This window comes from Streptomyces sp. NPDC104831, assembly GCF_055583025.1.
This window is the reverse complement of record NZ_JBVJOT010000042.1, coordinates 24,364-68,675: the sequence shown is the minus strand read 5'-3', so window position 1 is coordinate 68,675 and position 44,312 is coordinate 24,364. Positions and strand designations below refer to the sequence as shown.

The 44,312-nt window shown below is 73.0% G+C and carries 45 protein-coding genes and 1 pseudogene; 31 read left to right on the top strand and 15 right to left on the bottom strand.

Features of this window, described 5'->3' with window-relative positions; translation table 11 throughout:
- Positions 1-360 precede the first annotated feature (360 nt).
- From ACZ63H_RS26625 to ACZ63H_RS26615, 3 genes are all read left to right on the top strand, one after another.
- Positions 361-1,077, top strand: a complete 717-nt coding sequence (locus ACZ63H_RS26625) for a response regulator transcription factor (protein WP_469869168.1) — start codon at positions 361-363, stop codon at positions 1,075-1,077.
- Positions 1,078-2,517 carry a sensor histidine kinase gene (locus ACZ63H_RS26620; protein ID WP_469869122.1) on the top strand — a complete coding sequence of 480 codons (1,440 nt, stop codon included), beginning with the start codon at positions 1,078-1,080 and terminating at the stop codon, positions 2,515-2,517. It abuts the gene before it with no gap.
- 71 nt (positions 2,518-2,588) lie between these two features.
- Positions 2,589-3,296: a hypothetical protein gene (locus ACZ63H_RS26615; RefSeq protein WP_469869120.1), complete on the top strand. Its 708-nt coding sequence runs from the start codon at positions 2,589-2,591 to the stop codon at positions 3,294-3,296.
- Positions 3,297-3,299: 3 nt separating this feature from the next.
- Here ACZ63H_RS26615 and ACZ63H_RS26610 read toward each other — a convergent pair whose 3' ends face one another.
- Both ACZ63H_RS26610 and ACZ63H_RS26605 read right to left on the bottom strand, forming a co-directional pair.
- Positions 3,300-3,587 (bottom strand): hypothetical protein, encoded by a 288-nt coding sequence (locus ACZ63H_RS26610; RefSeq protein WP_467932705.1) that lies wholly within the window; start codon positions 3,585-3,587, stop codon positions 3,300-3,302.
- A gap of 177 nt (positions 3,588-3,764) precedes the next feature.
- Positions 3,765-4,337 carry an ABATE domain-containing protein gene (locus tag ACZ63H_RS26605; RefSeq protein ID WP_469869166.1) on the bottom strand — a complete coding sequence of 191 codons (573 nt, stop codon included), beginning with the start codon at positions 4,335-4,337 and terminating at the stop codon, positions 3,765-3,767.
- A 95-nt stretch (positions 4,338-4,432) separates the two neighbouring features.
- On the opposite strand from ACZ63H_RS26605, the gene ACZ63H_RS26600 reads away from it, so the two are divergent.
- The gene (locus ACZ63H_RS26600; protein ID WP_469869118.1) at positions 4,433-5,179 is read left to right on the top strand and encodes an MBL fold metallo-hydrolase; all 747 of its coding nucleotides are present in this window, start codon (positions 4,433-4,435) and stop codon (positions 5,177-5,179) included.
- 8 nt (positions 5,180-5,187) lie between these two features.
- Here ACZ63H_RS26600 and ACZ63H_RS26595 read toward each other — a convergent pair whose 3' ends face one another.
- On the bottom strand, positions 5,188-6,606 hold the full coding sequence (locus ACZ63H_RS26595; protein WP_469869116.1) for an MFS transporter: 1,419 nt from the start codon (positions 6,604-6,606) through the stop codon (positions 5,188-5,190).
- 332 nt (positions 6,607-6,938) lie between these two features.
- Here ACZ63H_RS26595 and ACZ63H_RS26590 point away from each other — a divergent pair, with 332 nt between their 5' ends.
- Positions 6,939-7,826 (top strand): helix-turn-helix transcriptional regulator, encoded by an 888-nt coding sequence (locus ACZ63H_RS26590; protein ID WP_469869114.1) that lies wholly within the window; start codon positions 6,939-6,941, stop codon positions 7,824-7,826.
- Positions 7,827-7,854: 28 nt separating this feature from the next.
- On the opposite strand, the gene ACZ63H_RS26585 is transcribed toward ACZ63H_RS26590, so the two are convergent.
- On the bottom strand, positions 7,855-8,745 hold the full coding sequence (locus tag ACZ63H_RS26585) for a LysR family transcriptional regulator (RefSeq protein WP_469869164.1): 891 nt from the start codon (positions 8,743-8,745) through the stop codon (positions 7,855-7,857).
- A 79-nt stretch (positions 8,746-8,824) separates the two neighbouring features.
- Between ACZ63H_RS26585 and ACZ63H_RS26580 the strand changes: the two genes are divergently transcribed.
- Together ACZ63H_RS26580 and ACZ63H_RS26575 are read left to right on the top strand one after the other, a co-directional pair.
- Positions 8,825-9,706 (top strand): EamA family transporter, encoded by an 882-nt coding sequence (locus tag ACZ63H_RS26580; protein WP_469869112.1) that lies wholly within the window; start codon positions 8,825-8,827, stop codon positions 9,704-9,706.
- Positions 9,703-10,353 carry an NAD(P)-dependent oxidoreductase gene (locus ACZ63H_RS26575; protein ID WP_469869110.1) on the top strand — a complete coding sequence of 217 codons (651 nt, stop codon included), beginning with the start codon at positions 9,703-9,705 and terminating at the stop codon, positions 10,351-10,353. Before ACZ63H_RS26580 ends, ACZ63H_RS26575 begins: the two co-directional genes overlap by 4 nt.
- 55 nt (positions 10,354-10,408) lie before the next feature.
- On the opposite strand, the gene ACZ63H_RS26570 is transcribed toward ACZ63H_RS26575, so the two are convergent.
- The 5 genes from ACZ63H_RS26570 to ACZ63H_RS26550 all read right to left on the bottom strand — a co-directional run bounded on the left by ACZ63H_RS26570 (position 10,409) and on the right by ACZ63H_RS26550 (position 16,005).
- Positions 10,409-10,942, bottom strand: a complete 534-nt coding sequence (locus ACZ63H_RS26570; RefSeq protein ID WP_469869108.1) for a hypothetical protein — start codon at positions 10,940-10,942, stop codon at positions 10,409-10,411.
- Between the two features lie 94 nt (positions 10,943-11,036).
- On the bottom strand, positions 11,037-13,019 hold the full coding sequence (locus ACZ63H_RS26565) for a hypothetical protein (protein ID WP_469869106.1): 1,983 nt from the start codon (positions 13,017-13,019) through the stop codon (positions 11,037-11,039).
- Entirely contained in the window at positions 13,016-14,179 is a 1,164-nt protein-coding gene (locus ACZ63H_RS26560; RefSeq protein WP_469869104.1) for a 5'-methylthioadenosine/S-adenosylhomocysteine nucleosidase family protein, read from the bottom strand. The genes ACZ63H_RS26565 and ACZ63H_RS26560 overlap by 4 nt, the downstream gene beginning before the upstream one ends.
- Positions 14,180-14,923 (bottom strand): NUDIX hydrolase, encoded by a 744-nt coding sequence (locus ACZ63H_RS26555; protein ID WP_469869102.1) that lies wholly within the window; start codon positions 14,921-14,923, stop codon positions 14,180-14,182.
- A 461-nt stretch (positions 14,924-15,384) separates the two neighbouring features.
- Positions 15,385-16,005, bottom strand: coding sequence for a hypothetical protein (locus ACZ63H_RS26550; protein ID WP_469869100.1), 621 nt, complete (start codon positions 16,003-16,005; stop codon positions 15,385-15,387).
- Positions 16,006-16,302: 297 nt separating this feature from the next.
- On the opposite strand from ACZ63H_RS26550, the gene hemL reads away from it, so the two are divergent.
- The 8 genes from hemL to ACZ63H_RS26510 all read left to right on the top strand — a co-directional run bounded on the left by hemL (position 16,303) and on the right by ACZ63H_RS26510 (position 24,570).
- Complete coding sequence (gene hemL / locus ACZ63H_RS26545) at positions 16,303-17,631, top strand: glutamate-1-semialdehyde 2,1-aminomutase (protein ID WP_469869098.1); 1,329 nt, start codon at positions 16,303-16,305, stop codon at positions 17,629-17,631.
- A complete protein-coding gene (locus tag ACZ63H_RS26540) occupies positions 17,628-18,359 on the top strand; it encodes a histidine phosphatase family protein (RefSeq protein ID WP_469869096.1) in 732 nt (243 codons plus the stop codon). Before hemL ends, ACZ63H_RS26540 begins: the two co-directional genes overlap by 4 nt.
- Positions 18,360-18,512: 153 nt before the next feature.
- Positions 18,513-19,793 (top strand): polysaccharide deacetylase family protein, encoded by a 1,281-nt coding sequence (locus ACZ63H_RS26535; RefSeq protein ID WP_469869094.1) that lies wholly within the window; start codon positions 18,513-18,515, stop codon positions 19,791-19,793.
- 98 nt (positions 19,794-19,891) lie between these two features.
- Positions 19,892-20,482: a TlpA family protein disulfide reductase gene (locus tag ACZ63H_RS26530; RefSeq protein ID WP_469869092.1), complete on the top strand. Its 591-nt coding sequence runs from the start codon at positions 19,892-19,894 to the stop codon at positions 20,480-20,482.
- 1 nt (position 20,483) lies between these two features.
- The gene (locus tag ACZ63H_RS26525; protein WP_469869090.1) at positions 20,484-21,257 is read left to right on the top strand and encodes a cytochrome c biogenesis CcdA family protein; all 774 of its coding nucleotides are present in this window, start codon (positions 20,484-20,486) and stop codon (positions 21,255-21,257) included.
- Positions 21,258-21,260: 3 nt separating this feature from the next.
- Complete coding sequence (gene resB / locus ACZ63H_RS26520) at positions 21,261-22,970, top strand: cytochrome c biogenesis protein ResB (RefSeq protein WP_469869088.1); 1,710 nt, start codon at positions 21,261-21,263, stop codon at positions 22,968-22,970.
- Positions 22,967-24,049, top strand: coding sequence for a c-type cytochrome biogenesis protein CcsB (ccsB, locus tag ACZ63H_RS26515; RefSeq protein ID WP_469869086.1), 1,083 nt, complete (start codon positions 22,967-22,969; stop codon positions 24,047-24,049). Before resB ends, ccsB begins: the two co-directional genes overlap by 4 nt.
- Before the next feature lie 110 nt (positions 24,050-24,159).
- Positions 24,160-24,570 (top strand): SRPBCC domain-containing protein, encoded by a 411-nt coding sequence (locus ACZ63H_RS26510; protein WP_469869084.1) that lies wholly within the window; start codon positions 24,160-24,162, stop codon positions 24,568-24,570.
- A 199-nt stretch (positions 24,571-24,769) separates the two neighbouring features.
- Here ACZ63H_RS26510 and ACZ63H_RS26505 read toward each other — a convergent pair whose 3' ends face one another.
- Complete coding sequence (locus ACZ63H_RS26505) at positions 24,770-27,571, bottom strand: AfsR/SARP family transcriptional regulator (protein WP_469869082.1); 2,802 nt, start codon at positions 27,569-27,571, stop codon at positions 24,770-24,772.
- Positions 27,572-27,710: 139 nt separating this feature from the next.
- Here ACZ63H_RS26505 and ACZ63H_RS26500 point away from each other — a divergent pair, with 139 nt between their 5' ends.
- The 8 genes from ACZ63H_RS26500 to ACZ63H_RS26465 all read left to right on the top strand — a co-directional run bounded on the left by ACZ63H_RS26500 (position 27,711) and on the right by ACZ63H_RS26465 (position 34,560).
- Positions 27,711-29,162, top strand: a complete 1,452-nt coding sequence (locus tag ACZ63H_RS26500; protein WP_469869080.1) for a menaquinone biosynthesis decarboxylase — start codon at positions 27,711-27,713, stop codon at positions 29,160-29,162.
- Positions 29,159-30,061, top strand: a complete 903-nt coding sequence (gene mqnP, locus ACZ63H_RS26495) for a menaquinone biosynthesis prenyltransferase MqnP (protein ID WP_469869078.1) — start codon at positions 29,159-29,161, stop codon at positions 30,059-30,061. Before ACZ63H_RS26500 ends, mqnP begins: the two co-directional genes overlap by 4 nt.
- A gap of 138 nt (positions 30,062-30,199) precedes the next feature.
- Complete coding sequence (locus ACZ63H_RS26490; protein ID WP_469869076.1) at positions 30,200-30,862, top strand: UbiX family flavin prenyltransferase; 663 nt, start codon at positions 30,200-30,202, stop codon at positions 30,860-30,862.
- A gap of 52 nt (positions 30,863-30,914) precedes the next feature.
- Positions 30,915-31,370 carry an Lrp/AsnC family transcriptional regulator gene (locus tag ACZ63H_RS26485; RefSeq protein WP_362197700.1) on the top strand — a complete coding sequence of 152 codons (456 nt, stop codon included), beginning with the start codon at positions 30,915-30,917 and terminating at the stop codon, positions 31,368-31,370.
- A gap of 38 nt (positions 31,371-31,408) precedes the next feature.
- Positions 31,409-32,572 (top strand): aminofutalosine synthase MqnE, encoded by a 1,164-nt coding sequence (gene mqnE, locus ACZ63H_RS26480; protein WP_469869073.1) that lies wholly within the window; start codon positions 31,409-31,411, stop codon positions 32,570-32,572.
- 329 nt (positions 32,573-32,901) lie between these two features.
- Entirely contained in the window at positions 32,902-33,426 is a 525-nt protein-coding gene (locus ACZ63H_RS26475; RefSeq protein WP_469869071.1) for a GNAT family N-acetyltransferase, read from the top strand.
- Positions 33,427-33,514: 88 nt separating this feature from the next.
- Positions 33,515-33,823, top strand: coding sequence for a DUF4229 domain-containing protein (locus ACZ63H_RS26470; protein ID WP_469869069.1), 309 nt, complete (start codon positions 33,515-33,517; stop codon positions 33,821-33,823).
- A gap of 80 nt (positions 33,824-33,903) precedes the next feature.
- Positions 33,904-34,560 carry a TetR/AcrR family transcriptional regulator gene (locus tag ACZ63H_RS26465; RefSeq protein ID WP_469869067.1) on the top strand — a complete coding sequence of 219 codons (657 nt, stop codon included), beginning with the start codon at positions 33,904-33,906 and terminating at the stop codon, positions 34,558-34,560.
- Between the two features lie 13 nt (positions 34,561-34,573).
- Here ACZ63H_RS26465 and ACZ63H_RS26460 read toward each other — a convergent pair whose 3' ends face one another.
- Positions 34,574-35,419: a MaoC family dehydratase gene (locus ACZ63H_RS26460; protein ID WP_469869065.1), complete on the bottom strand. Its 846-nt coding sequence runs from the start codon at positions 35,417-35,419 to the stop codon at positions 34,574-34,576.
- 231 nt (positions 35,420-35,650) lie between these two features.
- Here ACZ63H_RS26460 and ACZ63H_RS26455 point away from each other — a divergent pair, with 231 nt between their 5' ends.
- The 4 genes from ACZ63H_RS26455 (at position 35,651) to ACZ63H_RS26440 (ending at position 39,614) form a co-directional block, all read left to right on the top strand.
- Entirely contained in the window at positions 35,651-37,597 is a 1,947-nt protein-coding gene (locus ACZ63H_RS26455) for an AMP-dependent synthetase/ligase (RefSeq protein ID WP_469869063.1), read from the top strand.
- Between the two features lie 39 nt (positions 37,598-37,636).
- Positions 37,637-38,218 (top strand): DUF6232 family protein, encoded by a 582-nt coding sequence (locus tag ACZ63H_RS26450; RefSeq protein ID WP_469869061.1) that lies wholly within the window; start codon positions 37,637-37,639, stop codon positions 38,216-38,218.
- Positions 38,215-38,562: a hypothetical protein gene (locus tag ACZ63H_RS26445; RefSeq protein WP_469869059.1), complete on the top strand. Its 348-nt coding sequence runs from the start codon at positions 38,215-38,217 to the stop codon at positions 38,560-38,562. The genes ACZ63H_RS26450 and ACZ63H_RS26445 overlap by 4 nt, the downstream gene beginning before the upstream one ends.
- 170 nt (positions 38,563-38,732) lie before the next feature.
- Positions 38,733-39,614: a LysR family transcriptional regulator gene (locus tag ACZ63H_RS26440; protein WP_469869057.1), complete on the top strand. Its 882-nt coding sequence runs from the start codon at positions 38,733-38,735 to the stop codon at positions 39,612-39,614.
- Between the two features lie 57 nt (positions 39,615-39,671).
- On the opposite strand, the gene ACZ63H_RS26435 is transcribed toward ACZ63H_RS26440, so the two are convergent.
- The gene (locus tag ACZ63H_RS26435) at positions 39,672-40,301 is read right to left on the bottom strand and encodes a class I SAM-dependent methyltransferase (protein ID WP_469869055.1); all 630 of its coding nucleotides are present in this window, start codon (positions 40,299-40,301) and stop codon (positions 39,672-39,674) included.
- 62 nt (positions 40,302-40,363) lie between these two features.
- On the opposite strand from ACZ63H_RS26435, the gene ACZ63H_RS26430 reads away from it, so the two are divergent.
- Positions 40,364-40,660, top strand: a complete 297-nt coding sequence (locus ACZ63H_RS26430) for a hypothetical protein (RefSeq protein ID WP_469869053.1) — start codon at positions 40,364-40,366, stop codon at positions 40,658-40,660.
- Here the strand turns inward: ACZ63H_RS26430 and ACZ63H_RS26425 are convergent.
- Both ACZ63H_RS26425 and ACZ63H_RS26420 read right to left on the bottom strand, forming a co-directional pair.
- Complete coding sequence (locus tag ACZ63H_RS26425; RefSeq protein WP_469869051.1) at positions 40,657-40,971, bottom strand: AzlD domain-containing protein; 315 nt, start codon at positions 40,969-40,971, stop codon at positions 40,657-40,659. The genes ACZ63H_RS26430 and ACZ63H_RS26425 overlap by 4 nt on opposite strands.
- The gene (locus tag ACZ63H_RS26420; RefSeq protein ID WP_469869049.1) at positions 40,968-41,684 is read right to left on the bottom strand and encodes an AzlC family ABC transporter permease; all 717 of its coding nucleotides are present in this window, start codon (positions 41,682-41,684) and stop codon (positions 40,968-40,970) included. The genes ACZ63H_RS26425 and ACZ63H_RS26420 overlap by 4 nt, the downstream gene beginning before the upstream one ends.
- Positions 41,685-41,752: 68 nt before the next feature.
- Between ACZ63H_RS26420 and ACZ63H_RS26415 the strand changes: the two genes are divergently transcribed.
- Positions 41,753-42,319: a helix-turn-helix domain-containing protein gene (locus ACZ63H_RS26415; protein ID WP_469869162.1), complete on the top strand. Its 567-nt coding sequence runs from the start codon at positions 41,753-41,755 to the stop codon at positions 42,317-42,319.
- A 149-nt stretch (positions 42,320-42,468) separates the two neighbouring features.
- On the opposite strand, the gene ACZ63H_RS26410 is transcribed toward ACZ63H_RS26415, so the two are convergent.
- Positions 42,469-42,672, bottom strand: coding sequence for a cold-shock protein (locus tag ACZ63H_RS26410; RefSeq protein ID WP_016645643.1), 204 nt, complete (start codon positions 42,670-42,672; stop codon positions 42,469-42,471).
- 285 nt (positions 42,673-42,957) lie between these two features.
- Between ACZ63H_RS26410 and ACZ63H_RS26405 the strand changes: the two genes are divergently transcribed.
- Both ACZ63H_RS26405 and ACZ63H_RS26400 read left to right on the top strand, forming a co-directional pair.
- Positions 42,958-43,806, top strand: a complete 849-nt coding sequence (locus ACZ63H_RS26405) for a menaquinone biosynthetic enzyme MqnA/MqnD family protein (protein WP_469869046.1) — start codon at positions 42,958-42,960, stop codon at positions 43,804-43,806.
- A 35-nt stretch (positions 43,807-43,841) separates the two neighbouring features.
- A pseudogene (locus tag ACZ63H_RS26400) lies at positions 43,842-44,312 on the top strand (hypothetical protein); the annotation flags it as partial.

The following is a 44,312-nucleotide window of genomic DNA, read 5'->3' as shown; positions in this document are numbered from 1 at the left end:
CGGTGGCGCGTCAGGCGTGCGGTGGCCCGTCGGGCATGTGGTGGTCGTCGGGAGGGTGGTGGCGCGTCGGCGTCTGGTGGTCCCTCGGGCAGGCGGCGGCTCGTCGGATACGTGGTGGTCCGTCGGGAGGGCGGTGGCGCGTCAGGCGTGCGGTGGCCCGTCGGGCATGTGGTGGTCGTCGGGAGGGTGGTGGCGCGTCGGCGTCTGGTGGTCCCTCGGGCAGGCGGTGGCTCGTCGGATACGTGGTGGTCCGTCGGGTGGCGGTGGCTCGGTGAGAGGGCGGTAAAAAGGCCGGCCGGGGGCGCTCGGCCCCGGCCGGGCCGCCGGCGGCCTTGGCAGACTGGGGGCGTGCCCCAGACTGTGCTGCTCGCCGAAGACGACCGCGCCATCCGTCATGCCCTGGAGCGTGCCCTGACGCTGGAGGGCTACGCGGTGACGGCGGTCGCCGACGGCGTGGAAGCGCTGGCGCAGGCCCACCGGAACCCGCCGGACGTCCTCGTCCTCGACGTGATGATGCCCGGCATCGACGGTCTCCAGGTGTGCCGGGTGCTGCGCGCCGAGGGCGACCGCACCCCGATCCTCATGCTCACCGCCCTCGTGGAGACCGCCGACCGCATCGCGGGCCTGGACGCGGGCGCCGACGACTACGTGGTCAAGCCGTTCGACGTCGAGGAGGTCTTCGCGCGGCTGCGCGCCCTGCTGCGCCGCACCAGCCCCCCGCCCGCCGCCGGCGCCGCCCCGGAGCCCCCCGTGCGGGAGGCGCCGCAGGTCTCCGGACGGCATCTGGAGGCCGCCGGTCTGCGCGTGGACCTCCAGGCCCGCCGGGCCTGGCGCGGCCGCCGCGAGCTGGAACTGACCCGCACCGAGTTCGAGCTGCTGGAACTGCTGGTCCGCAACGCGGGCATCGTCCTGGACCACTCCACGATCTACGACCGGATCTGGGGCTACGACTTCGGTCCCGGCTCCAAGAACCTCGCCGTCTACGTCGGCTATCTGCGCCGCAAGCTGGACGAGCCCGGCGCCCCGCAGCTGATCCACACCGTGCGGGGCGTGGGCTACGTGCTGCGGGAGGACTAGATGGGCCGCCGCTGGCGGCTGCCGGACCGGCCCCGGCCCAAGCTGGTCTCCCTGCGCACCACCTTCGCGGTCTCCTTCGCCGCCGTCACCGCCGCCGTCACGATCCTCGTGGGCATCCTGTCGTACAACTCCGCCGCGCGGCTCGTCCGGGTCGACCAGCAGACGGTGTTCACCCAGGTCGTGCAGGACGTGCGGGACGTGGTGCGGCAGCAGCCGATGGGCCCGGAGGACTTCTCCTCCTCCCGCCCCGGGCACGACGTGGTGCGCCCCGCCCGCACCGACGTGCAGGTGCTCGGCGCGTGGGGGCAGATCGTCGACGACGGCAGTCCGGTGCTGCCCGTCACCCCCCGGGACCGGGCGATGGCCGTCGCCCGCCCGGCCGGGGAGGTCGTCGAGCACAGGGACGTCCGGGTGGACGAGGACCTGTTCCGCATCGCCACCGTCTCGTTCGGCGACGGGCGGGGGGCGGTGCAGGTCGCGCAGGAGTTCAGCGACACCGAGGACCTGCTGCGGGCCCTCCAGCAGCGGACGCTGATCCTGATGGCGGCGGTCGTGGTGGCGGCCGGGCTGTTCGGCTGGTGGCTGGCCCGGCGCATCACCCGCCGGCTGGTGATCCTCACCTCCGCCGCCGAGGACGTGGCCCGCACCCGGCGGCTCGGCATCCAGGTGCCGGTGACCGGGCCGGACGAGGTCGGCCGGCTGGGGCGTGCCTTCGACCGGATGCTGGGGCGGCTCGCGCAGTCGGAGGAGGACCAGCGGCGGCTGGTGCAGGACGCCGGGCACGAGCTGCGGACGCCGCTCACCTCGCTGCGCACCAACATCTCGCTGCTGCGGCGCATCGACGAGCTGCCGCCCGACACCCGCGAGGAGCTGGTCGCCGACCTCTCCCAGGAGGCCCGGGAACTGACCGACCTGGTGAACGAGCTGGTCGACCTCGCCGCCGGGCAGTCCGACGCCGAACCGCCCCGGCGGGTGGACCTCGCCGACCTCGCCGAGGACGTGGTCGGGCTGGCCCGGCGCCGCACCGGCCGGGACGTCGTGCTGCGGGTGAGCGGGGACACGACGACCCACGGGCGGCCCGGGATGCTCCAGCGGGCGGTCTCCAACCTGGTCGAGAACGCCTCCAAGTTCGACCGGGACGGCACGGCGCCGATCGAGGTCGGCGTCACCGGGCCGGCCCGGCCGGGCACGGTACGGGTGGAGGTGCTGGACCGGGGGCCCGGGATCGCCGACGGCGACCTCGTGCGCATCTTCGACCGCTTCTACCGCGCCGCCGACGCCCGCTCCCTGCCCGGCTCGGGCCTGGGCCTGTCCATCGTGCGCGAGGTCGCCCTCGCCCACGGCGGGGCGCCGTTCGCCTACCGGCGCGAGGGCGGCGGGTCGGTCATCGGGTTCACGGTGGGCGGCGGTCTGACGGGGGACGGCGGGGGCGGCGGCTGAGTACGGGTACCTACCCGGAGCGGGTAGCCACGCCCATCCTCCGGCCGCCCGGGCCGCCGTAGCGTCGCCGCATGCCCGACAAGATCACCCCTGCCGGCGGCGACACCTCCACCGGCGGCGACACCCCCGCCGGCACCCCGCGCGGCCTCGGCGCCGGCTGCCTGGGCTGCGGCGGGGCGGTCGTCGCCCTCGTGCTCGTCCTGGTCGCCGTGCTCGCCTGGAACGCCGGGGGCGGAACCGACCTGCCCCGGGTCGCGCCCGAGGACAGGGCGGACCGCGCCTTCGGGTACTCCCGGGAGGCGTACGACGTCATGGGCTTCACGCGCACGCTGCCGCCGGGCGTCGAGGAGACCGGCGTCGGCACGCGGAACACGTTCGGCGCGGAGTACTGCCACGACGGCGGGCCGCTCGGCATGGAGGACAAGACCGTCGACGGCGCCTACCGGCTCTACCACGAGTGGGCGCTGGACCGCGTCCCCGCCGGCCAGGCCGTCCCGGGGCTGCGGCGGCTGCACCGGCGGCTGGCGGACGAGGGCTGGAAGGTCACGTCGTACACCGAGGGTGAAAGGGGCAAGGACTGGTCGCTGTACGTCCAGCGGGACCACCGGGCCGAGTGGATGACCTTCACCTGGGACCCGGAGCGGCGGTACTTCACGGGCGGCGCGGGCGTCCCCTGTGCCTACGACCCGGCCTGGACGCACGGCGACACCGCGTCGTACGACCCGTACACCGCCGCCCGGGCCGTGTCGTCGCGCGCGCTCGGGCCGGGGCGCCGGTGAGCGTCACGCGTCGTCGCCCGGGGCCCCGCTCCGCCGCCGTGCCGCCGTCAGCAGCCAGCCCAGGTTGCCCACCGCCGCCCCGGCGGCCACCGCGGCGGCGATCACCCCGCCGGTCGCCAGGCCGTCGCTGAACAGGTGCGGGCGCCGGTCCAGGCTGTGCAGCCCGAAGCCGCACAGCTCGTACACGCCGACGGCGGCGATGACCAGGCTGACGACCAGCACGGCCACCGTCGGCGCGAGACTGTGCGCACAGACCTCCGTGCCGGGCTCCGTCTCGGTCGTGTCCTGCATGGGTCCCCCGTGGAACAGGCTGTGAACAGCCTGGTGGCTGCTGGCGGTTGCGAACCAACCATACGTAGGTCGCCACGGGCGACACGCAGGGTCGTCGAGGCCGACGCGTACGACGTCCGGTCCCGGCGGCCGGGACCGCGCGCGGGGCCGGGCCGGACGGCCGGCTCCCACGGCCGTTCAGGCGGTCGTGGCGCGGGCGGTGCGGCGGGCGTAGGCGCGGGCCGCGCGGGCGCGGTCGCCGCAGCGGGTGGAGCACCAGTGGCGGCGGCCGTGCCGGAGCAGGTAGCGGTTGCAGGGCGGCGAGCCGCACGCGGTCAGGCGCTCGGCGTCCGGCCCGGTCAGCAGGTCGGCGGCGTCGGCGGCGAGGGCCGCCAGGGCGTGCTCGACGATCTGGGTGGTGGGATGCGCGGCGGCCCGGTACAGACCCCGGTCCGGGGACCAGTGCAGCAGCGAGGCGGCCGGGGCGAGGGTCAGCGCGGCGTTGAGCGCGGCGAGCGCCTCCGCCGGGGCCGGGCGGCCGCCGGCCCGGGCGGCGAGCAGCGCGCGGATCTGCTCGCGCAGCGCGCGCAGCCGGCCGGCGCAGTGCTCGCGCAGGTCGGCGCCGGCCGGGGCCAGACCCCGGTCCACCAGCCAGTCCCGGGCGTCGGCGGGGGTGGCGAGGAGGTCCGCCGACCGGCCGCCGGGCAGGGTGACGGCGGTGTCGGCCAGGGCGAGGGCGGGATACCGATCGGCGCCGGGGGCGGGGGACAGCTTCACACACCTCATGGTAGGGCTTGCCTCCATCCATGAGAAAGGGCTAGCGTCCCTCACGGATGACATCCCATCTGTCCATGAGGTGAGTCGGCATGCAGATCCCCGTCCAGGTCCTCGGCGGTCCCACCGTCCTCATCGAGTACGGCGGCCTCCGCCTCCTCACCGACCCGACCTTCGACGAACCCGGCGACTACCCCTCGCCCAGCGGCCGGGTCCTCACCAAGACCGCCGGGCCCCGCGTGCCGCTCGCCGAACTCGGCCCCGTCGACGTCGTCCTGCTCTCCCACGACCAGCACGCCGACAACCTCGACACCTCCGGCCGCGCCCTGCTCGCCGACGTCCCGCGCGTCCTCACCACCCCCGCGGCGGCCGGCCGGCTCGGCGGCACCACCGAGGCCCTCACCCCCTGGCAGACCGTGGACCTGCCCCGCCCCGGCGGCGGCACCGTCACCGTGACCGCCGCGCCCGCCCTGCACGGCCCCGAGGGCAGCGAGCCCATCGTCGGCGAGGTCACCGGCTTCGTGCTGACCGCCGACGACCTGCCCACCGTCTACGTCAGCGGCGACAACGCCTCCCTGGACCTGGTCAAGGAGATCGCCGCCCGGTTCGCCCCCGTGGACACCGCCGTCCTCTTCGCCGGCGCGCCCCGCCTGCCCGTCCTGGACAACGCCCTGCTGGTCCTCGACGGCGAGGGCACGGCGGCCGCCGCCCGCCTCCTGGAGGCCCGCCGGGTGGTCGCGGCCCACTGCGACAGCTGGACCCACTTCACCGAGGGCCGCGAGCACGTGGTGCGCGCGTTCGAGGAGGCGGGGCTCGCGGACCTCCTGCAACGGGACTGACCGGCCGGTCACCGGCGGCGGGCCGTCCGCAGGAACACCGCGCCGCCGAGGGTGCCGGCGAGGGCGAGGACCGCGTTCAGCGCGATCGCGGTCTTCAGCCCGCCGAGGACGGCCAGGGTGCCCGTACCGGTCATGGCGGCGGTGGCGACCGCGCTCATCACCGGCGTGCCCATGGTGATGCCGATCTGCTGGGTCATCGTCGCGAGCCCGGTGGCCAGCCCCTGCTCGTCGTCGGCGAGACCGGAGGTGGCGCTCACCATGAACCCGACGATGACGAGCATGTTGCCCACCCCGCCGGCGAAGGTCGCGGGCAGCAGCAGCCCCAGCGAGGACTGCCCGGTGCCGAGCCCCAGCAGGGCCGCGGTGGACAGCGCCTGCACCAGACCGCCGGCCAGCAGGGACCGGGCCGTGCCGAACCGGCCGATCAGCCGCGGGGCGAGCGCGCCGCCGACGACGGTCCCCGCGCCCAGCACGCCGAACGACAGCCCGGCCGCCAGCGGGGAGAAGCCCAGCACCTCCTGGAGGTAGAGGGTCAGCAGGAACACCAGGGACGTCTCGGTGAGGAACGCGACCAGCCCGGCGAGGTTGCCCCACGCCACCGACCGCCGGCCCAGCACCCGGGGCGGCACCAGCGGCGCGGACACCCGGCGCTCCACGGCCGCGAACGCCCCCAGCAGCACCACCCCGGCCGCGAGCGGCAGCAGCGTGGCCGGGGCGCCCCACCCGGACTCCCCGGCCCGGGTCAGGCCGAGGACGACCGCCAGCAGGCCGAGGGTGACCGTGACGGCACCCGGCACGTCCAGCCTCGGGCGCTCGGCGGGCCGGGACTCGGCGATGACGGCGGGCGCGACGAGGAGCACGGCGAGGGCCACCGGCACGTTGACGAAGAACGCCCAGCGCCAGGACAGCAGGTCGGTCAGCAGGCCGCCGAGGATCGCCCCGGTGGTGAAACCGGCCGACATCAGCGCCCCGTTGAGCCCGAGCGCCCGCTCCCGCAGCGGGCCCTCCGGGAAGGACGTCGTCAGCAGCGACAGCCCGGCCGGGGTGACCGCCGCGGTGGCCAGCCCCTGGAACACCCGGGCCACGAGCAGCACCTCCGGGCTCTGCGCGAGCCCGCCGGCCAGCGAGGCCGCGCCGAGCACGACGAGTCCGCCGAGGAACAGCCGGCGCCGCCCGAAGAGATCGGCGACCCGCCCGAACAGCAGGGTGAACCCGGCCGCGCACAGGGCGAACGCCGTGCCGATCCACTGGAGATGGCCGAAGGAGAAGCCGAGGCCCGCGCCGATCACCGGCAGGGCCACGTTCAGGATCGAGAAGTCCACGGCCAGCATGAACTGGGCCGCGAGCAGCAGCACCAGCACCAGACGCAGCCGCGGGGTCAGCACGGCGGGCGCGGCACCGGCCGGCCGTGTAGCTGTGACGGACATGACGAGGGGTCCCTTTCTGTACGGCGAGGACACCGGGGCGGTGGCCGGGCCGCCGGGACTGCGGCGACCCGGCCACCGCGTGCACGGCGGAGTCGCCGGGCGGGCGGAGAGGCCACCGGCACCGGCGAAGTCGCCACGGCCCCGGCGGAGTCGACGTACGGAAGCCTCGTCCGTCCCGGCCGGCCCAGCCAGCACCCCCGTACGACCGGCCGCCGCGAGGGTGGTCATCGCGTGACCACCCTCGGGCATCCCGTTCGCGCCGTCCGGCGGGCAGGATGGACGACGACCGCCGCCCACCCCGAAGGCGTACGCCGCACACCCCGGAGGCAGCCATGGACGTGTCCTCGGAACTGGGAGAGTTCCTGAAGTCCCGCCGTGCCGCGCTGCGGCCGCAGGACGTCGGGCTCGCGACCGCGCCGGCCCGCCGCCGGGTCGCCGGGCTGCGCCGCGAGGAAGTGGCCCTGCTCGCGGGCGTCAGCATCACCCACTACACCCGCCTCGAACAGGGTCGCGCGGCCGGCGTCTCCGACGCCGTGCTGGACGCCATCGCCCGTACCCTGCGGCTCACCGGGGACGAGACCGCCCACCTCAAGGACCTGGCCCGCCCCGCCGCCCGGCGCCGCCCGGCCGCGCCCCGCGCCGAGCACGCGAGCCCCTCGTCCCGCCGGCTGCTCGCCGCGATGACGGACGTACCCGCGCTCCTGCTGGACCGGCGCGGCGACGTCCTGGCCTGGAACCGGCTCGGCCACGCCCTGCTCGCCGCGCATCTGCCGTGGCAGGCCCCGGACACCCCCGGCGGGCGGCCCAACCTGATCCGGATGCTGTTCCTGGACGAGGAGTACCGGGCGAGGTACACCGACTGGAAGGAGGAGGCCCACCTCGCGGTCGCCTCGCTGCGCCTGGTGGCCGGCCGGCATCCCGACGACCGCGCGCTGGCCGAGCTGATCGGGCACCTGTCCATCCAGAGCGGGGAGTTCACCGCCCTGTGGGCCCGGCACCCGGTGCGCACCTGCGCCTCCGGCACCAAGTCCCTGCGCCATCCGGCGGTCGGCACCCTGGAGCTGGGCTTCGAGAACCTGTGCCTGCCGGGCACCGAGGGCCGGCGGATGATCACCTACACCGCCGAGCCCGGCACCCCGTCGGACGCGGCCCTGCGCCTGCTCGCCGGCGCGACGACGTCCGCCGCGCGGGAGCAGCTGCCCGCGCTGGACGCGCGCTGAACCGTTCGCCGCCGCCCAGTGCGGTGCTTCAGCTCCGCGGCCCGGCCCCGAGGACGTCCAGCATGGCGCGGGTCGCCGGGCTGGGCGGGAAGCGGCTCCAGGCCAGGTACTCCACGCGGTGCGGCCCGCCGGCCACCCGCACCAGCGCCAGGCCGGGGTCGGCGGCGGCCAGCGGCCGGACGAACGCCGACGGCAGCAGCGCGACGCCGAGCCCGCGCGCGATCAGCCCGGTGATCAGTTCCACCACGCCGGCCTCGTAGGCGACCTCGCGGGCCAGGCCCGCCGCGGCGAACGCCTGGTCCGACTGGGCCCGGGCGGGCGTCCCGGCCACGAAGTCCACGAACGTCTCCCCGGCGATGTCCCGCAGCGTCACCCGCTCCGCGCCGGCCAGCCGGTGCCCGGCCGCCACGACCAGCACGTGTTCGTCGTGGTCGAGCACCAGGCTCTCCACCCCCACGGGCCGCTCGCCCTCCGGCAGCCCGAGGAAGGCGATGTCCAGGTCGCCGCGGCGGATCGCCGCCGCCAGCTCGTCACTGCGCCCGGACCGCAGCAGCACCCGCACCTCCGGGTGCCGGTCGCGGTAGCGCCGCAACAGCTCCGGTACGTCCACGGCGGCGGTGGTCACGATCACGCCGACGGCGAGCCGGCCGCGCACCACCCCGGTCGCGGCGGCGGCGTCGGCCACCGCGCGGTCGGCCGCGGCCAGCGCCTCGCGCGCCCGCGCCACGAACGCCTCGCCCGCCTCGGTGGGTTCGACCCGGCGGCTGGAGCGGGCGAACAGCCGCACCCCCAACTCCCGCTCCAGACCCGCGATCCGGTGGCTGAGCGAGGACTGCGTCACGAAACACCGCTCGGCGGCGCGGGTGAAGTTGCGGGTGTCGGCGACGGCGACGGCGTACCGCATCTGCTGGAGATCCACCCAGCCATCGTTTCCGTGCATGGCTGCGATGGCAACCATGTCTTGGACGCATGGCGGGGCACCGGCCCAGACTCCTCGCATGTCCTCGTCCGCCCACCGGCCGGCCGACGTCCTGCCGACCGCCCTCGCCCCCGCCGCCTGGGGCACCACCTACGTCGTCACCACCGAACTCCTGCCGCCCGGACACCCGTTGTTCGCGGGCCTCATGCGCGCCCTGCCCGCCGGACTGGCCGGTCTGGCGCTCACCCGGGTCCTGCCGCGCGGGAACTGGTGGGGGAGGGCCGCCGTCCTCGGCATGCTCAACATCGGCGGTATGCCCCTGCTGTTCGTGGCGGCCGAACGGCTCCCCGGCGGGGTCGCCGCCACCCTCGGCGCGGCCCAGCCGCTGCTGGTCGCCGCGCAGGCCGCCCTGTTCCTGGGCGACCGGCCGACGCCCTGGCGGCTGGCCTGGGGCGTCCTCGGCATGGCCGGCGTCGGCCTCGTGGTCCTCGGCCCCGACGCCCGGCTGGACGCCGTCGGCCTCCTCGCCGGCCTCGGCCACACGGCGACGATGGCGGGCGGGGTCGTCCTGACCAAACGCTGGGGCCGCCCGGCGGGAGCCGGCCCGCTGGCCCTGGCCGGCTGGCAGCTCACGGCCGGCGGGCTGCTCCTGCTGCCCCTGACCCTGGCCGTCGAGGGCCTGCCGCAGCGGATCGACGCGGGAGCGGCCGGCGGCTACCTGTGGCTCGGCAGCATGGGCGGCCTGATCGCGTACACGCTGTGGTTCCGCGGCATCGCCACCCTCCCGGTAGGCGTCACGGCGCCCCTGGTCCTGCTGTCCCCCCTGGTCGCGACGGTGATCGGCGTGACGAGGGGCGAGTCGCTGGGCCCGCTGCGCACCGGCGGCTTCGTCCTGTCCCTGGCGGCGCTGCTCGCCGCCCAGCTGAACCCACCCCACCGCAGAAGGAGCACCCCCCGATGAACACCCCCATGACGATCGCGGTCCTCGGCGCCACCGGAACGGTCGGCAGCCGGATCACCGCCGAGGCCGCCGCACGCGGCCACCGGGTGCTGGCCCTCGCCCGCAAACCGGCGGGCGACCACCCGTCCGTGACCCCGCTCCCGCTGGACGCGGCCGACCCGGACGCCGTACGCCGGGTGCTGACGGACTCGGGCGCGCACGCGGTGGTGCTGACCCTGCGGACGTACCCACCGGACGAGGACTTCCTGCTCGGCGCCACCCGGACCGTCCTGGACACCGCCGCCGCCCTCGGCATCCGCGTCCTGGTCATCGGCGGCGCCGGCGCCCTGCGCACCCCCGGCGACCCGGACCTCCTCCTGGCCGACAACCCGGCCTACGTCCCCGAGGAGCTACGCCCGGTCGCCGCGGCCGGAGTGGCCCAGCTGCACGCCTGCCGCGCCCACGCCCACCCCGACTGGACCTACCTCAGCCCCCCGCCCCTCCTCGAACCCGGCCCCCGCACCGCCCGCTACCACCGCGGCACCGACACCCTGCTCACCGCCCCCGACGGCCGCTCCCGGATCAGCGCGGAGGACCTGGCCGTGGCGGCGGTGGACGAACTGGAGAGGCCGGGCGGGGAGCGGCACTTCACGGTGGTGCAGGTCTGACGGCGGCGGTCGGCACCCCTTGCCGCCCGCTCCGCGGGACGGGGGCGGGGCGGCACTAGCGCTCCGCGTAGCGCAGGAACTGCCAGCCCAGAACGGCCAGGGCGGGTATCTGGGCGAGGGAGACGATCAACAGGAGCGGCCGGACGGTGGGGGAGCACCAGAAAGCCGTCACGCAGATCGCCGGCACGGCCACGTACGTGAAGAGGTCCACGGCGAGCTGCAGTCGCTTGCGCGTCGTTCGGGTCGCGTCGTCGCGGTGGTAGGTCTCCCAGCCGAACACCGCGCCGTGAGCACCGCTGAGCTCGGCCAGCCGTGGTCCCAGCCGGTCGCGGATGTAGCAGCCGACCGCCGAGATCTTCTCGTCGTTGACCAGGTACGTCCAGCCCAGGACCAGGCAGACCGCGGGGACGGCGAGCAGCAGTTGGGCCTGACCGCTCTGGACGGTGATCGCCAGCACCCCGGTGACCGCGGCGAGCGTGAAGTAGAGCAGGTTGTCACGGAAACCTATCCGGGTTTTCTGTTCCTCCTTGATGCGGTCGTACTCGGCCAGCAGCAGGGTGCTCTCGGTGACATCTTCTACGGCGGTCACGGCCCTTCCTGACCTCGGGTTCCGACGGGGCTGAGGAGTGGGCGGGCGGGGAACCGGCGCACCGGACCCCGCCCGCTCCGGAGGCCCGGGAGAATCAGCCGGCAGCATGGAAGAAGGGCAGGTTCTTGGGGTCGTTCCGGTCGATCCAGCCCTTCCCGTCCGCCGCGATTCCCTCCAGGAGACGGAACGTGTGGACGAAACCCGCCGCATCGAGGTTGATGTCGGTGAATTCCTGGGCGTTCTCGTCCGGCGTGAGCTGATCGGTGTCGGCGTCTTTGACGCGGATGTTCCGGGCCGGCCCGTTGGTGAGGAAGAGCTCCAGGTCGTAGCCGGTCTCGCTGCTTTCTTTCACCTGCACGGAGGACAAGGCGTCGAACCGGTAGTTGCTTCGCTGCCGGTTCCCCCGCTTCGCGTCGGTGAAATCGAAATCCGCACCGACTTCACGGACGCCGTCCTGTGTGACCAGGAAAAGGCGGAAGGTGTAGCGCGAGTATCGCCAAGGACCGCCCTTCACACGCCCGCGCGTGCAGGGGCGGGCGGGGGTCACCAGGATGGTGTGGGTGATCAGATCGCGCCAGGTGAGCTGGTAGTGGCGGAGCGCTTCGTCGACGAACAGGGTCTTGTCACAGGCGAGCCAGGTCTCCATTTCCAGCTCACTGGGCCGCGTGGCGTCCAGGTACGACTTCCACTTCTGGTACGCGGCCTGCCGCGCGGCCAGCTGCTCCTGGTAGTCCCGGGTCTCCTCGGCCAGACGGCGTTCCTCGCCCCGGGCCTCCAGCCACGAGGACACGGCCGCGCGTCCGGACCAGACCGCGCCAGCCACGGCCAGGACGGCCAGCACCAGCCGGGACCCGTCGCCGCCCGAGGCCACTGTCCCGAGCAGGCTCAGGGTCGTGAAGCCGAGGACGGCGAGGGCGACCACGCACAGCGCCTTGGCCCCCGCAGGCGTCTGGTTCCGCTGGCGGTGATCGAACAGGGTGCCCTTGCCGTACCGGTCCCGGGCGTCCTCGGCGAGATGGCGGATCAGCCAGGTGACCCGTTCCACGCCGATTCGGCTCTCGCGGTAGAGGAGCGCGACCTCGGCGGCGAGGCTGTTGCGGATGTCGGTGGTGTGACCGAGCCATTCGTGCGGGGGGATCCCATGCGGCGCGCGGACACTGAAGTAGTGGTCGAACGCGTGGCGGACCCGGTTGGTGAATCCGTCCTCGGTGGCGGCGGGATCGCGCGTGTGCGGGGTCCGGAGCCAACGGTTCTTGATCCTGAGGTGATGCTCTTCGTACCACCAGCGGCGACCGAAGTGGGCCGCGGTCAGGCCCGCACCGAGCGCCACCGGCAACTCGACGGCCGCCGACGCGGGATCCGCGATCAGGGCCAGGACCGCGAGGGCCACGGTGACGACGGCGAACAGACCGGCCCGGACCGGGAGCGCGGCCCGGGCGGCCGTAGCGCTGCTTGGACGGGGCGGCAGGGCCCGTGGCCCGATGGGGTCGGGTTCGAAATAGGCCCAGACCCGCTTGGCCCGGTCGTGGCCGAGGCGATCGGCCGCAGCCCGTTCGCGGTGCTCGGCCCACAGGCCGTCCTTCAGCCCCCCGGTGAGCACGAGGTCGAAGTGGTGGAGGATCTTGCCGCGCAACCCGGGTGACAGAACTCGCAGCCGTTCCAGTACGCGTCCTGCTTCGCCGTCCGGGGAGCCGCGCATCGCCAGCAGATCGAAGGCGACGCGAAGGGCGTCCTTCCACTCTCCCCCGGGGTAGTTCCGCACGGCCTCGGAAGCGCGCTGCAACTGCTGACGCTCCTCGGTGCCGAGGTCGTGATAGGCGCGGGTACTGAGCATGGCCATCACCCAGTGGAAACGGACCTCCGCGTTGTCGTGTCCGTGGGCGATCGCCTGACCGATCAGGTCGCGGGCACGGCTGGGGACGCCGTCCTCGAGGAACCGCACGCCGACCTTGTACTTCTCCTCGGGTGTCGCGTCCTGATGGCCGATGGAGATGTGGGCGTTGTGTACGACCCCGGCCTGCATGCCGACGGTGGAGCCGTAGGCCGAGTTGTGCGTCACGCCGCTGTCGTCGTTCATGACAGGCCACCCGCCGCGACGACCAGGGGCGCCAGCCTGGCCGCCAGCTCGGGGGAGTCCGCGATCAGGCCGCGTAACCTCTTGAGTGCCATGGTCGCCCTCTTGGCCTGCTCCAGAGCGTTCTCCCTTGCCGCCCGGCGGGCGAGGCCCAGCTCGGCCAGCGCCTCCTGGTGGGTGTCGTCGTCGAGGGCGCCCTCGGCGTGGTGACGGTTCAGGAGCTCGCGGAAACCGTCCAGTTCGGTGACGAGGTCGGCAGGGCCGGTGACCTTCGGGTCCGCGTTCACGTGGACGCTGCTTCCCCTGACCGAGCCGGCCATGATGCCGACGGTGCTGTGGTGAGCGGTGTTGGTGACGTGCTCTTCGCGCCTGTCGGCCGCACGGGCCCTGTCTGCCTGGGACATGGTGATCCGCTCCTGTTCCCCCACCAGTTCCACGGCCAGCCGGGTGGCGAACGCCGCCGCGTTCGCTGCGGCTCGTGGTTGCCGGTCACGGTCCTTCGCGCTGGTCTTCGTGCCGTCGGCCCGGTCGCTGATGCCCCGGATGATGGCCACGGGAGCCCCGTTGAGATGACCGGCCTGCGCCACACCGGCGGCCTCCATCTCGATCGCGAGCGCGTCGTTGTAGTGCTGTCGGATCCACCGCGCCTCGGCCGAGATCGTCGAGTTCTGTACGATCTCGCCGGCGGCGATCGCGCCGAAGCGCACCTGCGGCGCGCGTCCACGCCCGGCCGTGTCGTCGGCCCAGTCGTTCACACGGGCCAGGTGCGAACCGAGCTGGCTGATACCGTGCGCCGTCTCCCAGACCCGGGGACGGCTCTTGAGTCCGTCGTCCTCGCTGGTCCCGCCGTGGTAGGCGTACACGTGGGTCGCCATCACCACGTCGCCCAGCCTGGCGGTGTCCCACAGCGCACCGGCGACACCGACGAACAACACGGCCACGGGCGAGAACTCCTGGATCGCGCGCTCGGCAATCACCGCGGCGGAGTGATTCCCTTTGTTCGTCAGACCGAGCGCGACGCGGCACGAAGTGCCCTGCACGGTTCCCACCTCGAACAGCGTCCCACGCTCGTGCCGGTGCACCTGTGCACCGGCCAGTTTCCGGCGTACTGCCTGGTATTCGAGATTGAGGGCGGTGAGAATCACCACCAGGTCTTTCGGCATCTATTCTCCTTCCTCTCCCGCGCTCTCTTCCGGTGCGGACGGCACAGGGCGGATCAGCGGGGGGATCAACACCTTCTTCGGCCCGGCCCGGTAGAGCCGAGCGGGCCGTCCTCCAGTGCTCCTGCGTCCGGAGCCGGCGGGGACGATGAATCCCTCCACGGCCTGGACTTTCCGGTAGAAATTACGGGTGTCGAGCTCGGTGCCCCACACCGCCTCGTACACCTGCTGCAACTCGGCGATGGTGAAGAGTTCCGCGCAGAATGCCGTGGCCAGCGCGGTGGATTCGAGCTTGGTGCGCGCACGCTCGATTCCGTCCGCAACGATCCGCAGGTGATCGAAGGCCAGTTTCACCTCACCTGAGAGGGCGGCTTCCGCGGGGACCCACGCGGCGTTCGCGGCGTCGGTCCCCGCGATCGGTTCGGGGAGTGCCGGCGCGATCGCCAAATGGGCCACGGAAACGACTCGGCCTCGTGGATCGCGTCCGGAGTCGCCGTAAGTGGCCAGCTGTTCGAGGTGCACCCAGCCGGCCGTCAGGGCGGTTTCCTCGCGCAACTCGCGGTGGGCGGCGTCGAGGATCTCCTCGCCGGCGTGATTCAGGAAACCGCCGGGCAGGGCGAGCATGCCCTGGAACGGATCTTCACCTCGCTCCACGAGCAGGACGCACAACCGCCCCTCACGCAGCGTCAGGATCACGAGATCGACCGTCAGCAGTACAGGAGGAGGTGACCAGTCGTCATCTTGCATGACAGCTACGGTACTTCGGTTTCTGTCATTTTGACAAGAAGCGGATGGAGAAGGCCGTCCTCGTCGTACGGAGGAGCCGCTCGCAGGGATCGGGCCGCCGTCCGCTCCGCAGCCGAGCGGGTCACGGCATCACCCTGGACCACGGGCCGTGGTGTGGCGGCGGCCGTGGCGCCTGGCGTCAGGCCGCCCGCCGGGCAGGCGGCCACCCGCTGATCGTGTACCTCCGGCCGGCCACGGGGAACTGCCGCGGTTCCGCCCCGGCGCAGCGAAGCGGGCCCCCTGGCGATGGGGGGGGAGGCGCTGGAGTTGTCGGAGCCTCCGGTCGGCACGGCGCGGGTGCCGTCTGTCACAGCCGACCGGCAGAACCGACGCGCCCCTGATTCACCCCGGCCGCCCGTGGGCCCCGCCCGGCGTATGACGGGAGCAGGGCCCGGAATCCCGACCCGCCCGGGAAATCCGGACTACGGCCACACCAGGCAATAAGGCTGATGCCCCGCCTCGTGCAGACGGTGGCTGAAGTCCTGCCACTCGTGCAGCAGCCGGTACACGTTGAACGCGTCCCGGGGGCCGCCGCGGTCCGGGACCGTGGACCAGATGAAGGCCGCCGCGCCGACCGCCTCCTCGCCGATGCCGCGGAGGGGGTCGACGACCGTCGTGGGGAGTTTGACGACGGCGTAGTCGGGGTGCAGGACGACCAGTTCTAGGGGCGGCACCTTGTGCAGGGGGACGCCCTGGATGCCGGTCAGGACCATCGCGGCCATCGTCTCCGGCTTGATCTTCGTGAACATGCCGTTCATGCCCAGCTCGTCGCCGCCGAGCTCCTCGGGACGCATCGAGATCGGGACGCGGGCCGCGGTCGCTCCGTCGGGCGCGCCGAAGTACTTGTACGTCACCCCCACCCGGCCACCATTCCCGTTCCCTGCCCGCAGAGGCCGCCGGTCGTACCGCTCGGGCTCACCCGGTCCGCCCTGTGTCCGACGTGTCTCGGTCGTGTCCTCCGCGTCGCGCCGGTGCCTTCCCTGCCGGGCACGTCGAGGACCCAGGTCATCAGTCCCCTCGCCCAGTCCGCCACCGCGATGCATATCTCCACCCGACTGCTTTTCTAGGACGCGTGGCCCCCGCCGCGCAACCCGATCATCGTGTCAGTGACCTCCCCCGCGGTCGCCCGCCGAAACGTACGGTGGAACGGCGATCCGCGGCGAAGATTCCCGGCCCCCGATCATTACGTGCGTACGGGCCGTGTGTATCAGCTCTCAGTCTCGCAGACGAGCGATGGCGCCGCTTCGATCCGGAGGGCGAGGGCGGTCCGGCCGGGCCGCGGCCTACCCTGAGGAGGTCACCCCGCAACCGGAGTCGAGAAGCCGGAGTAGCCGCACGTCATGAGTGCCACGAGCGAAACGCCCTATCCCTACGACGCGCCCGTCTCGCAGGCGCTCTTCGACCGTGCCTCCGCGGTCACGCCGGGTGGAGTGAACTCCCCGGTGCGCGCCTTCCGCGCCGTCGGCGGCACGCCCCGCTTCATGGTGTCGGGCCAGGGCCCCTACCTCACCGACGCCGACGGACGCGAGTACGTCGACCTGGTCTGCTCCTGGGGGCCGATGATCCTCGGGCACTCGCACCCCGAGGTCATCGCCGCCGTACAGGAGGCCGTCGCCCGGGGCACGTCCTTCGGCACGCCCGGCCGGGGCGAGGTGGAGCTGGCCGAGGAGATCGTCGCCCGGGTCGAGCCCGTGGAGCAGGTCCGGCTGGTCAGCAGCGGCACCGAGGCCACCATGTCGGCCATCCGGCTCGCCCGCGGGTTCACCCGGCGCTCGAAGGTGATCAAGTTCGCCGGGTGCTACCACGGGCACGTCGACTCGCTGCTCGCCGCCGCCGGCAGCGGTGTGGCCACGTTCGCGCTGCCGGACACGCCCGGGGTCACCGGGGCCCAGGCCGGTGACACGATCGTGCTGCCGTACAACGACCTGGAGGCCGTGCAGGAGGCCTTCCACCGGCACCCCGGGGAGATCGCCTGTGTGATCACGGAGGCCTCGCCGGGCAACATGGGCGTGGTCCCGCCGGACCCCGGCTTCAACCAGGGCCTGAAGGACGCCTGCGGCAAGAACGGCGCCCTGTTCATCTCCGACGAGGTCATGACCGGCTTCCGCACGAGCCGCGCCGGCTGGTACGGCGTGGAGGGCGTCAAGCCCGACCTGATGACCTTCGGCAAGGTCATGGGCGGCGGGTTCCCGGCCGCCGCGTTCGGCGGGCGTGCCGACGTCATGGCCCACCTCGCCCCCGCCGGGCCCGTCTACCAGGCCGGCACCCTCTCCGGCAATCCCGTCGCCACCGCCGCCGGCCTCGCCCAGCTGCGGCTGCTCGACGACGCCGCGTACGGCAAGGTCGACGCCGTCTCCGAGCAGATCCGGACGCTGGTGAGCGAGGCGCTGGCCAAGGAGGGCGTCGCGCACCGGGTGCAGACCGCCTCCAACATGTTCTCGGTGTTCTTCACGGACCGGCGGGTACGGGACTACGAGGACGCCAAGCGGCAGGAGTCCTTCCGCTTCACCGCGTTCTTCCACTCGATGCTGGCGAACGGCGTCTATCTGCCGCCGTCGTCCTTCGAGTCCTGGTTCGTGTCCACGGCCCACGACGAGCGGGCCGTGCAGAAGATCGCCGACGCCCTCCCGGCGGCGGCCCGGGCGGCTGCGGAGGCCACGGCCGAATGAGTTCCCCCGAGACCACCGGCGCGGGCACTGCCGGAAACGGCGCCGAGGACATCACCGTCGTCCACCTCATGCGGCACGGCGAGGTCGAGAACCCGGACGGGATCCTGTACGGGCGGCTGCCCGGCTACCACCTGTCCGAGCTGGGCCGGCGGATGGCCGAGCGGGTCGCCGAGCACCTGTCCTCCCGGGACGTGACCCACGTCTGCGCCTCGCCGCTGGAGCGGGCGCAGGAGACCGCCACCCCGATCGCCAAGGCGCACGGGCTGGACCTGGCCACCGACGCGCGGCTGATCGAGGCCGAGAACGTCTTCCAGGGCAAGACCTTCGGCGTCGGCGACGGCGCGCTCCAGCGGCCGGAGAACTGGAAGCACCTCGTCAACCCGTTCCGGCCGTCCTGGGGCGAGCCGTACATCGACCAGGTCGTACGGATGATGGGCGCGCTGAACGCGGCCAGGGACCGGGCGCGCGGGCACGAGGCGGTGCTGGTCAGCCACCAGCTGCCGATCTGGATCGTGCGGTCCTACGTCGAGCGGCGGCGGCTGTGGCACGACCCGCGCAAGCGGCAGTGCACCCTGGCCTCCCTGACGTCGTTCACCTACCGGGGCGACCGGATCGTGTCCGTGGGCTACAGCGAGCCCGCCATCGACCTGGTCCCGGTCCACCTGCGCGCCGGTGCCAAGCCCCAGAAGGGCAAGGGCACGGCCCAGGGGAAGGCGTTCGGCGCCTGAGGGCCCCCGGTGGCGGTCACTGAGCGTCCGTTTGGCGTGGCTTAGCGCACTGTCGCCACCTTTTTTACGAAAAGCGTAAGAATTATCGGAACCTCCCCGATCTTGCTGCCCTCTGACTGGGTGACCAGCAGGCAGTGACGATCGGGGTTTTCCATGCGCACCTTCTCCCGGACCCTCTCCCGGCGGGGGGCACTCGGCCTCGGCGCGGGCGCGGCCGCGGCCGTGTCGCTCGCCGGGTGCGGCGGTTCCACGTCCTCGGACGGCGCCGGGCACCCGGCCGGTTCCCGGACGCAGGGGAGCAGGGGCGAGGCCCGTCCGGCCCGGCCCATCGGCGACGGCTCCACCTCCTTCACCGGCAGGCAGCCGCACCAGCCGGCCAGGCCCGAGCCGCTGGAGCCGGGGCAGACCCCGCCGCAGTTCGTGATCTTCTCCTGGGACGGCGCCGGCGAGGTCGGCAACGGCCTCTTCCCGCGCTTCCTGGACTTGGCCAAGGAGCACGGCGCGGCCATGACCTTCTTCCTCTCGGGGCTGTACCTGCTGCCCGAGTCGAAGAAGCGGATGTACGAGCCGCCGAACAACCCGCGCGGCGCCTCCGACATCGGCTACCTCACGGACGAGCACATCAAGGCCACGCTCACCAACGTGCGCCGGGCCTGGCTGGAGGGGCACGAGATCGGCACCCACTTCAACGGGCACTTCTGCGCGGGCGGCGGCACGGTCGCGAACTGGACCCCGCAGCAGTGGGGCAGCGAGATCCGGCAGGCCAAGGCGTTCGTGAAGGAGTGGCGGACCAACACCGGCTGGACCGATCTGCCCCCGCTGCCGTTCGACTACGACAAGGAGCTGGTCGGCGGCCGTACGCCCTGCCTGCTGGGCCAGGACAACCTGCTGCCCACCGCCAGGGAGCTGGGCTGGCGCTACGACGCCTCCTCGCCGGGCGGCCGTCAGGTGTGGCCGGTCAAGCGCCAGGGCATATGGGACCTGCCCCTACAGCAGATACCTTTCCCCGGACGCCGGTTCGAGGTCCTGTCCATGGACTACAACATGCTCGCCAACCAGTCGGTCAACTCGACCAAGGCCCCCGCGTACAACTACCCGGGCTGGCGCAAGCAGTCCGCGCAGGCGTACATCCAGGGCTTCCGGCGGGCCTACGAGACGAACCGGGCGCCGTTCTTCATCGGCAACCACTTCGAGCAGTGGAACGGCGGCATCTACATGGACGCCGTCGAGGAGGCGTTCAAGCACATCGCGCGCGAGAAGGAGAAGGGCGCCGACGTGCGCCTGGTCTCCTTCCGGCAGTACGTGGACTGGATGGACGCGCAGAAGCCCGAGGTCCTCGCCAGGCTGCGCACGCTCGGGGTCGGGCAGCGGCCCGCCGGGGGCTGGAAGGAGTTCCTGCGCGAGACCCGGGGAGCCGCCTCCAACGCCGCCTGATGTCCCGAATATCCGGTGTAAATACGCCCTGAAATGGGGTTTTCCACCCGGCAGGGGGGTGCGCGAAATCCTCGGAACCGGCATGCGAAACTTTTCACATGAGTACCCGTAGCCGCGCCGTCCTGCTCACCGCCGCGGCCGCCGCAGCGGCCCTGGCCCTGTCCGCGTGTGGCAAGGGCGGCATCTCCGGTGGCGGTGGCGACACCCACTTCGTCACCGGCAGCAACGGCATCGACACCGTCGCGGCCGGCAAGCGCGCCACGGCTCCGGACCTGTCCGGCAAGACCATCGACGGCAAGACCCTCGACGTCGCCGACTACAAGGGCAAGGTCGTCGTCATCAACGTCTGGGGCTCGTGGTGCGGACCGTGCCGCAACGAGGCCAAGTACTTCGCCAAGGTCTCCAAGGACTACGCGGACAAGGGCGTGCAGTTCGTCGGCATCAACACCCGCGACACCAGCACCACCCCGGCCGTGAACTTCGAGAAGGAGCACGGCGTCGCGTACCCGAGCCTGTACGACCCCACGGGCAGGCTCATGCTGCGCTTCAAGAAGGGCACGCTCAATCCGCAGATCGTCCCCTCCACGCTCGTCATCGACCGGCACGGCAAGGTCGCCGCGCGGGCCCTGGAGGCGCTCGACGACACCGGCCTGGTGGAGATGATCAAGCCGGTCCTCGCGGAGAAGTGACGTGAGCGCACTGCTGACGCTGGCCGCCGAGACCGGCCGCAACCAGACGGTCCTGCACGGCGCCCTGCTGGTCGCCCTGCCGATCGCCCTGTTCGCCGGACTCGTGTCGTTCTTCTCGCCCTGCGTGCTGCCGCTGGTCCCCGGCTACCTCTCCTATGTGACCGGCGTCGCGGGCACCGACCTGGCCGAGGCCAGACGCGGCCGGATGGTGGCCGGCGCCTCCCTGTTCGTGCTCGGCTTCAGCGCCGTCTTCGTCTCCAGCGGGGCGCTGTTCGGCTACTTCGGCGCCAACCTGATCGACTACCAGGGCACCCTGTCCAAGGTGCTCGGCGTGCTCATGATCATCATGGGCGTGTTCTTCATGGGCCTGACGCCCTGGTTCGCCATGCGCGAGTTCCGCTTCCACAAGCGGCCCACGGGCGGCCTGGCCGGGGCACCGGTCCTCGGCGCCCTCTTCGGCGTCGGCTGGACGCCCTGCATGGGCCCGACGCTGTCCTCGGTGAACTTCCTCTCGCTGAACGAGTCGAGCGCGGCCCGGGGCTCCCTGCTGATGCTCGTCTACTGCCTCGGCCTCGGCGTCCCGTTCGTCGTCACCGCGATCGCCTTCCGCAAGGCGCTGGGTGCCTTCGCCTGGGTCAAGCGCCACTATGTCTGGGTGACGCGCATCGGCGGCTCGATGATGATCGTGACCGGTGTGCTGCTGCTGACCGGTGCCTGGGGCGGTCTGGTGCAGCAGATGCAGACCTGGACCAACGGCTTCAATGTGGGGATCTGACCGATGAGCAAGACCGACACCGACACCGGCCCGGACCGGGAGGAGCTGGGCGCGGCCGGCTCCCAGCTGTCCACCGCCCCGCAGGAGGAGGCGGTGAGCCTGCCGGGCCTCGGTGTCATCGGCTGGGCCCGTTGGTTCTGGCGGCAGCTGACCTCCATGCGGGTGGCGCTGCTGCTGCTCCTGCTGCTCTCGCTGGGCGCGATCCCCGGCTCGCTGATCCCGCAGACCGGCGCGGACGCCACCAAGGTCGAGGACTTCCGCGCCGCCCACCGGACGCTGGCGCCGGTCTACGACAAGCTCGGCCTGTTCCACGTCTACAGCTCGGTGTGGTTCTCCGCGATCTACATCCTGCTGTTCGTCTCCCTCATCGGCTGCATCATCCCCCGCACCTGGCAGTTCGTCGGCCAGCTGCGCGGCCGGCCGCCGGGCGCCCCCAAGCGGCTGTCCCGGCTGCCCGCCTCCACCACCTGGACCACCACCGAGGACCCCGAGAAGGTCCGCGAGGCCGCGCTCGCCCTGCTGAGGAAGCGCCGCTTCCGCGCCCATGTCGCCGGTGACGCCGTCGCCGCCGAGAAGGGCTATCTGCGCGAGCTGGGCAACCTGGTCTTCCACATCGCCCTGATCGTGCTGCTGATCGCCTTCGCCTCCGGCCAGTTGTTCAAGTCGGACGGCACCAAGCTGATGGTGGAGGGCGACGGCTTCTCCAACGCGCTGCCCATGTACGACGACTTCAAGTCCGGCAGCCTCTTCGAGCCCGACGACCTGGTCCCGTTCAGCTTCGACCTGAAGGACTTCAAGGGGACGTACGAGCTGACCGGCCCCAACAGGGGCACCCCGCGCACCTTCCAGGCGAGGATCCGCTACAGCAAGGGCGCGTACGGCAAGGAGACCACGACCACCGTCAAGGTCAACGAGCCGCTGAAGATCGGCGACTCCAAGGTCTACCTGGTCAGCCACGGCTACGCCCCCGTGATCACCGTCCGGGACGGCCGGGGCAAGGTGGTCTACCGCGACGCCGTGCCGCTGCTGCCGCTCGACGGCAACGTCACCTCCCAGGGCGTCGTCAAGGTCATGGACGGCTACCGCGACGCCAAGGGCGTGAAGGAGCAGCTCGGCATCAAGGCCTTCTTCCTGCCGACCTACGGCGGCACGGGCACGGAGATCGCCTCGTCCTTCCCGGCGCTGCTGAACCCGGTGCTGAACCTGGAGCCCTACCACGGCGACCTGGGCGTCGACTCGGGCCTGCCGCAGAGCGTGTACCAGCTCGACAAGACCCACATGAAGGACTACAAGGACGCCAAGGGCGCGCAGCTGAGGGACAACCTCAAGCCCGGCGAGACCATGAAGCTGCCGAACGGCGCCGGCACCGTCACCTTCGAGAAGGACGTCAAGGAGTGGGCCGGCTTCGAGATCGTGCAGGAGCCGGGCGGCGGCTGGGCGCTCGGCGGCGCCCTCGCCGCGATCCTCGGCCTGGCCGGGTCCCTGTTCATCCAGCGCCGCCGCGTGTGGGTGCGGGCGGTGCGCGGCGCCGACGGCGTCACGGTGGTCGAGATGGCCGGGCTCGGCCGCAGCGAGTCGGCGAAGGTGCCCGAGGAACTGGGCGAACTCGCCGGACACCTCTACGACCGGGCGCCGGCCGCGCCCGGACCCGACGAACACCCCGCACCCACACCCGACCGCCACGTCGTACCTGCCGAAGGGGCTGAGAAGTGACTCTCGCCGCCGCGACCAACGAACATCTCGCGAGCGTCAGCAACACGCTGATCTACTCGTCGATGGCCGTCTACACCCTGGCCTTCTTCGCCTACATCGCCGAGTGGCTGTTCGGCAGCCGCAGCAAGGTCGCCCGGACGGCCGCCGCGCTCACGGCCGAAGGCGCGCGGACGGCCGGCGGACCGGCCGTCGCCGTGCGCAAGGGCGGGGGCACCGCCGTGCTGGAACGGCCCCGGGTCGTCGTCCGCTCGGCGTCCGGCGCGCGGGACGTGCCGGACGGGCCCGGCGCCCACGGTGGCGACGAGCAGGGCGACCTGTACGGCCGGATCGCCATCTCCCTCACCGTGCTCGCCTTCCTGGTGGAGCTGGCCGGTGTCGTCGCCCGCGCGGCCTCCGTGGAGCGGGCGCCGTGGGGCAACATGTACGAGTTCAACATCACCTTCTCCACGGTCGCCGTCGGCGTGTACCTCGCCCTGCTGGCGCTGAAGAAGAACGTGCGCTGGCTCGGGCTGTTCCTCACCACCACGGTCCTGCTCGACCTGGGTCTCGCGGTCACCGTCCTGTACACGGCCAGCGACCAGCTGGTGCCGGCCCTGCACTCGTACTGGCTGTACATCCACGTCTCCACCGCGATCTTCTGCGGCGCGGTGTTCTACGTCGGCGCGGTCGCCACGATCCTGTACCTGTTCAAGGACTCCTACGAGAACAAGCTCCAGGCCGGCGGCAAGCCGGGCCGGTTCGCCTCCTCGGTCCTGGAGCGCCTGCCCGCCTCCGCGTCCCTGGACAAGTTCGCCTACCGGATCAACGCGGCCGTCTTCCCGCTGTGGACGTTCACGATCATCGCGGGCGCGATCTGGGCGGGCGACGCCTGGGGCCGGTACTGGAACTGGGACCCGAAGGAGACCTGGTCCTTCATCACCTGGGTCGCCTACGCCTGCTACCTGCACGCGCGGGCCACGGCCGGCTGGAAGGGCCGCAAGGCCGCCTACCTGGCGCTGATCGCGTTCGGCTGCTGGCTGTTCAACTACTACGGCGTCAACATCTTCGTCTCCGGCAAGCACTCCTACGCGGGCGTGTAGGCCCCCGCCGTCCGGCACGAGGCCGGTCCCCGCGACACGCGTCGCGGGGGCCGGCCTTCGTCGTCCTGGGCAGGCGTGCGCGGGTCCGGGGCCGGGGGCAGGCTGGAGACATGAGCGGTTCCATCGCACAGGGCACCAGCCAGACCCACGGGAACACGCACATCCTGCACTTCGTCGTGCGGCTCGCGCGGGGCATGGAGGAGGTCTGGCCCGCGGTGTCCACGCCCGAGGGGCTGGCCGCCTGGTGGACCGTCGCCGATGTGCTCGAACCCCGGCTCGGCGGCGCGGTCACCCTGCGCGGGCTGGGCAGCGGGCGGGTCACCGCGTGGGACGTGGACCGGGTCGCGGAGTACACGGTGGAGGGCGGCGGCCGGATCCGGTTCCACCTGGAACGGGACGACGAGGACGGCACCGCGCTCCGCCTCACCCACGAGTTCCAGGGCGAGGCGGAGTCGGAACAGCGCTGGCGGGACCGTCTCGAACGACTGATCGAGCAGCAGGGGCGGGAGCGCACCCGCTAGCCCCGCCGCGTCCCGGTGGCGGCCGCCGGCCGGCCCGTTCAAGGTTCCTCGCAAGGTTCGTCCCAGGCCGGCCGGTCATCGTCGGTGGTGTGGTTCCGGCCCGGTCCGGCGCACCACCCACGGGGGCGGTACGGGGAGGGCTTCCTCCCCGTACCGAGGACCCGTACCGAGGTCCCGTGCCGGGTCCCGTGCCGGGGTCTCAGTCCAGGGCGTCGAGCAGGGCGCGGGTCTGGGCGACGCGGGCGGGGTTGACCTGCATGTCGCGGAAGACGGCGAGCGCTTCCTCGTAGCGGCGGCGCGCGGCGGCCCGGTCGCCCAGGGCCTGGTGGGCCTCGCCCAGGTGGACCAGGGCCTCGGCCTGGCCGAAGCGGTGGCCCAGGGTCCGGTGCAGTTCCAGGCAGCGCTCGTGGCAGCGCAGCGCCCGGGCGTGCTCGCCGAGCTGCTGGTAGGCGTAGCCGAGGGTGTCCAGGGTGTCGGACTGCCCGCGCAGGTCGCCGAGTTCCTCCTGGAGGGCCAGGGCCCGTTCGCACTCGGCCACGGCCTGCCGGTGACCGCCCGTCTGCACGTGGTCCCACGCCACCGCGTTCAGGGCGCGGGCCAGCCCCGCCCGGTGGCCCAGCCGGGCGAAGAGACCGACGGCCAGTTCGTCGTGGCGCAGCGCCGCCGGACGGTCGCCGGTGTGCTCGTACAGCCAGCCCAGCGCCAGATGGGTGTGGGCCTCGGAGAGGGGGTGGCCGCCGCCTCGCACCAGGGACAGCGCCTGGTCCAGCCGGTGCCGTGCCGAGGCGTGGTCGCCGGCCTCGATGCGCTCCAGGGCCAGCACCCGGTGGGACTCGTTCTGTGCGGCCGTGTCGCCGAGCCGGGTCGCGGCCCGCAGCGCCGTCTCGTGCACGGCGGCGACGTCGCTCCACCGTCCGCGCCGGGTCAGGAAGGTGGTCAGGGCCCAGGCCAGCTGCCAGGCGTGGATGTCGTGGCCGTGCCGCGCCGCCTGGTGCACGGCCGCGATCAGCACCGGCTGCTCCCGGGTGAACCACGCCATGGCCGCCTCGTGCCCGGTGATCTCCTCCGGCCGTACTCCCTCGGCCGCCGGGGGCAGCCGCACCGGGTCCCGGTGCGGCAGCAGCAGCCGGTCCGCCGACCAGGCGGTGCGCAGGAAGTGGTCCAGGACGCGGACGCGGGCCGACCGGGCCTCCGGGCCGTCCGCGGGGCCGGCGACCTCCAGGGCGTGGGCGCGCAGCAGGTCGTGGCCGGCGAACCGGCCGGGGGCGTGCTCCTGGAGGAGGTGGCGGGTGCGCAGCCGGTGCAGCACCCGCAGGGCCCCCGCCGGACCCAGCCCGGTGAGGCTGCCGGCCGCGGGCGCCCCGATGTCCGGTCCGGGCGCCTGCGCGAGCTGGCGGAAGACCCGGGCGGTGTCCGCGTCCAGCGCCCGGTAGGAGGCGGCGAGGACGGCCCGTACGTCGGTGGCGCCCTCGCCGGTGCTCAGCGCGTCCAGGCGGCTGCTCGCGCGCAGTTCCTCGGTCAGGGCGGTCAGGGTGGTGACCGGGTTGGTGGTGATGCGCCCGGCCAGCACGCTCAGGGCGAGCGGCAGCCCGGCGCACTGGCCGGCCAGTTCGGCGGCGGCGCCGGGCTCCGCGGCGACGCGTTCGGCACCGAGCCGGCCGGCCAGCAGCTCGCGGGCCGTGGCGGGGTCGAAGGCGTCGACGGTGAGATGGGTGACCTGGTGCGCGGCGGTCAGCCCGGTGAGCTGGTCCCGGCTGGTGACCAGCACCGCGCAGCCGGGGGTGCCCGGCAGCAGCGGCAGCACCTGCGCCGAGTCCCGGGCGTTGTCCAGGACGACCAGCATCCGCCGGTCGGCCAGCAGGCTGCGGTACAGCGCGGCCTGGGCGTCGAAGGCCGCCGGGATCCGCCCGGGGTCGACACCGAGCGCGTCGAGGAACCCGCGGAGCACCCTGCGGGGGTCGGCGGGTTCCCCCGCCGGGGTGAAGCCGTGCAGGTCGACGAAGAGCTGTCCGTCGGGGAAGCGGTGCTGCCGGCGGTGCGCCCAGTGCAGCGCGAGGGAGGTCTTGCCGACCCCGCCGATGCCGCAGACCACCGTCACCGGCAGGGTGGCGCGCGGCCCGGTCTGGGCGGCGAGGGCCTTGTCCAGGACGGCGAGTTCGGCGTCCCGGCCCACGAAGTAGGCGGGCGGTGCCAGCAGTTGCCGGGGCACCGGGGGCCGGACCCCGGCGGGCGGGACGGACTCGGGCGGGGCCGCTTCGGGCGGGGCCAGCGCCGGGTCGTTGGCGAGGATCCGCCGGTGCAGGCCGCGCAGGCGCGGGCCCGGGTCCGCGCCCAGCTCCCCGGCCAGCCGGCGCCGCAGGTCCTGGTAGTGGGCGAGGGCGTCGGAAGGGCGGCCGGCCCGGTACAGGGCGAGCATCAGCTGACCGGCCAGCCGCTCGTCCAGCGGGTGGGCGCGGGCCTTCTCGGTCAGCTCGGCCAGCAGCCCGTCGTGGAGCCCGGCGCGCAGCCGGAGGTCGATGTGGTCCAGTTCGGCCGCCAGCCGCTCGCGCAGCAGCACCTGGCGCCGGTCGTCGAACCACGGGACGTCCACGGTGGCGAACGGCTCCCCGCGCCACAGCCCCAGCGCCCGCCGCAGCAGGTCCGCCGCCTCGGTGCCGTCGGCCGTGCGGGCCCGGGCCACCAGGTCGCGGAACAGGTGCAGGTCCACCGAGAGCGGATCGGCTTCGAGGACGTACCCGCCGGGGCGCCGGACGAAGGCCACCTCCGGGGCCGGCCGCAACGCCTGGCGTAATCGGGACAGGTAGCCGTACAGCGTCTCCCTGGTGCGCCGCGGCGGCCGGTCGCCCCACACCCGGTCCACCAGCGTGTCCACCGGGACCGCCCGGCCCACGTCCACGAGCAGCGCGGCCAGCACACACCGCTGCCGCATGTGCCCCACGTCCACCACGCGGCCCCCCAGCCGCACCTCGACCACGCCCAGCAGACCGAACTCCACCGTCATCCCGTCCCCTCCCCGCCCCCCACCGTAGGCACCCCTCCCCGCGCCCACCAGCCACCCGCGCACGGGAGCCGGACGCACCCCCGCCGGAACCGGGGGGTGGGCACCGGGACAAAGCGGTACGTCGGCGATACTGGGGCACATGGCTTACGACGATCTTCGCTCCCTGCTCCGGGCGCTGGAGCGCGAGGGCGACCTCAAGCGCATCAAGGCCGAGGTCGACCCGCATCTGGAGGTCGGGGAGATCGTCGACCGGGTGCAGAAGTCCGGCGGTCCGGCGCTGCTCTTCGAGAACGTGCGCGGCTGCGACCTCCCCCTCGCGATGAACGTGTACGGCACCGACCGCCGCCTGCTGAAGGCGCTGGGCCTGAAGTCGTACGACGAGATCTCCGACAAGATCGGCGGTCTGCTGCGCCCCGAGCTGCCGCACGGCTTCGTCGGCGTGCGCGAGGCCTTCGGGAAGCTGGGCGCGATGGCCCACGTCCCGCCGCGCAAGGTCAAGGAGGCACCCGTGCAGGAGGTCGTCCTGCACGGTGACGACGTCGACCTGGACCGGCTCCCGGCGCTGTTCACCTGGCCGAAGGACGGCGGTTCCTTCTTCAACCTGGGGCTGACCCACACCAAGGACCCCGAGACCGGCGTCCGCAACCTCGGCCTGTACCGCCTCCAGCGCCACGACCGGCGCACGATCGGCATGCACTGGCAGATCCACAAGGACAGCCGGAACCACTACCAGGTCGCCGCGCGCCGGGGCGAACGCCTCCCGGTCGCCATCGCCTTCGGCTGCCCGCCCGCCGTGACCTACGCCTCCACGGCGCCCCTGCCCGGCGACATCGACGAGTACCTCTTCGCCGGCTTCCTCGCGGGCAAGCGGATCGAGATGACCGACTGCAAGACGGTCCCGCTCCAGGTGCCCGCCCACGCCGAGGTGGTCCTGGAGGGCTGGCTGGAGCCCGGCGAGATGCTGCCCGAGGGCCCCTTCGGCGACCACACCGGCTTCTACACCCCGCAGGAACCGTTCCCGGCGCTGAGGATCGACTGCGTGACGATGCGCAGGCGCCCGCTGCTCCAGTCGATCGTCGTCGGCCGCCCCCCGACGGAGGACGGCCCCCTCGGCCGGGCCACGGAACGCTTCTTCCTGCCCCTGCTCAAGATCATCATCCCGGACATCGTGGACTACCACCTGCCCGAGGCCGGCGGCTTCCACAACTGCGCGATCGTCTCGATCGACAAGAAGTACCCGAAGCACGCGCAGAAGGTGATGCACGCCATCTGGGGGGCGCACATGATGTCCCTCACCAAGCTCATCGTGGTCGTGGACGCCGACTGCGACGTGCACGACCTCCACGAGGTGGCCTGGCGGGCCCTCGGCAACACCGACTACGCCCGCGACCTCACGGTCGCCGAAGGCCCCGTCGACCACCTCGACCACGCCTCCTACCAGCAGTTCTGGGGCGGCAAGGCAGGCATCGACGCCACCCGCAAGTGGCCGGAGGAGGGCTACACCCGCGACGGCGGGTGGCCGGACATGGTCCTGTCGGACCCGGATACGGCGGCCTTGGTGGACCGCCGCTGGAAGGAGTACGGACTGTGACGTCAGCCTCCGCCGCCCTCGCCCGGCCGGGCCGGACCAAGGCGTTCCTCCGCCTGGTGATGATCGAGCACTCGGTCTTCGCGCTCCCCTTCGCCTACATCGCCTCCCTCACGGCGATGTACGAGCGGGACGAGAACATCCACTGGGGCCGCCTGCTCCTGGTCACCGTCTGCATGGTCGGCCTGCGCACGTTCGCGATGGCGGTCAACCGGATCATCGACCGGGAGATCGACGCCCGCAATCCGCGCACCGCGCACCGGGAACTGGTGACGGGCGCGATGTCGGTGCGGCACGCGTGGACCGGCGCGCTGATCGCCCTCGCGGTCTTCCTGGGCGCGGCGGCCCTGCTCAACCCGCTGTGCCTGGCCCTCGCGCCGGTGGCCGTGGTGCCGATGGTGGTCTACCCCTACGGCAAGCGGTTCACCAACTTCCCGCAGGCCATCCTCGGCCTCGCCCAGGCCATGGGCCCGGTCGGCGGCTGGCTGGCGATCAGCGGCCAGTGGTCGTGGGACGCGGTGATCCTCGGCCTGGCCGTGGGCATCTGGATCGGCGGGTTCGACCTGATCTACGCCTGCCAGGACGTGGAGACCGACCGCGAGATCGGCGTGAAGTCGGTCCCGGCGCGCTTCGGCATCCCGGCCGCGATCCGGGGCGCCCGCGTGTGCCACGCGATCACCACGGCCCTGTTCGTCTGGTACGCCCTCGCCACCGGCGCCGGCGCGTTCTTCTGGCTGGGCCTGGTGATCGTCGCGGCGGCCTTCGGCTACGAGCACAGGATCGTCCGCCCCCACGACCTGACCCGTCTGAACAGGGCGTTCTTCAGCGTCAACGGATTCATCGGCATCGCCTTGTTCGTCTGCGCCCTGATGGACCTGCTGGTCCGGGGACTCACCGTCTGACCCGCTCCCGCACTTCGCCGGGGGCACGGCCGGGTGGCCGGACCGCGCCCACCGGGCCGCCTTCAGACCCCCACCGGTCCTGAGCCCCTTGGCGTCCGCCGGTACGCTCAAGGTGTGAACGCAGGAGAAACGCAGCGCGTGCCTTGGATCGTGGGGGTGTCCGGAGCTTCCGGGACGCCGTACGCGGCGGCCGTGCTGCGGGCGCTGCTGGCGGCCGGGGAAGCGGTGGACCTCGTGGTCAGCCGGGCCTCGCGGCTGACGCTGCTGGACGAGACGGGCCTGCCCTTCCGTGACGCCCACTGGCAGGACGACCTGCGGGAATGGCTGGCCCGCGGCGCCGACGGCAAGCCCGGCACCTTCGACGTGGACGTCAGCGGCGTCCGCCACTGGAGCGCGGGCGACCTCGCGGCCGGCCCCTCCTCCGGCTCGTACCCGGCCCGCGGCATGATCGTCGTGCCCGCCTCCACCGCCTGCGTGGCCGGTGTGGCGCTCGGCCTGTCCAAGGACCTCCTCCAGCGCGCGGCGAGCGTCACGCTGAAGGAGCGCCGCCCGCTGGTCGTGGCCGTACGGGAGACCCCCTTGAACGGCCAGACGCTGCGTCACCTGGTCACCCTGGACGACGCGGGTGCCGCGGTCGTCCCGGCCTCGCCCGCCTTCTACGCGGGCGCCACCCACATCCAGGACCTGGTGGACTTCGTGGCCGGCCGGGTGCTGGACGCGGCGGGTGTCGCCCACGGCCTGTACCGGCGCTGGCGGGGAGAGCTGGGCGGCGGTTCGGCGGACGGTTCGCGGGGCGAGTAGCAGTACGTACCTCTCATCACTTCAGGAACTTTCACCGGAAGGCTTCGATCGCATGGACGCGGTGGACAGGCAGCTCATCCAGGCCCTGAGGGAGAACGGCCGGGCCTCGTACGCGGAGCTGGGGCGCCTGGTCGGCCTGTCGGGCCCCAGCGTCACCGACCGCATCAACCGGCTGGAGGCGGCCGGTGTCATCACCGGGTACCGCGCCACGGTGGACGCGGCCTCCCTCGGCCTCGGTGTCACCGCCCTGATCGGCATCTCCCTCTCCGACGCGGCCGACCACGAGGACGTGGCGCAGCGGCTGCGGGACCTGCCGGAGATCGAGGACTGCTGGTTCATCGCGGGCGACGACTCGTACATGCTCAAGGTCCGGGCGTCGGACGTGGACGGCCTGGAGCGGACCATCCGCCGGCTCAGCGGCACCAAGGGCGTCTCCCGGACCCGCACCACGATCGTGCTGTCCACGAAGTGGGAGAACCGGGTCGGGGAGCTGCCCGAAGAGGTGTAGGGATACCGTTGGTCGGGCTGTCGTAGAAAGGTGTTGCCATGGACGTCGGGCTCAAGCGCGAGCTGGAGGAGAAGGTCCGTTCCGGTGAGCGGCTGACCCGCGAGGACGGCATCGCGCTGTACGCGTCGGACGATCTGGCCTGGCTCGGCGGCCTCGCCCACGAGGTGCGGACCCGTAAGAACGGTGACGTGGTCCACTTCAACGTCAACCGTCATCTCAACATGACGAACGTGTGCACCGCGTCCTGCGCGTACTGCTCGTTCCAGCGCAAGCCGGGCGAGAAGGACGCGTACACGATGCGCATCGAGGAGGCCGTCAAGCTGGCCAAGGCGATGGAGTCGGAGAACCTCACCGAACTGCACATCGTCAACGGTCTGCACCCGAACCTGCCCTGGCGCTACTACCCGCGGTCGCTGCGGGAGCTGAAGCAGGCGCTGCCGAACGTCTCGCTGAAGGCGTTCACCGCGACCGAGATCCACCACTTCGAGACGATCAGCGGGCTGTCCGCCTCGGAGATCCTGGACGAGCTGATCGACGCGGGCCTGGAGTCGCTGACCGGTGGCGGCGCGGAGATCTTCGACTGGGAGGTCCGGCAGCACATCGTGGACCACCGCACCCACTGGGAGGACTGGTCCCGCATCCACCGGCTGGCGCACGAGAAGGGGCTGAAGACCCCGTGCACCATGCTGTACGGCCACATCGAGGAGCCGAGGCACCGCGTCGACCACGTCCTGCGGCTCCGTGAGCTGCAGGACGAGACGAACGGCTTCCAGGTCTTCATCCCGCTGCGCTACCAGCACGACTTCGTGGACATGAAGGACGGCAAGGTACGCAACACCCTCCAGGCGCGTACCTCGATGGCGACGGGCGCGGAGGCGCTGAAGACCTTCGCCGTGTCCCGGCTGCTGTTCGACAACGTCCCGCACGTGAAGGTCTTCTGGGTGATGCACGGCGTGCAGACCGCCCAGCTGGCCCTCCAGCACGGCGCGGACGACATGGACGGCTCGGTGGTCGAGTACAAGATCACCCACGACGCGGACAACTACGGCACGCCGAACAAGCTGACCCGCGAAGACCTCCTGGACCTGATCCGCGACGCCGGCTTCCGCCCCGTGGAACGCAACACCCGCTACGAGATCATCCGCGAGTACGAGGGTCCCGACCCGTCCCGCCGCGACGAGCCCCAGCCGATGCGGGTCTGACGATTCGGCCGCTTCCGAGGCGAGGGCCCGGCGTCCCCGTCCGAGGGGCGCGGGGCCCGGGCCCGCGGCCGTGACGGCCGGAACGAGGGGTACCCGCCCGGCATGCCGGCGGCCCGGGCGTCGGCGCTTCCGGCGCCGAAGACGGCGGACCGCCAGGGGAAACCGTTCGTCGGCCCGGCGGGCGGGCTGCTCGACCGGGCGCTCGGCCACCAGGCCCTGGTACGCCGCAGGCCGTCGTCTCGCGCAGGCTCGGCGCCTGGCGGCGGCCCGGGTCCTCGGGTGACGGAACCCACCCGGGAGAGGCCGCAGGTAATAGGTACACTCCCCTGATGCCTCTTACCTTCACTCTCGATCCCGCCGTCACCCCGGCCCTCCGCGACGGGATCCTCGACCTGTGGACGGACGTCTCGAACGCGGGCGGCTCCGTCGGCTTCGTCGCCCCGGTGACCCGCGACGAGATACGGCCCGAGCTGGTGCGCCACCTCGTGCAGATGGCCGAGGACCGCACCCGGCTGCTCGTCGGCCACGACGAGGCCGGCCGGATCGCCGCGACCGCGTTCCTCACCCGCAACACCCACAGGCTGATGACCCACTGGGTGGGGCTGTACACGGTGATGGTCCACCCCCGCCACCAGGGCCGCGGCTACGGCCGCGACCTGCTGGCCGCCGCCGAGGACGCGGCCCGCGGCCTCGGCGGCGTCGAGGCGATCCGGCTGACCTGCCGGGGCGGGCACGGCCTGGAGCGGTTCTACGCCTCCTGCGGCTACAAGGAGGTCGGCCGGATCCCGGACGCCATCCGCGTCGCGCCCGGCGACGACCGCGACGAGATCGTCATGCTGCTGCCGCTCGTCTGACCCCCTTGCGCGACCCCCCTGAGTGATCGGCATCGGGTCGTGCTTCACTGGACGATGACCCTGTTTGGAATCGGACGAGTGGATTGAGATGCTCCGCTACACGCTGATGCGCCTCGGAATCTTCGCGGGCTGCCTCGTGATCGTCTGGGGAGCCGTCTACTCGGGCATCTTCCCGCGCGGCTTCGGTGACTCCAACCTCCTGTGGGTGCTGCTGCTCTCCCTGATCCTGTCGGCACCGATCAGCTGGGTCGTGCTGCGCAAGGAGCGGGACCGGGCCTCGGTGCGCATCGTGCACAAGGTCGACCGGATGAAGGCCAACCTGGATGCCAACCGCAGCCAGGAGGACTTCGCCGACGACACCGCGCGGGCGCAGGGCGGGGCCACCGCCTCCAGCTAGCACATGCCCGGGTCGGCGGGGTGCTCCCTGCCGGTACGCGCTCGGCCGGGGACGGCTCCCGGCCGAACTAGTCTTGCCCCATGGGTGCCGTGAAGACCAAGCGGATGCCGAGGGCGGTGCGCGAGCAGCAGATGCTCGACGCCGCCGTACGGATCTTCGGGCAGCGCGGGTACACGGCCGCGTCGATGGACGAGATCGCCGAACTCGCGGGCGTGTCCAAGCCGTTGGTCTATCTGTACCTGAACTCCAAGGAAGACCTCTTCACCGCCTGCATCCGCCGGGAGGCCGCCGCGCTCACGGCGGCCGTGCGCGCGGGCGTACGGCAGGACGCGCCCGTCGACCGGCAGCTCTGGGACGGGCTGCGGGCGTTCTTCGCGCACACCGCCGAGCATCCGGACGGCTGGTCGGTGCTGCATCTGCAGGCCCGCAGGCACGGTGAACCGTTCGTGTCCGAGGCCGCCGCGATGCGCGCGGAGATCGTGGCGTTCGTGACGCGGCTGGTGGCGGTGGCGGCGCGGGAGGCGCACCGGGATCCCGACCTGCCGGAGCGCGAGGTGGCCGGGCTCGCCGAGGCGCTGGTCGGCGCGGCGGAGTCGCTCGCCGCGTGGGCCAACACCACTCCGGAGGTGACGGCCCGTCAGGCGGCCACCACCCTGATGAACTTCGCCTGGTCCGGCCTGGGCAACCTCATGCGGGACAGGGTCTGGACCCCGCCGCCGGACGACGGCAGGCCCTAGCCCGGGCCGCTCCTCACCCTCCCCGGACCGCCCCCTCCACGCACAACCGTCCGCCGGCGCCCCGCAGTTCGAACCGTCCGTCGCCGTCCGCCCCGTACCGCACGGTCCCCGGCAGCGGTACCGGAGCGCGGAAGCGGGCCCGCACGACGGTCGCGGCCGGGGTGCCGTGGGCGGCGAGGCAGCGGGCGAGGGTCCACATGCCGTGGGCGACGGGCCGGGGGAAGCCGAAGGGCCGGGCGGTGAGCGGGTGCAGGTGGATGGGGTTGCGGTCGCCGGACACGGCCCCGTACCGCCGCCCCACATCCCCGCCGAGCCGCCACTCGGCGACGACGGGAAGCTCCTCGCCGGCCTCCGCCGGGCCGCGCGCCGCCGCTTCCCCGGTGCGGGCCAGGTACCCGCTGCGGGACACCCACACCGGCCGGCCCCCGCCCCCGCCCGCCCGCACGGCGGTCACCACCACCGCCTCGGTCCCCCGCCGCCGCGCCGCCAGTCCCTCGACCCACACGGAGACCTCGTACGTCCCGTCGGCCGGCAGCGCGGCCCGCCGCTCGATCTCGACGGACGTGTGGACCAGCCCCAGCAGCGGCAGCGGGAAGTCCCGGCCGCTCATCAGCCGCATGGCCAGCGGGAAGCCGAGGAGGTGCGGGTAGGTGAGGGGGAGGGCGGTTCCGCCGGTGGCGAAGCCGCAGACCCGCTCGTAGGCGACCAGGCGCGCGAGGTCGACCCGCACGCCGGGCAGCACCAGCCGCGTGCCGGGGACGGCCGCGTCCGGGGCCGGGCGCCTGAAGGGGGAGCGCAGGGCGCCCCGGGCCAGCAGGGGGCCGAGCGCGGGTGGCGCGGCGAGGGTCACGGTGTGCATCGCATCACGCCCCCAGCGGTCTCTCCGAATCGCCTACTCTGAAGTAACGTTACCGGAGGTAAGTCGAGTGGGCGGGTGCCCCCCGAGGCTGCACATCCCCGGCCCCGGACCCTCCCGGAACCCGCACAACCCCCTCACAGTGGAGTCGTACGATCACCAGGCCTGACCAGCGGTAACCCCGCCCCGCACCCGGGGTCCGCCGCCGGTGCGCGCACGCCAGAGGAGCCGCCCGTGTCCACGCCGTACCCGAACGCCCCCGTCTCCTCCGGCGCCCCGGTCTCCGCCACCGACTACGACGGCCTCCCGGTCCTGGTCCAGCCCCACGTACGACGGCTGGACGGCGCGGTGCGGGAGGCGTCGGTGCCGCCGTTCGCGCCGCCGGTCACGCACGGCTCCCTCGCCGACCTGCCGTACGAGAACGCGGAGTCGGCCCCCGAAGCGGTCGTCCTCGGCCGCAGACTGCCCGACGGCCGCTGGACGGACGTGACGGCCGCGCGGTTCGCCGCCGAGGTGCAGGCGGTGGCCAAGGGGCTGATCGCCGAGGGCCTGATGCCGGGCGACCGGATCGCGATCATGGCCCGTACGACCTACGAGTGGACGCTGCTGGACTTCGCGGCGTGGGCGGCCGGACTGGTCACCGTGCCGGTGTACCCGACCTCCTCCGTCTTCCAGACCCGCTGGATCCTGCACGACTCCGGCGCGGTCGCCCTGGTCACCGAGACCGTCGCGCAGGCCGCCGCGATCGGCCCCGAACTCCCGCGCCTGCCCGACGTACGGCACGTGTGGGTGATGGAGAAGGACCACGTGGACCGGCTCGCCGACGCGGGCGCGCACGTACCGGACGCGGAGGTGGGCGTGCGCCGGGGCATGCTCGGCCCCGACACGCTCGCCACGCTGATCTACACCTCGGGGACCACCGGCCGCCCCAAGGGCTGCGCCCTGACGCACGGCAACTTCTTCGCCGAGGTGGACAACGCCATCGAACTCCTCCACCCGGTGTTCAAGGCGCGGGACCACGAGCCCTCGGTGCTGCTCTTCCTGCCCCTGTCCCACGTCTTCGGCCGGATGGTCGCCATCGCCTGCGTCCGGGCCCGGGTCCGCCTCGGCCACGCGCCCAGCCTGGCCCCGGACGACCTGCTGCCGGACCTGGCCGCGTTCCGGCCGACCGCGCTGCTGACGATCCCGTACATGCTGGAGAAGGTGTACAACTCCGCGCGCGCGGCGGCGGAGGCGGGCGGCCGGACGGCGGTGTTCGACCGGGCGGCGGCGGTGGCCCGGCGCTACGGCGAGGCGCTGGAGGCCCACCAGACCGGCACCGGAGCCGGCCCGGGCCGCGCCCTGAAGACCCAGCGCGCCTTCTACGACCCCCTCGTCTACCGCCGCATCCGCGCCGCCCTGGGGGGCCGGGTCAGATACGCGATCTGCGGCGGCTCCCCGCTCGGCCGGCGCCTCGCCGCGTTCTACGCGGGCGCGGGCATCGAGATCTTCGAGGGCTACGGCCTGACGGAGACGACCGCCGCGACCACGGTCACCCCGCCGCTCAAGCCCCGGCTGGGCACGGTGGGCTGGCCGCTGCCCGGGACCCGGGTGCGGATCGCGGCGGACGGCGAGATCCTCGTGGCCGGCGACCACGTGCTGCGCGGCTACTGGGACCCCCAGGCGGGCGGGGTGGTCCCCGCGACCCGCGACGGCTGGCTGCCCACCGGGGACCTCGGCGCGCTGGACGACGAGGGCTACCTGACCATCACCGGCCGCAAGAAGGAGCTGCTGATCACGGCGGGCGGCAAGTCGGTGGCCCCGGCCCCGCTGGAGAACTGGCTGCGCCAGCACCCGCTGATCTCCCAGGTGGTCCTGGTGGGCGACGGCCGCCCCTACGTCACCGCGCTCATCACCCTCGATGCCGACGGCATCACCCACTGGCGCCAGATGCTCGGCAAGCACCCGGTCCCGCCGGAACTCCTGGTCGGCGACGAGGAGCTGACGGCCGTCCTCCAGCGCGCGGTGGACGAGGCGAACAAACTCGTCTCCCGCCCGGAGTCCATCCGCCGCTTCGCCGTCCTGCCGACGGACTTCACGGAGGCGGCGGGACACCTGACCCCCTCGATGAAGCTGCGCCGGGACCGGATCCTGCGGGACTTCGCGGCGCAGGCGGAAAGCCTGTACGAGCGCCGGGAGTAGGCCGTAACCTGCCGGAACGCCGACATCACGGGGAAGTACATGAACGATCCGAACACCACGGGCCACCCTTTGCCCGAGCCGCCACCCCAGCCCCCGCTGCCGCCCCCGGTGACGGGGGCCACCCTCGTCCTGCGGGTCAGCCGCCGCATGCTGTGGGCGGGGTCGGCGGCCTTCCCGCTGCACAACATCACGATGGTCGACGCCTACATGTTCCGGCCCAGCCGGGTCGCGGCGCTCTTCCGCTGCCTGAAGTGGCTGATCGGCGCCTTCCTGGTCTACCTGGCCTACGCCGCGCTCAACGCCCTGGACAACCCGGGCGGCGGGGGAGTCGACAACCCCGCGTTCCTGGTCGTCCTCTGCCTCGCGGCGCTGATCGTCCCCGTCAAGGACCTGCTGGCGCCGCCGAAGCCGGTGCTGTCCGTCCAGGTGGCCAGCGGCTCGGCCCTGGTGGTGACCCTGCCGAGCCTGGAGGAGCTGCGGCAGATCGCGGACCGGATCGCGTACGCGATCGACCACCCGGAGGCCGAGTTCACCGCGATCGTGCACCAGTACAACACCAACAACTACGGGCCGGTCGCCAACCTCAACGGCGGCCACGGGAACACGGGGTTCAAGCTGTGAGCGACACGACGAACTACTACGGGCAGGTCGCCAACATCAACGGCGGCCAGGGCAACGTCGGCTTCAACTACGGCACGGTGGGCGGTCCCGCCCAGGACGCCGAACTCCGCGCCGCCGTCGACGATCTGACCCGCGGCCTCGCGGACCTGCGCCGGCACCTCACCCCGGAGCAGGACCGGACCGTCGAGGAGGCCCTGCCCGCGCTGACCCCCGACCGTGCGGCTCTGCGCGAGCGCGGCCTGGTCCTGGCGTCCGTCGCCCAGATCGCCGCCGCCGTCGGCGCGGTCGGCGAACCCGTCGTGAACGCGGTGGGGCGCCTGATCGCGCTGCTCGGCCAGGGCTGACCGCTCGGTCGGCACCCGCTCCCCGCACATCCCGCGTCGTCCGGACTCGGCGGGGCGGGGAGCGGGTTGCCGCCTGGGTCGGTCGCGGCCCGGACACGATCCTCGTACGACGCCAACACCCAGTCAATCCTGGGGTTTTCTTCCCGGACCCAAGCGATAACTTGGGTCTCGTGACTCTGGACGACCTTCGTGTGTTCGTGGCCGTGTGCCGCGCGGGCAGCCTCAGTTCGGTCGCCCGGGACCTCGGCCGCACCCAGTCCGCCGTCAGCCAGCACGTGAAGCGGCTGGAGCGGGAGACCGGCGTCGCCCTGCTGGAACGCCGGCCGCGCGGGGTCGTGCCGACCCGGGCCGGCCGGATACTGGAGGCGGCGGCGGCCGAGGGCATCAACGGCCTCGACCTCGCCGTACGACAGCTGCGCGACCTCCTCGACGGGCACGGCGGCCACGTCCGCGTCGCCACGGGCGCCACGACCGTCCGGCACTTCATGTCCGACGCCGTCGTGGCCTTCCGCCGCCGTCACCCCGAGGTCAACCTGGAGTTCCGCACGGTCAGTTCGGGCCGGGGAAGCTTCGACGCCCTCGCCGACGGCACCCTGGACCTCGCCTGGATCACCATCGGCCCCCCGGTCCGCGGGATCGAACAGCGGACCGTCGTGGAACTGCCCTGGCTCCTCGCCGTACCGGCCGACGACCCCCTGTCCGGCCGCCCCCGCCTCGACCCCGCCGAACTGGCCGGCACCCGGCTCATCCGGCTCCCGCCCAACTCCGCCTCCGCCGCCCACCTCGAAGCGGCCTGCGCGGAACGGGGCGTGCGGTTCGCCTACGAGCCGAGCGTCGCGGACTGGGACACCGCCCTCCTCCTCGCCGAACTCGGCGTCGGAAGGGCGGTCGTCCCCGCCGTGCCCGGTCTGCCCGTCCCGGGCGACGGCCCCCTCCGGCTGATCCCGCTGCCCGGCCTGCGTCCCCTCCCCGTCGGCTGGGCCGTCCGCCGCTGGGACGCGCTCAGCCCGCCGGCCCGGGCCTTCGCGGACACGGTCGCCTCCGTGCGCTGAGCGACAGCCCGGCCCCGCACCGTCTTGCCCACCTCGCCCGCACGCCGCAGGCCCTGGTCAGCCGTGCCTCCGGGCGAGAAGGAACGCCTGCGGGGCCGACTCCCCGTGTTCGGCCACCCGCTCCCGCACAGTGCTGGAACGCACGGCGAAACCGGCGTCCCCCAGCAGCTCGGCCATCCGCCCGGGACGGCGCCGGTGGAAGTCCAGGGAGACGGGGTGGCCCCACGGACGGTCGAGGCGGAGCGGTTCGCCGCCGGTCTGGAAGGCGAGGAGGAGCCAGCCGCCCGGGGCCAGGACCCGGCGGAACTCGGCGAACAGTGCCGGGAGTTCGTCCTCGGGCGTGTGGATGGCGGAGTACCAGGAGACCACCCCGGCCAGCGCGCCGTCGGCCAGGGGCAGCGACCTCATCGAGCCCTGCCCGAACCGCAGCGTGGGGTACCTGCGGCGGGCGACCCGGATCATCGACTCGGACAGGTCGAGGCCGAACACGGACAGACCGAGCCCGTCGAGGTGCGCGGTGATCTCGCCGGGGCCGCAGCCGAGGTCGGCGACCGGCCCGGTGGGCCCGACCTGCTCGGCGTACGCGGCGAGCAGCCCCCGCTCCAGGGGCCGGTGGGCGAGCTGGTCGCGGAAGTGGACGGCGTAGTCCTCGGCGATGGTGTCGTAGAAGGCGCGGGTGTCGGTCATGGGGAGGGACCCTAACGGGCCGTGCCCACCAGCCCCGTAGGCTGACTGCCGTTGACCGTGACATGACGCGGGTACGGGCCGATGGACGAGGCGGCGGACGTCTTCCCGGCGCGGCGGCAGGGGGACGAACGACAAGAGGGCCCTCCGCCCACGGCACCAGCCTCGACGAGTGCCGCTGGATCCTGGAGGACGCCACGGAGCACAGCTGGACGCTGTCCGGGGCGGCGGCCGGCACCGAGTTCTGCGTCAAGCACCCCTCGGGGGACATCGCGCTGTTCGTCATCCAGGCCAAGTCGACCGCGATGCCGGAGTCCGCCTTCTTCGAAGGGGACCTGACCGTCTGGCGGGACGCGGCCTAATCCACCCCGGCCAGCCGCAGCAGCGCCGTCGTCGCGGCGGCGGCCACGACCACGACGGCGAACGGGGCCCGGCGCCAGGCCAGCGCCGCGCCGACCAGCACCCCGGCGGGGCGGGCCCAGCCCGCGAGGCCCCCGGACTCGGTCAGCGCGCCCGTGGCCAGCAGGGCGGCCAGCAGCACCACCGCGCCCGCCGACGCCAGCTCCTGCACCCGGGCCGGGACCGTGACCCGGCCGTGCAGCGCCGGGCCCACCAGCCGGAAGGCGTACGTGCCGACGGCCAGGGCGACGGTCACGGTGACGGTGGCGTTCACGGGGCGGCGCCCGGTCCGGCGGGGCGTCTGTGCAGGAACAGGCCGGCCAGCGCGAGCAATACCGGTATCCCGGCCGGTACGGCGGGCGTGACCGCGAGGGCGAGCGCGGCACCGAGCAGCGCGCACCGCCGTACCGTCGCGTCCGCGCGCAGGGCGGGCAGGACCAGGGCGGCCAGGACGGCGGGGAAGGCGGCGTCCAGGCCGTAGCGACCCGTGTCGCCGAGCGCGCCGCCGGCGAGGGCGCCGGCCAGGACGCCGAGGTTCCACACCGCGAACAGGCCGAGTCCGACGGTCCAGAACGCCCGGCGCCGCCGGGCCGGGTCCGGCTGGGCGAGGGCGAAGGCGACCGTCTCGTCCGTGACCAGGTGGGCGCCGAGGAACCGGCTCGCGCGGCCGGAGCCGATGATCTCGGCCACGGCGAGGCTGAAGGCGGCCGTCCGCGTGTTGAGCAGCAGCCCGGCGGTCACGGCGGCGGCCGGGCCGCCGCCGGCGAACAGCACGCCCACCGCGCTGAACTGGGCCGCTCCGGCGTACACCACGACGGACATCAGCACCGGCACCCACAGGGGCAGGCCGCCCGCGACGGCGACGGCGCCGAAGGACACGCCGACGATGCCGCCGGCCAGCCAGACGAGCGCGCTGTCCCTGACGAGGGCGCGGTCGTCGGCGCTGTCGGTGGGTCCGGCGGGACCCGTTCGCTGTGTCGAACGCACGTTTTTTATGATGAACGGTGAGTACATTGTCCGTCAAGACACACGATCGTGTGATGGAGCGAAACGACATGTCCGAGGCCACCCCCGCCCGACTCCCCCTGGAATGGATCGCCGCCTCCCTGAAGCGGGAGCGCGGTCGCGCCGGGCTGTCCCTGTCCGAGCTGGCCAGGCGGGCCGGCGTCGCCAAGTCCACGCTGTCCCAACTGGAGGCGGCGAGCGGGAACCCGAGCATGGAGACCCTCTGGACGCTGGCCGTGGCGCTCGGCGTGCCGTTCAGCGCGCTGGTCGAGCCGCCCGCGCAGCCGGTCCGGGTGATCCGGGCCGGCCAGGGGCCCGCGGTCCACTCCGAGCAGTCCGGCTATCTGGCGTCACTGCTGTCGGCCTGCCCGCCGGGCGCCCGCCGGGATCTGTATTTCGTCTGGCTGGAGCCGGGCGCCGTACGGGATTCGGAGCCGCATATTCCGGGGACCGTGGAACACATCGTGGTGAGCGAGGGCGCGGTGAAAGCGGGGCCGCGCGGGGAGACCGTGGAACTCGGCCCGGGGGACTACGTGTCGTACCGGGGGGACGTGCCCCACGCGTACGAGGCGCTGGCGGCCGGGACGAAGTTCGTGCTCGTCATGCAGCACGTGTGAGAGTTCCGGTCCGGGTGGGGCCGGTGCGACCCGCGACGGACCGGTGTCCGGCCGTGAACGGGAAATGAACGGGAAAAGGCAGGAGCCCCGTCGCCGGATGGCGTGGGGCTCCTTGGGTACTGCTCTCAGGTTCTGCGATCAGGCAGGAATCAGGCGGGGGTGACGTTCTCCGCCTGCGGGCCCTTCGGGCCCTGCGTGACGTCGAAGGTCACGGCCTGGTTCTCCTCCAGGGAGCGGAAGCCGCTGGCGTTGATCGCGGAGTAGTGAACGAAGACGTCGGGGCCGCCGCCCTCCTGGGCGATGAAGCCAAAGCCCTTTTCGGCGTTGAACCACTTAACGGTTCCGGTAGCCATAAGCCCTCCTTGGGCCCAAAAGGGTTGCCCTGCTCCAGAACCTGCAAGTGTGAAACGGTGCCGCACCACTGCATACTTCTGAAAACGACGAGAGCCCGCGGTCACATGCTCCGCAGGCTCTGTACTGCAAGGGAAACCAAACTGCAACTTGCGGCGAGCCTAGCACGGGGGCGCCGGAAAGCAATAGAGGTCAAGATCACTTCACCCGAATGTTTGAACGTCCGCTGAGCCGTTCGGGGTCGGGGTGGTCCAGGTGCCGTACGGGACGGGAGCTAGTCTCGCGATGTGGACAATTCTCGCACCCGGCCGCGTGTCGGCCACATCCAGTTCCTGAACTGCCTGCCCCTGTACTGGGGGCTCGCGAGAACCGGCACGCTGCTCGACTTCGAGCTGACCAAGGACACCCCCGAGAAGCTCAGCGAGGACCTGGTGCGCGGCGGCCTCGACATCGGGCCCGTCACCCTCGTCGAGTTCCTCCGCAACGCCGACGACCTCGTCGCCTTCCCGGACATCGCGGTGGGCTGCGACGGGCCGGTGATGTCCTGCGTGATCGTCTCCCAGTTGCCGCTGGACCGGCTGGACGGCGCCCGGGTCGCCCTCGGCTCGACCTCCCGCACCTCCGTCCGGCTCGCCCAGCTCCTGCTCGCCGAGCGGTACGGCGTGCGGCCCGACTACTACACCTGCCCGCCCGACCTCAGCCTGATGATGCGGGAGGCCGAGGCCGCCGTCCTCATCGGCGACGCGGCGCTGCGCGCCAACCTGGTCGACGGTCCCCGCTACGGCCTGGAGGTGCACGACCTCGGCGCGCTCTGGAAGGAGTGGACGGGGCTGCCGTTCGTCTTCGCGGTCTGGGCGGCCCGCCGGGACTACGCCGAGCGCGAGCCGGTCATCACCCGCCGGGTCCACGAGGCGTTCCTCGAGTCCCGCAACCTCTCCCTGACGGAGGTCGCCAAGGTCGCCGAACAGGCCGCCCGCTGGGAGGCGTTCGACGAGGCCACCCTGGAGCGGTACTTCACCACGCTCGACTTCAGCTTCGGCGCCCCCCAGTTGGAGGCGGTCGCCGAGTTCGCCCGCCGGGTGGGGCCGACGACCGGCTTCCCGGCCGACGTCCGGGTGGACCTGCTCCAGCGGTAGGCGCCGACAGTCCGCAAGGAGGCAGGGTGGCACACATGGCCGGGCTGACCACGGGCTCACTGGCCCTCGCGGCCGGGGTGTGGGGCGCCCTCGCGGGCGCACTGCTGCCCCGCGCCGCGTACCGCTTCTCCGTCCCCCACGGCGAGCCGTGGCGCGACCACTGCCCGACCGGCACCCATCCCGTCCGGGGGTGGCTGGGGAGCGCGGGCTGCGCGGAGTGCGCGGGCGCGGGGGGACGCGCGGAGCCGGGTGGGAACACGCACCACGGAAGGTCCTCCCGGCCGTCCCCCGGCCCGGCCGCCGGCGAGGCGTCCTCCGGGCCGGCCGACAGCGGAATGCCCTCCGCACCGGCCGTCGGTGCGGCACCCCAGGCGTCCCCCCAGGGGGGATCCCGCTCCGGGCCCGCCGACGGGGGATCCCGCTCCGGGCCCGCCGACGGGGGATCCCGCTCCGGGCCCGCCGACGGGGGATCCCGCTCCGGGCCCGCCGACGGGGGATCCCGCTCC

What these genes read in the sequence shown, in the direction of transcription:
- ACZ63H_RS26530 (WP_469869092.1), top strand. Translation starts at nt 19,892, where the DNA reads ATGAGTACCCGTAGCCGCGCCGTCCTGCTCACCGCCGCGGCCGCCGCA.
- resB (WP_469869088.1), top strand. Translation starts at nt 21,261, where the DNA reads ATGAGCAAGACCGACACCGACACCGGCCCGGACCGGGAGGAGCTGGGC.
- ACZ63H_RS26615 (WP_469869120.1), top strand. Translation starts at nt 2,589, where the DNA reads ATGCCCGACAAGATCACCCCTGCCGGCGGCGACACCTCCACCGGCGGC.
- ACZ63H_RS26560 (WP_469869104.1), bottom strand. Translation starts at nt 14,179, where the DNA reads ATGCCGAAAGACCTGGTGGTGATTCTCACCGCCCTCAATCTCGAATAC.
- ACZ63H_RS26550 (WP_469869100.1), bottom strand. Translation starts at nt 16,005, where the DNA reads ATGCATCGCGGTGGCGGACTGGGCGAGGGGACTGATGACCTGGGTCCT.
- ACZ63H_RS26580 (WP_469869112.1), top strand. Translation starts at nt 8,825, where the DNA reads ATGTCCTCGTCCGCCCACCGGCCGGCCGACGTCCTGCCGACCGCCCTC.
- ACZ63H_RS26500 (WP_469869080.1), top strand. Translation starts at nt 27,711, where the DNA reads ATGGCTTACGACGATCTTCGCTCCCTGCTCCGGGCGCTGGAGCGCGAG.
- ACZ63H_RS26600 (WP_469869118.1), top strand. Translation starts at nt 4,433, where the DNA reads ATGCAGATCCCCGTCCAGGTCCTCGGCGGTCCCACCGTCCTCATCGAG.
- ACZ63H_RS26505 (WP_469869082.1), bottom strand. Translation starts at nt 27,571, where the DNA reads ATGACGGTGGAGTTCGGTCTGCTGGGCGTGGTCGAGGTGCGGCTGGGG.
- ACZ63H_RS26485 (WP_362197700.1), top strand. Translation starts at nt 30,915, where the DNA reads ATGGACGCGGTGGACAGGCAGCTCATCCAGGCCCTGAGGGAGAACGGC.
- ACZ63H_RS26540 (WP_469869096.1), top strand. Translation starts at nt 17,628, where the DNA reads ATGAGTTCCCCCGAGACCACCGGCGCGGGCACTGCCGGAAACGGCGCC.
- ACZ63H_RS26565 (WP_469869106.1), bottom strand. Translation starts at nt 13,019, where the DNA reads ATGAACGACGACAGCGGCGTGACGCACAACTCGGCCTACGGCTCCACC.
- ACZ63H_RS26475 (WP_469869071.1), top strand. Translation starts at nt 32,902, where the DNA reads ATGCCTCTTACCTTCACTCTCGATCCCGCCGTCACCCCGGCCCTCCGC.
- ACZ63H_RS26610 (WP_467932705.1), bottom strand. Translation starts at nt 3,587, where the DNA reads ATGCAGGACACGACCGAGACGGAGCCCGGCACGGAGGTCTGTGCGCAC.
- ACZ63H_RS26460 (WP_469869065.1), bottom strand. Translation starts at nt 35,419, where the DNA reads ATGCACACCGTGACCCTCGCCGCGCCACCCGCGCTCGGCCCCCTGCTG.
- ACZ63H_RS26435 (WP_469869055.1), bottom strand. Translation starts at nt 40,301, where the DNA reads ATGACCGACACCCGCGCCTTCTACGACACCATCGCCGAGGACTACGCC.
- ACZ63H_RS26510 (WP_469869084.1), top strand. Translation starts at nt 24,160, where the DNA reads ATGAGCGGTTCCATCGCACAGGGCACCAGCCAGACCCACGGGAACACG.
- hemL (WP_469869098.1), top strand. Translation starts at nt 16,303, where the DNA reads ATGAGTGCCACGAGCGAAACGCCCTATCCCTACGACGCGCCCGTCTCG.
- ACZ63H_RS26465 (WP_469869067.1), top strand. Translation starts at nt 33,904, where the DNA reads ATGGGTGCCGTGAAGACCAAGCGGATGCCGAGGGCGGTGCGCGAGCAG.
- ACZ63H_RS26535 (WP_469869094.1), top strand. Translation starts at nt 18,513, where the DNA reads ATGCGCACCTTCTCCCGGACCCTCTCCCGGCGGGGGGCACTCGGCCTC.
- ACZ63H_RS26470 (WP_469869069.1), top strand. Translation starts at nt 33,515, where the DNA reads ATGCTCCGCTACACGCTGATGCGCCTCGGAATCTTCGCGGGCTGCCTC.
- ACZ63H_RS26575 (WP_469869110.1), top strand. Translation starts at nt 9,703, where the DNA reads ATGAACACCCCCATGACGATCGCGGTCCTCGGCGCCACCGGAACGGTC.
- mqnE (WP_469869073.1), top strand. Translation starts at nt 31,409, where the DNA reads ATGGACGTCGGGCTCAAGCGCGAGCTGGAGGAGAAGGTCCGTTCCGGT.
- ACZ63H_RS26595 (WP_469869116.1), bottom strand. Translation starts at nt 6,606, where the DNA reads ATGTCCGTCACAGCTACACGGCCGGCCGGTGCCGCGCCCGCCGTGCTG.
- ACZ63H_RS26430 (WP_469869053.1), top strand. Translation starts at nt 40,364, where the DNA reads ATGACGCGGGTACGGGCCGATGGACGAGGCGGCGGACGTCTTCCCGGC.
- ACZ63H_RS26415 (WP_469869162.1), top strand. Translation starts at nt 41,753, where the DNA reads ATGTCCGAGGCCACCCCCGCCCGACTCCCCCTGGAATGGATCGCCGCC.
- ACZ63H_RS26590 (WP_469869114.1), top strand. Translation starts at nt 6,939, where the DNA reads ATGGACGTGTCCTCGGAACTGGGAGAGTTCCTGAAGTCCCGCCGTGCC.
- ACZ63H_RS26620 (WP_469869122.1), top strand. Translation starts at nt 1,078, where the DNA reads ATGGGCCGCCGCTGGCGGCTGCCGGACCGGCCCCGGCCCAAGCTGGTC.
- ACZ63H_RS26450 (WP_469869061.1), top strand. Translation starts at nt 37,637, where the DNA reads ATGAACGATCCGAACACCACGGGCCACCCTTTGCCCGAGCCGCCACCC.
- ACZ63H_RS26555 (WP_469869102.1), bottom strand. Translation starts at nt 14,923, where the DNA reads ATGCAAGATGACGACTGGTCACCTCCTCCTGTACTGCTGACGGTCGAT.
- ACZ63H_RS26410 (WP_016645643.1), bottom strand. Translation starts at nt 42,672, where the DNA reads ATGGCTACCGGAACCGTTAAGTGGTTCAACGCCGAAAAGGGCTTTGGC.